This window comes from Paenibacillus methanolicus, assembly GCF_008124765.1.
GTDB lineage: Bacteria > Bacillota > Bacilli > Paenibacillales > Paenibacillaceae > Paenibacillus_Z > Paenibacillus_Z methanolicus.
This window is the reverse complement of sequence record NZ_VNHS01000014.1, coordinates 57,672-109,730: the sequence shown is the minus strand read 5'-3', so window position 1 is coordinate 109,730 and position 52,059 is coordinate 57,672. Positions and strand designations below refer to the sequence as shown.

At 59.1% G+C, this 52,059-nt stretch carries 46 protein-coding genes and 1 pseudogene (1 of these 47 cut by a window edge); 10 read left to right on the top strand and 37 right to left on the bottom strand.

The window, feature by feature from the left end; all coding sequences use genetic code 11:
- Together BCM02_RS35735 and BCM02_RS30745 are read right to left on the bottom strand one after the other, a co-directional pair.
- A partial coding sequence (locus BCM02_RS35735) for a hypothetical protein (RefSeq protein WP_222871040.1) occupies nucleotides 1–209 on the bottom strand: 209 nt, incomplete at its 3' end.
- A 249-nt stretch (nucleotides 210–458) separates the two neighbouring features.
- Nucleotides 459–1,940, bottom strand: a complete 1,482-nt coding sequence (locus BCM02_RS30745; RefSeq protein WP_148932961.1) for an MDR family MFS transporter — start codon at nucleotides 1,938–1,940, stop codon at nucleotides 459–461.
- A 224-nt stretch (nucleotides 1,941–2,164) separates the two neighbouring features.
- On the opposite strand from BCM02_RS30745, the gene BCM02_RS30740 reads away from it, so the two are divergent.
- Nucleotides 2,165–2,806 carry a GGDEF domain-containing protein gene (locus tag BCM02_RS30740; RefSeq protein WP_148932960.1) on the top strand — a complete coding sequence of 214 codons (642 nt, stop codon included), beginning with the start codon at nucleotides 2,165–2,167 and terminating at the stop codon, nucleotides 2,804–2,806.
- A gap of 125 nt (nucleotides 2,807–2,931) precedes the next feature.
- On the opposite strand, the gene BCM02_RS30735 is transcribed toward BCM02_RS30740, so the two are convergent.
- The 11 genes from BCM02_RS30735 to BCM02_RS30690 all read right to left on the bottom strand — a co-directional run bounded on the left by BCM02_RS30735 (nucleotide 2,932) and on the right by BCM02_RS30690 (nucleotide 14,940).
- The gene (locus BCM02_RS30735) at nucleotides 2,932–5,076 is read right to left on the bottom strand and encodes an ABC transporter ATP-binding protein (RefSeq protein WP_148933027.1); all 2,145 of its coding nucleotides are present in this window, start codon (nucleotides 5,074–5,076) and stop codon (nucleotides 2,932–2,934) included.
- A gap of 24 nt (nucleotides 5,077–5,100) precedes the next feature.
- On the bottom strand, nucleotides 5,101–6,843 hold the full coding sequence (locus BCM02_RS30730; RefSeq protein WP_148932959.1) for an ABC transporter ATP-binding protein: 1,743 nt from the start codon (nucleotides 6,841–6,843) through the stop codon (nucleotides 5,101–5,103).
- 151 nt (nucleotides 6,844–6,994) lie between these two features.
- Nucleotides 6,995–7,123, bottom strand: a complete 129-nt coding sequence (locus BCM02_RS36420; protein WP_281288259.1) for a hypothetical protein — start codon at nucleotides 7,121–7,123, stop codon at nucleotides 6,995–6,997.
- Nucleotides 7,124–7,444: 321 nt separating this feature from the next.
- The gene (locus BCM02_RS30725; protein ID WP_148932958.1) at nucleotides 7,445–7,939 is read right to left on the bottom strand and encodes a CYTH domain-containing protein; all 495 of its coding nucleotides are present in this window, start codon (nucleotides 7,937–7,939) and stop codon (nucleotides 7,445–7,447) included.
- Between the two features lie 65 nt (nucleotides 7,940–8,004).
- Entirely contained in the window at nucleotides 8,005–9,972 is a 1,968-nt protein-coding gene (locus BCM02_RS30720) for a Na+/H+ antiporter (RefSeq protein ID WP_148932957.1), read from the bottom strand.
- A gap of 244 nt (nucleotides 9,973–10,216) precedes the next feature.
- Nucleotides 10,217–11,098: an ABC transporter permease gene (locus BCM02_RS30715; RefSeq protein WP_148932956.1), complete on the bottom strand. Its 882-nt coding sequence runs from the start codon at nucleotides 11,096–11,098 to the stop codon at nucleotides 10,217–10,219.
- Nucleotides 11,095–12,072, bottom strand: coding sequence for an ABC transporter ATP-binding protein (locus tag BCM02_RS30710; protein ID WP_148932955.1), 978 nt, complete (start codon nucleotides 12,070–12,072; stop codon nucleotides 11,095–11,097). The genes BCM02_RS30715 and BCM02_RS30710 overlap by 4 nt, the downstream gene beginning before the upstream one ends.
- The gene (locus BCM02_RS30705) at nucleotides 12,069–13,220 is read right to left on the bottom strand and encodes a hypothetical protein (RefSeq protein ID WP_148932954.1); all 1,152 of its coding nucleotides are present in this window, start codon (nucleotides 13,218–13,220) and stop codon (nucleotides 12,069–12,071) included. The genes BCM02_RS30710 and BCM02_RS30705 overlap by 4 nt, the downstream gene beginning before the upstream one ends.
- Before the next feature lie 75 nt (nucleotides 13,221–13,295).
- Nucleotides 13,296–13,826, bottom strand: coding sequence for a sigma-70 family RNA polymerase sigma factor (locus BCM02_RS30700; RefSeq protein WP_148932953.1), 531 nt, complete (start codon nucleotides 13,824–13,826; stop codon nucleotides 13,296–13,298).
- Between the two features lie 186 nt (nucleotides 13,827–14,012).
- On the bottom strand, nucleotides 14,013–14,354 hold the full coding sequence (locus BCM02_RS30695) for a hypothetical protein (RefSeq protein ID WP_148932952.1): 342 nt from the start codon (nucleotides 14,352–14,354) through the stop codon (nucleotides 14,013–14,015).
- Nucleotides 14,355–14,424: 70 nt separating this feature from the next.
- Nucleotides 14,425–14,940 (bottom strand): hypothetical protein, encoded by a 516-nt coding sequence (locus tag BCM02_RS30690; protein ID WP_148932951.1) that lies wholly within the window; start codon nucleotides 14,938–14,940, stop codon nucleotides 14,425–14,427.
- A 261-nt stretch (nucleotides 14,941–15,201) separates the two neighbouring features.
- Between BCM02_RS30690 and BCM02_RS30685 the strand changes: the two genes are divergently transcribed.
- Complete coding sequence (locus BCM02_RS30685) at nucleotides 15,202–16,911, top strand: alpha-glucosidase (protein ID WP_281288258.1); 1,710 nt, start codon at nucleotides 15,202–15,204, stop codon at nucleotides 16,909–16,911.
- Between the two features lie 200 nt (nucleotides 16,912–17,111).
- Here BCM02_RS30685 and BCM02_RS30680 read toward each other — a convergent pair whose 3' ends face one another.
- From BCM02_RS30680 to BCM02_RS30645, 8 genes are all read right to left on the bottom strand, one after another.
- On the bottom strand, nucleotides 17,112–17,642 hold the full coding sequence (locus BCM02_RS30680; RefSeq protein ID WP_148932950.1) for a TetR/AcrR family transcriptional regulator: 531 nt from the start codon (nucleotides 17,640–17,642) through the stop codon (nucleotides 17,112–17,114).
- A gap of 214 nt (nucleotides 17,643–17,856) precedes the next feature.
- Entirely contained in the window at nucleotides 17,857–18,315 is a 459-nt protein-coding gene (locus BCM02_RS30675; protein ID WP_148932949.1) for a hypothetical protein, read from the bottom strand.
- Nucleotides 18,316–18,327: 12 nt separating this feature from the next.
- Complete coding sequence (locus tag BCM02_RS30670; RefSeq protein WP_148932948.1) at nucleotides 18,328–19,320, bottom strand: DUF3231 family protein; 993 nt, start codon at nucleotides 19,318–19,320, stop codon at nucleotides 18,328–18,330.
- A gap of 145 nt (nucleotides 19,321–19,465) precedes the next feature.
- On the bottom strand, nucleotides 19,466–20,002 hold the full coding sequence (locus tag BCM02_RS30665; protein ID WP_148932947.1) for a hypothetical protein: 537 nt from the start codon (nucleotides 20,000–20,002) through the stop codon (nucleotides 19,466–19,468).
- A gap of 77 nt (nucleotides 20,003–20,079) precedes the next feature.
- Entirely contained in the window at nucleotides 20,080–20,526 is a 447-nt protein-coding gene (locus BCM02_RS30660) for an ArsR/SmtB family transcription factor (RefSeq protein WP_148932946.1), read from the bottom strand.
- Nucleotides 20,527–21,471: 945 nt separating this feature from the next.
- Nucleotides 21,472–22,086: a TVP38/TMEM64 family protein gene (locus tag BCM02_RS30655; RefSeq protein ID WP_148932945.1), complete on the bottom strand. Its 615-nt coding sequence runs from the start codon at nucleotides 22,084–22,086 to the stop codon at nucleotides 21,472–21,474.
- 117 nt (nucleotides 22,087–22,203) lie between these two features.
- Nucleotides 22,204–22,980: an HAD family hydrolase gene (locus BCM02_RS30650; protein ID WP_148932944.1), complete on the bottom strand. Its 777-nt coding sequence runs from the start codon at nucleotides 22,978–22,980 to the stop codon at nucleotides 22,204–22,206.
- A 42-nt stretch (nucleotides 22,981–23,022) separates the two neighbouring features.
- Nucleotides 23,023–23,454, bottom strand: a complete 432-nt coding sequence (locus tag BCM02_RS30645; RefSeq protein WP_148932943.1) for a hypothetical protein — start codon at nucleotides 23,452–23,454, stop codon at nucleotides 23,023–23,025.
- Between the two features lie 246 nt (nucleotides 23,455–23,700).
- Between BCM02_RS30645 and BCM02_RS30640 the strand changes: the two genes are divergently transcribed.
- Nucleotides 23,701–24,228 (top strand): GNAT family N-acetyltransferase, encoded by a 528-nt coding sequence (locus BCM02_RS30640; protein WP_148932942.1) that lies wholly within the window; start codon nucleotides 23,701–23,703, stop codon nucleotides 24,226–24,228.
- Nucleotides 24,229–24,372: 144 nt separating this feature from the next.
- Here BCM02_RS30640 and BCM02_RS30635 read toward each other — a convergent pair whose 3' ends face one another.
- Together BCM02_RS30635 and BCM02_RS30630 are read right to left on the bottom strand one after the other, a co-directional pair.
- Nucleotides 24,373–24,615, bottom strand: coding sequence for a hypothetical protein (locus BCM02_RS30635; protein WP_148932941.1), 243 nt, complete (start codon nucleotides 24,613–24,615; stop codon nucleotides 24,373–24,375).
- Nucleotides 24,616–24,780: 165 nt separating this feature from the next.
- Nucleotides 24,781–27,438 carry an endo-beta-N-acetylglucosaminidase gene (locus tag BCM02_RS30630; protein ID WP_148932940.1) on the bottom strand — a complete coding sequence of 886 codons (2,658 nt, stop codon included), beginning with the start codon at nucleotides 27,436–27,438 and terminating at the stop codon, nucleotides 24,781–24,783.
- A 244-nt stretch (nucleotides 27,439–27,682) separates the two neighbouring features.
- Here BCM02_RS30630 and BCM02_RS30625 point away from each other — a divergent pair, with 244 nt between their 5' ends.
- Nucleotides 27,683–28,945, top strand: a complete 1,263-nt coding sequence (locus BCM02_RS30625) for a hypothetical protein (RefSeq protein ID WP_148932939.1) — start codon at nucleotides 27,683–27,685, stop codon at nucleotides 28,943–28,945.
- 93 nt (nucleotides 28,946–29,038) lie between these two features.
- Here BCM02_RS30625 and BCM02_RS30620 read toward each other — a convergent pair whose 3' ends face one another.
- The 8 genes and pseudogenes from BCM02_RS30620 to pnuC all read right to left on the bottom strand — a co-directional run bounded on the left by BCM02_RS30620 (nucleotide 29,039) and on the right by pnuC (nucleotide 34,563).
- Nucleotides 29,039–29,809 (bottom strand): SDR family NAD(P)-dependent oxidoreductase, encoded by a 771-nt coding sequence (locus BCM02_RS30620; RefSeq protein WP_148932938.1) that lies wholly within the window; start codon nucleotides 29,807–29,809, stop codon nucleotides 29,039–29,041.
- A gap of 58 nt (nucleotides 29,810–29,867) precedes the next feature.
- Nucleotides 29,868–30,275, bottom strand: coding sequence for a hypothetical protein (locus BCM02_RS30615; protein ID WP_246183626.1), 408 nt, complete (start codon nucleotides 30,273–30,275; stop codon nucleotides 29,868–29,870).
- Nucleotides 30,276–30,290: 15 nt separating this feature from the next.
- Nucleotides 30,291–30,440: pseudogene (locus BCM02_RS36705) on the bottom strand (TetR/AcrR family transcriptional regulator); the annotation flags it as partial.
- Nucleotides 30,441–30,512: 72 nt separating this feature from the next.
- Nucleotides 30,513–31,340, bottom strand: coding sequence for a TIGR02452 family protein (locus BCM02_RS30610; RefSeq protein ID WP_148932936.1), 828 nt, complete (start codon nucleotides 31,338–31,340; stop codon nucleotides 30,513–30,515).
- 47 nt (nucleotides 31,341–31,387) lie between these two features.
- Nucleotides 31,388–31,939 (bottom strand): riboflavin biosynthesis intermediates N-glycosidase, encoded by a 552-nt coding sequence (locus tag BCM02_RS30605; protein WP_148932935.1) that lies wholly within the window; start codon nucleotides 31,937–31,939, stop codon nucleotides 31,388–31,390.
- A 2-nt stretch (nucleotides 31,940–31,941) separates the two neighbouring features.
- Nucleotides 31,942–32,829 carry an NUDIX hydrolase gene (locus BCM02_RS30600; protein ID WP_148932934.1) on the bottom strand — a complete coding sequence of 296 codons (888 nt, stop codon included), beginning with the start codon at nucleotides 32,827–32,829 and terminating at the stop codon, nucleotides 31,942–31,944.
- A 22-nt stretch (nucleotides 32,830–32,851) separates the two neighbouring features.
- Nucleotides 32,852–33,865: an AAA family ATPase gene (locus tag BCM02_RS30595; protein WP_148932933.1), complete on the bottom strand. Its 1,014-nt coding sequence runs from the start codon at nucleotides 33,863–33,865 to the stop codon at nucleotides 32,852–32,854.
- A 2-nt stretch (nucleotides 33,866–33,867) separates the two neighbouring features.
- On the bottom strand, nucleotides 33,868–34,563 hold the full coding sequence (gene pnuC, locus BCM02_RS30590) for a nicotinamide riboside transporter PnuC (RefSeq protein WP_148932932.1): 696 nt from the start codon (nucleotides 34,561–34,563) through the stop codon (nucleotides 33,868–33,870).
- 221 nt (nucleotides 34,564–34,784) lie between these two features.
- Here pnuC and BCM02_RS30585 point away from each other — a divergent pair, with 221 nt between their 5' ends.
- Nucleotides 34,785–35,309: a hypothetical protein gene (locus BCM02_RS30585; RefSeq protein WP_148932931.1), complete on the top strand. Its 525-nt coding sequence runs from the start codon at nucleotides 34,785–34,787 to the stop codon at nucleotides 35,307–35,309.
- 344 nt (nucleotides 35,310–35,653) lie between these two features.
- Here BCM02_RS30585 and BCM02_RS30580 read toward each other — a convergent pair whose 3' ends face one another.
- Nucleotides 35,654–36,658 (bottom strand): AraC family transcriptional regulator, encoded by a 1,005-nt coding sequence (locus BCM02_RS30580; protein ID WP_148932930.1) that lies wholly within the window; start codon nucleotides 36,656–36,658, stop codon nucleotides 35,654–35,656.
- A gap of 117 nt (nucleotides 36,659–36,775) precedes the next feature.
- On the opposite strand from BCM02_RS30580, the gene BCM02_RS30575 reads away from it, so the two are divergent.
- Both BCM02_RS30575 and BCM02_RS30570 read left to right on the top strand, forming a co-directional pair.
- Nucleotides 36,776–37,468: a DUF4386 family protein gene (locus tag BCM02_RS30575; protein WP_187434495.1), complete on the top strand. Its 693-nt coding sequence runs from the start codon at nucleotides 36,776–36,778 to the stop codon at nucleotides 37,466–37,468.
- Nucleotides 37,469–37,472: 4 nt separating this feature from the next.
- Nucleotides 37,473–38,432: an NAD-dependent epimerase/dehydratase family protein gene (locus BCM02_RS30570; RefSeq protein WP_148932928.1), complete on the top strand. Its 960-nt coding sequence runs from the start codon at nucleotides 37,473–37,475 to the stop codon at nucleotides 38,430–38,432.
- A gap of 55 nt (nucleotides 38,433–38,487) precedes the next feature.
- On the opposite strand, the gene BCM02_RS30565 is transcribed toward BCM02_RS30570, so the two are convergent.
- On the bottom strand, nucleotides 38,488–43,638 hold the full coding sequence (locus BCM02_RS30565) for a cadherin-like beta sandwich domain-containing protein (RefSeq protein WP_148932927.1): 5,151 nt from the start codon (nucleotides 43,636–43,638) through the stop codon (nucleotides 38,488–38,490).
- Between the two features lie 274 nt (nucleotides 43,639–43,912).
- The gene (locus BCM02_RS30560; RefSeq protein ID WP_187434494.1) at nucleotides 43,913–46,459 is read right to left on the bottom strand and encodes a winged helix-turn-helix domain-containing protein; all 2,547 of its coding nucleotides are present in this window, start codon (nucleotides 46,457–46,459) and stop codon (nucleotides 43,913–43,915) included.
- Nucleotides 46,460–46,759: 300 nt separating this feature from the next.
- On the opposite strand from BCM02_RS30560, the gene BCM02_RS30555 reads away from it, so the two are divergent.
- From BCM02_RS30555 to BCM02_RS30545, 3 genes are all read left to right on the top strand, one after another.
- A complete protein-coding gene (locus BCM02_RS30555; protein ID WP_148932925.1) occupies nucleotides 46,760–47,107 on the top strand; it encodes a metalloregulator ArsR/SmtB family transcription factor in 348 nt (115 codons plus the stop codon).
- An 88-nt stretch (nucleotides 47,108–47,195) separates the two neighbouring features.
- Entirely contained in the window at nucleotides 47,196–47,975 is a 780-nt protein-coding gene (locus tag BCM02_RS30550; protein WP_148932924.1) for an SDR family NAD(P)-dependent oxidoreductase, read from the top strand.
- A 264-nt stretch (nucleotides 47,976–48,239) separates the two neighbouring features.
- The gene (locus BCM02_RS30545; protein WP_148932923.1) at nucleotides 48,240–48,572 is read left to right on the top strand and encodes a DUF1904 family protein; all 333 of its coding nucleotides are present in this window, start codon (nucleotides 48,240–48,242) and stop codon (nucleotides 48,570–48,572) included.
- A gap of 110 nt (nucleotides 48,573–48,682) precedes the next feature.
- Here BCM02_RS30545 and BCM02_RS30540 read toward each other — a convergent pair whose 3' ends face one another.
- The 3 genes from BCM02_RS30540 to BCM02_RS30530 form a co-directional block, all read right to left on the bottom strand.
- Complete coding sequence (locus tag BCM02_RS30540) at nucleotides 48,683–49,762, bottom strand: hypothetical protein (RefSeq protein WP_148932922.1); 1,080 nt, start codon at nucleotides 49,760–49,762, stop codon at nucleotides 48,683–48,685.
- Between the two features lie 16 nt (nucleotides 49,763–49,778).
- Nucleotides 49,779–51,596: an HSP90 family protein gene (locus BCM02_RS30535; protein WP_148932921.1), complete on the bottom strand. Its 1,818-nt coding sequence runs from the start codon at nucleotides 51,594–51,596 to the stop codon at nucleotides 49,779–49,781.
- 204 nt (nucleotides 51,597–51,800) lie between these two features.
- On the bottom strand, nucleotides 51,801–52,059 hold the final stretch of the coding sequence (locus BCM02_RS30530; RefSeq protein WP_148932920.1) for an ABC transporter substrate-binding protein. 1,286 nt of this gene lie beyond the right edge of the window; 259 of the gene's 1,545 nt are visible here — the last part of the coding sequence; the start codon falls outside the window, past its right edge — the gene reads right to left on this strand; it ends in the stop codon at nucleotides 51,801–51,803.

Sequence of the window (52,059 nt, the reverse complement as noted above, 5' to 3'; positions counted from 1 at the left end):
GGGCACGCAAACCAATTGGCCTTTCGCGCCAAATGCTGCATCCCCAATCTCCGATCGGGCACGCAAACCAATTGGCCTTTCGCGCCAAATGCTGCATCCTCAATCTCCGATTGGGCACGCAAACCAATTGGCCTTTCGCGCCAAATGCTGCATCCCCAATCTCCGATCGGGCACGCAAACCAATTGGCCTTTCGCGCCAAATGCTGCATCCCCAATCTCCGATCGGGCACGCAAACCAATTGGCCTTTCTGACTAAATTTCATTTTTGGTCAATTAGTCACTTTAATAAGATACCACGTCATGGCGGCGTTGACAACTTCTATTGTTTCCCGTATGTTGCGTGACTCGCCAATAATGAAGGAGAGAGCTTGCGCCCCGCCTCTCCGGCGATTCGCAAGCTCTCTTCATTCTGCCGCGGACCACGCTCGGCGTGAACCGGCAGGTCTCTGCGCGCCGCGTTAGTGACCCATCATCGCGGCCGCATCCGCGCCGCCCTTGCCGCCTTCGGTCTCGGCCTTGGCCTGCTCCTGCGCCTTCGGCTTGCGCAGCACGATCGCCAGCACCGCGCCGACGAGCGCGATGCCCGCCGCCAGGAAGAACGTATCGTCGTACGCCGCGACGGCGGCATGAAGCGGGTCGCCGCCCTTGGCGATGTTGTCCTTGATCTCCGACGTCAGGAAGCCGGTCAGCCCGGCGACCGCGAAGGAGACCATGACCTGCTGCGCCGCGGTCGTCAACGGCGTCACCCGCGTAACGAGATGGCGCGGCGCCGAGGCCAGCACGTGCGTATTGATCGGCATCATCGTCATGCCCATGCCCGCGCCCATCATCGCGAGCGCCGTCAAGACATAGGGAATGCCGGTATCCACTGACAGCCTGGAGAGCAGGAACAGCCCCGCCGTCACCAAGCAAAGCCCGGTGATGACGAGCGGGCGCGCCCCGATCTTATCGTATAATCTGCCCGCGATCGGCATGGCCACCGCCGCGAACAACGCCTGCGGCAGCAGGATGACGCCGGTCTTCAGCGCGCTGAATTGCTCGACGTTCTGCAGATAAAGCGGCACGAGCAGCATGGAGCCGAACAGCGCGATCTGCGCGACCCACGCGATGATGATGCCGCGCGTGAAATCGGAGGAGCCGAAGACGCGCAGTTCCAGCAGCGGCTCCCGCTTGCGCAGCTCCACGGCGATGAAGAGCACGAGCGCCGTGCCGCCCACGATCAGGCCGGTCAGCGTGCGCGCCGAACCCCAGTCCGTGCCGCCCTCGCTGACGCCGAACGCCAGCATCGCGAACGCGATCGGCGCCAGAATCATCCCGAGAATGTCCAGGCTCGGCACCGCCTTGCTCTCGAAGCGCGGCAGGAACCGCATCCCGAACAGGAACGCGACGATGCCGATCGGCAGGTTAATCATGAAGATCCAATGCCAGCTGACGTAATCGACGAGATAACCGGCCAGAATCGGGCCAAGCGCCGGCGCCAGCAGCATCGGAATGCCGAGCATGCCCATGATCGAGCCCATCTTCCCCGGCGGCGCCAGACGGAAGACGATCGCGAATCCGATCGGCGAGACCATCCCGCCGCCGAGTCCTTGGATGACGCGGAACAGAATGAGCTGCTCCGGCGACTGCGCGAGTCCGCACAATATCGAGCCCAGCGTGAAGAAGACGATCGTCGTCAAGAAAATCCGCTTGGCGCCGAACCGGTCGGACATCCAGCCCGCCAGCGGAATGACCGCCGAGAGCGCCAAGGTATAGCCGGTCACCGCCCACTGCAGGGTAGGCACGCTAGAATTAAAATCTTCTACCAGCCGCGGCAGCGCGACGTTGACGACCGTGCTGTCGAGGATGACCATAATCATGCCGATGATCACCGCGAGCAGCGGCCAGATGAGCTGCCGCAGCGTCGCTTCCGCGCCTGGGTTTTGTTCGTGTACAGCCATTTTCACTCCACTCCCTTATTCCTAACTCGTCATCTATAATTACAGGATTGCTCCTGACATCCCCTCATATCCACGAATGGCAATAGGCTGGATTCTTCCCGCAGTCAACGGCAAACAACGATTGGTAACACTTGCTAACCTTCGTTTTGCGCCAAATCCGATTCCCCGCCGTAATCTTGTAGTATAATGATCGCTGCCCGGCAGTCCAACCACGAGGTGCATTCATGAAATATACAGGACGAATTATCGCGTTAAGCACGGTGTTATCGGTGCATACGCTATATATGGTTTATTATTACTTCCGCGACGGCTCGGTCGACATCCTGGACCTGCTCGGCTATCCTTTGTTCTGCGTGCTTGCCCTTCTCGCAGGCTTGCAATACGACCGCGCGGTATACTACTCCGATAAAGACGTGCTCACGAACTTATATAATCGCCGTTTCCTGATCAAGGCGTTCGAAAAAGCGAAATCGCTCGCATCCCGCATGAACACCAGCTTGTTCCTGCTCGTCATCGACTGCGATAATTTCAAGGAGATCAACGATCGCGACGGCCACGCCAAAGGGGACCGGGTGCTCGCGGCGATCGGCGAAGTGCTCGTCGCCTCCACGCGCGGCAGCGACCTCGTCGCCCGCTGGGGCGGCGATGAATTCGTCGTCGTCGGCCACCATAAAGACGACCAAGGTCTTCAAGCGATATTGGCGCGGCTGGAAAACCAGCTGACGGAAGTCTCGAAGCAAATGGGCGTCCGCATCCAGGTATCCATCGGATCGGCGCTCTATCCGCGCGACGGCGGCGACCTGTACGACTTGATGAAGGTCGCCGACGCGAATATGTACGCCAGCAAGCGCGCGCGCAAAGATTAGACGGCCGTCTGAGCGGCAGTCGACGGCTGGAGCGAATAAAACAATAGAGCCGGACGGAATCGAAGCTTCACTTGATTCTGTCCGGCTCTTGGCGTATGTGATGTTGTCGTGATGCTGTTCGCTGTTTAGACCGAGTAGACGCTCTGGCCCGCGCGCGGCGCCTGCTGCCGTCCGGCTTCGGATGGCTTCTCCTGCGCGGGAGCAGACTCGCCCTGCTGCAGCTGGTACATCTGATAGTACTTGCCGCCGCGCGCCATCAGCGTCTCGTGGTTGCCGCGCTCGACGATCTCGCCGCGGTCGAGCACCAGAATCTGGTCCGCGTTCTTGATCGTCGACAAGCGGTGCGCGATGACGAATGTCGTACGGCCCTTCTTGACGACCTCCAGCGCGCTCTGGATCAGCGCTTCGGTCTCCGTATCGATGTTGGACGTCGCTTCGTCGAGGATCAGAATCGCCGGATCGTACGCGAGCGCCCGGGCGAAGGAGATCAGCTGCCGCTGGCCGGCCGAGAGCGTCGTGCCCTTCTCGATGACCGGCTCGTCGATGCCGCCCGGCAAGTTCTTCAGCACCTGCTCGCTGCCGACATCCTTCAGCGCCTGCTCGATCCGCTCCCGCGTAATGCGCGGGTCGTTCATCGAGACGTTGGACGCGATCGTGCCGGTGAACAGGAACGGATCCTGCAGCACGATGCCCATATGCTCGCGCATCGTCTGCTTCGGCATCTCCCGAATGTCCGTGCCGTCGATCGTAATGCGTCCCTGGTCGACGTCGTAGAAGCGGAAGAGCAGGTTGATGATCGAACTTTTGCCCGAACCCGTATGGCCGATCAGCGCGACCGTCTGGCCCTGCTTCGCCTCGAACTCGATGTTCTTCAGGACGTTCTCGCCTTCCTTGTAGGCGAAAGTGACGTTCTCGAACTTCACGTTGCCTTTGTAGCGCGGCATGCGCTCGTCGGCGACGTCGACGCCTTCCTCGTCCAGCAGGACGAACACCCGCTCCGCGGAGACGAGCGCCGTCTCGAGGTTCGGCAGCTGGTTGACGATGTTGACGATCGGCTGGAACAACCGGTTCAAGTAATCGACGAACGCGTACAGCACGCCCAGCGTTACGAAGCCGCCCGGCGTCGTCAGCGTCCCGCCGGCGAAATACCAGATGAGCGCCACGTAAGCCGCGTTACGAATAACGTTGACCAGGTTATGGCCCGTGAGCGAGTTGAGGCTCAGCATCTTCTGCTTGTAGCGAAGGTTCTCCTCGTTGAACGCCTCGAACTCCTGCTCCATCTTCTTCTCTTTGCGGAACGCGCGGATAATGCCCATGCCTTGGATCGATTCGTTGATCCGGCCGTTGATCTCGCTCAGCGTGGAGCGGATGATCCGGTTATACTTCTGCGCGACCTTGCCGTAGAAGATGACCCAGATGACGAGGAGCGGCACGATGAAGAGACAGATCGTCGCCAGCTTCACGTCAAGCACGAACAGCGCCGCGAAGATGCCGAGCATGTAGATCGTCCCGGTGAAGAAGTTCGCCAGCACGGTGACGTACAGCTCGCGGATCGATTCCGTGTCGTTCGTGATCCGCGATACGATTTTGCCTGCCGGCAGATTGTCGAAATACTTGACCGGCAGCTTGTTAATGTGGCCGAAGACGTCCCGGCGCATCGTCCGGATAATCCGGTTCGAGGACGCCTGCAGGAAGTACCGCTGTCCGTACGCGAACACCGCCGAGAGCAGAATCAGCGCGAAATAGTACCAACACAGCTTGATCAGCCCGGCCAGCTCCGGCTTGAAGAACTGGTACAGCTCCGCTTTGCTCAGCCGCTGCGCCTCGTAAGCCGCCGTCTCTTGGCCTCGCGCGATTTGCACCCGACCGTCCGCCAGCAGCTCGCGTCGGCCGTCGAACGCGACGGCCGACGGAATAAAGTAATAACCGCTCCCTACTTGGAAAATGCGCGCTTCTTGCCCGCGCGCCTCGCCCTCCTCGACGTGGTCCCCGCGTTTGTACGCGAGGCCTCCGTATTCGACCGTATACCGGTCATCGGCCTGCGTGGCGTACCACGGCTTCTCGATGCCCGAAATGTGGACGTCGATCAGCTGCTTGGCGACCAGCGGCCCCGCCAGCTCCGTGCCGACGGAGACCAGCAGCATCAGCAGCGCGACGATCAGCTGCGTCCGGCCCTTGAGCGCGTATTTAAACAACCGCTTGATGGTCGCGCTCTTGCTGCCCGCCATCCTGTTGTCGATATCCAAATCGTATTGCTCGCTCGCTTCCATGCTCATTGTTGCTTCACCCGCCTTCTATTCGCTTGCTTTTTCCATTTGCTGCGTTTCATATTGTTCTTTATACCAGCCGCCTTGGGCCATCAGCGCTTCGTGCGTGCCTTCTTCGATGACGCGCCCTTCGTCGAGGACAACGATCCAGTCCGCGTGCTGCACCCCGGAGAGGCGGTGCGTCGAGATGAGCGTCGTCTTGCCGGCGCGTTCGCGGCGGATGTTCGCGATAATCTCGGCTTCCGTCCGCGCGTCGACGGCCGACATGGCGTCGTCGAGCATGAGAATCTCCGGATCGGCGATGAGGGCGCGCGCAATCGACACCCGCTGCTTCTGCCCGCCCGAGAGGGCGACGCCCTTCTCGCCGACGAGCGTGGAGAGCCCGCTCGGCAGGAAGGCGAGGTCTTTCTTGAACGCCGAGGCCGCGATCGCCTGCTGCAGCTTCTCTTCGTCCGCGCCTTCCGCACCGAACAGAATGTTCTCGCGAACCGTCCGGGAGAACAGGAACTGCTCCTGCGGCACATAGCCGTACCAGGACTTCAGCTGGTCCATGTCGATGCGCTCGATCGGCGTCCGACCGATCGTGATCGCGCCCGCGCCCGCCGGATATTCCCGGAGCAGCTGCTTGATGAGCGTCGTCTTGCCGCTGCCGGTCCGCCCGACGATGCCGAGCGTCTCGCCTTTGCGCAGCTTGAACGTCACGCCCTGCAAATTGTCCACGGTCGAGGACGGGTAGCGGAACGTGACGCCTTCGAACGCGATTTCGTCCGGTCCCGATAGCCGCACCGCGTCGACCGGGTCCGGCACGTCCGGCGCATGGCCGAGCGTCTCGTTCACCCGGTCGAGGGACGCGTTGCCGCGCTGCATGACGTTGATCATCTCGCCGATCGCGAACATCGGCCAGATCAGCATCCCGAGGTAGACGTTGAAGGCGACGAGGCCGCCGATCGTCAGCTCGTTGTGATACACCAGATAAGCGCCGTAGCCGAGACCGATCAGGTAGCTCGCCCCGACGAAAATTTTGACCGTCGGCTCGAACAGCGCGTCGATGCGCACGACCGCCAGGTTCTTCTGCAGCACGTCCTCGGTCACGTCGTCGAAGCGGCGCTCCGCCGCCCTCTCCTGCACGTATGCGCGGATGACCCGGGTGCCGGAGATCGTCTCGAGCACGCCGTCGTTCATGTCGCCGAACGCGTCCTGCGCTTCGGTGAACCGTTTGTGAATCCATTTGCCGTACAGACCGACCAATACCGCCATGATCGGCAGCGGGAGGATGGACACGAGCGTCAGCTTCCACGAGACGAACACCGTCATCGTGACGAGCAGCGTCACCATCCAAATCGACGAGTCCATGACCGTCAGGATGCCGAAACCCGCCGTGGCGCCGATCGCCTGCAAATCGTTGGTCGCCCGCGCCATCAGGTCGCCCGTCCGGTTCTTCTCGAAGAACGACGGCGTCATCCGCAGGAAGTGCCGCATCAGCTTCGATCGCATGAGCCGCTCGACGACGTTCGCGCCCCCGAATAACTGGTAAATCCAGACGTAACTAATCGAATACGTAATGACCGTCAGCACGATCAACTGCACGATCGTGAGCGTGACGCTGTCCCACGAGACCGTGCCCAGCTGAATGCTGTCGATCGTGTTGCCCACCATCATCGGCGGGAACACTTCGATAATGCCGCAGATCGTCAGCAGGATAAGCGCTATCGTGTACCGTTTCCATTCTTGCTTAAAAAACCAGCCTAGTTTATGCATAACCGCAAACATGAGGTTAATCCCCTCTCTTCTATCCATAGCATGTGATTGTATATAAAAGAAAAAACACACCGCTCGTCAGCGATGTGTTTTCAGCCCGCAATAGAAAAGGCGCACGCCACGAGAAATTCGTGACAAGCGCCTTGAATCCGTATAGGTAGCCTTAAGCCTGAATCTGCCGATCCACGCGAAAGCGCTCATCAAGGAGGTCACGAAACGTATGCAGTTGTTGAACGTTACGGCGATCATCCAAATGGACGGCAGTCATAAAGTGGATAGTCGTGTTCAACATCTCGAATCGCTCCTCTCTGGTGGTTTCCAATAGTTTCAAATCGTACTTCGTAAAGTTATCACGGTGGACAAAGCATTGTCAACGCTTAATTGCTGGTAATGTTTCGTTATAGCCGTTCTTGCCATTGGAGGCCGGAAGAGCAGCGGTGCCAGGCCCAAAGCGGTATTCCTGGCGTAAGTTAATGAACGTCGCAGTCCATGCGGAGGGCTACTTTTACTATAATTCAATACGCGGCATTAGCAAGCGCGCACGCCGTGCAAAAGAGAAAGAGGGCGATCCCAACGTCACCTTCGATGACTTATGGGCCCCCTCCAGTAGATGCTATTCCGCCGTCTGCAGCTGCAGCCACAGCGTCTTGTTGCGGTATTCGTCCTCCGCGCCCAGCTCGCGGCCGAACCAAGCCGGCGGGATGAAGTACTGGGCGGCGGACAGATCGGCGAACTCCGCCTCCACGACGGTCAAGTTCACCTGCTTGTACTCGTCGATCTCGAACTTCGCGCCGTCGCAATCCACCGTCGTGCGCACTTTCATGAGCGGAGTCAACTTCGTACGGCGGAGCAGTTGCTCGTACACCTCGCCGGAAATCGCGTATTCGATCTCCTCGCGCACCATGCCGTGGCCGGATTTGAACGTATGCGTGTACGTCCGCCCGCCTTGTTCGTCCTCGATCTGCCGCACGCGAATCTCCTCTTTCTCCGAGTAAGCGAGGTACGTTTGGTAGATGGTCTGGCGAGACAGCACTTTAAGCGCGCCGCTGGCGACTTCCGCTTCCGGGAAGGCGTCCAGCAAATATTTGCGTTCGATTTCTTTGCCCATGATTCCTATCGTTCCTCTCTGCTCGGACCGCCGGGACGAGTGCTGGCGCTCCGCCCCGATCGCGGTCAATCTTCTAATATCGCGGTTTCCAGTTCGTTCACGAACCGCCGGAGCCGGACGGCCAGCCTCCGGTTGATCTCGCCGCTCTCCACCAGCTGCTCCACGTAATTGCGCTGTTCCTGGACGGCCTTCATCTGCAGATCCACGTTGATGCCGTCCTCGTCCGCCGCATCGCCGGGCTTCGCCTGCTTCAACCTGGCGATCAACAGCTCGTAGTGCGCGATGACGACTTGCGCCGCTCGGTCGTTGCGCTTATTGCGCGCCTGCTCGATCGCCTTCATGCCCGCCTCCGCCATCAGCAGGCGGGCATCCATAATGGAGATGCACTCCGCGGTGCTGACCTCGCCTCCGGTCTGACCCGTCTCGGCGAACAAACGCGACATGAGCCGGCGCATCTCCGTCCACGACTGCTGCAACGGGACGTTCAACCGCCCGGCGAGCAGCGCCTCCATCCGGTCGAGCAACTCGCCGAAACGGCTGGCCAAGTCCGCGGTTACTACTCCATTCTGGGCGAGCCGGCCCAATTCCTCCCGCTCGGCCCTAACGCCGATCATGCGAAGCTCGGTCTCCAGCCGGCGCAGGCCAGGGTCCGACCACTGCCCTTGATGCTGCTGCACTCGATCGACATGGCGCAGGAACGCGGCGGCCGCGCCGCGATCGGCTTGTCCTTCGACGCCCTTCCCGCGCAGCAGGTTCAAGCTGGCGTTGATCATATGCTCCTTCAGCGACAGCTCCGCCTCCTCCTCCGGCTGCTCCTCCCGTTCGCCTCTCGTCAGCAACGGCAGCAGAACGCTCGCCAGCACGAGCGAGAACAGGATGACCCCGGCCGCCAGGAAAATGATCAGATCGCGCTGCGGGTACGGCGTGCCGTCGTTCATGACGAGCGGAATCGACAGGGCGCCGACGAGCGTAATCGCGCCGCGCACGCCGGAGATCGCCGTGACGAGCAGCGGCTTGATGGCCGATTCCTTCGAGAACACAAGCAGCCAGACGAGCCGGATGCCGATCAAGAGCAGCGTAATCACCGCCACGTAGCCCAGCACCAGCCCATTGTTGATCGACTTGTCCTCGAAAATCGTATGCATCGCCTCCGGAATCGTCGCCCCGAGGATGACGAAGACGAGCCCGTTCAGCACGAAAATGACGACCGACCACGTACTGGCCGAGACGACCTGCAGCTTGAAATGCGGCGACGCCGTCCGGTCCCGCTCGATCGCGTGGATGACGCCGCCCGCCACGACGGCGAGAATGCCCGATAGGCCGAGATGTTCGCTAACGAGGAAAATGATAAACGGCGTTAACAGCTGCAGCAGCATGTGGGTCGTGACGTCCTCCATGCCGAGCTTACGGATTAAGAAGCCCAGCTGGATGAGCAGGTAGCCGAGCACCGCGCCGACCAGCAGCCCGCCGGCCGCGATGAGCAGGAAGCTGCCGGCCGCCTTCGGCAGCGAGAATTCCCCGGTGACGGCGGCGGCGATCGCGAACTTGAACGCCACGAGGCCCGAGGCGTCGTTCATGAGCGATTCTCCTTCGAGCAGCCGCAGGATGCGCTTGGGCAGATGGATCCGCTTGGCGAGCGCGCCGACGGCGACCGCGTCGGTCGGGGACAGAATCGCGGCCAGCGCGAAGGAGGACGGCAGCGACAGCGAAGGGATCATCCAATGAATGACGTACCCCCCGATCAGCACCGTCGCGAACACGAGTCCGAGCGCCAGCAGCAGAATGGGCGCGCGCAAGTTCCACAGATCCTCGCGCGGGGTCCGCTTGCCGTCGTTGAACAGCAGCGGGGCGATGAACAGGACGAAGAATAGTTCCGGCTCCAGCTCCACGTGCAAGCCCATCGGCAGCAGCACGGCGCAGGCGCCGAGCCCGATTTGGATGAGCGGCACGGGAACGAACGGGAGGAACCGGTGCAGCACGTCGGATACGCCGATGACGGCGAGCAGGGCGAGTACGGTAAGGAATAGTTCCATGGAATCGTCGATTCTCCTTCAACCAAGCCGGATAAGCGCCATCCGCCCGCTCGCTTTCAATTTCGCGAGGGCGGGCAGGCAGCGCGCGCCTGGACATTCTTCCTCCTTTTTACCCTACTCATCCCAGTTTGATACTCTTCATCGGCCGTTCAGGGCATGCCGAAGAGCCTCATCCCGCCTGCCTTGCGGGCAGGGAATGAAGCTGGACTTGGCAAGGCGGCTTGCATCCGCCGCACGGGCAAGGCTATAAGTCCTTGCGCTGAAAGCGCAGCATGCCCGACGCGAAGGCGCCCGCTCCGTAGATCGCCGTATAGATCATAAAGCTCGCCGACGGCAAATTGCCGAACGCGAACAAGGAGAAAATGTTGTCGGTCAACGGCACGAAGTCCGTCAGTTGATCGAAGCTGAGCAGCTCCGCCAGCATTTGGCGCTGAATCGCGTCCGCCGGCATGGCCAGCGACATCAAGCCGGTGATGGTGTTCAGCGGCTGCATGAGGTGCGCGTCCAAATCCAGCGAACCGGACAGCTTCTCGATCATGCCGCCCAGCCAGCCCGCCCCGTACAGCATCGTCATGAAGACGCCGTTGCCGAGCGCCGAGAAGAAGCCGGAGCCGAGCATCGAGACGGAGATGATCAGCGGCACGACCGAAGCGAACAGCAGGAACGAACGGAGGAGCAGCGCGGGATCGCGCGGGATGCCGGCATGCGCGCTCGTCACGGCCAGAATGGAGACGAACAGCACGAGCGCGTAGCCGACGCCGAGCGAGACGAAACCGAGCCAACGGCCCGCGAACCACTTCCAGCGAGGGATCGGCCGGGGCAGCATCGCCTGCATGACGCCCTGCTCGGCTTCGCCCGCGATCGCGGAGAAGGAGCTGAAGATCGCCAGGAACGCGAGCACGAAGCCGCCGAAGAAGAAACCGAGCATCAGAATGAACGCGCCGCGGGTGAATTGCTCGATCAGATCGATGTCCCCGCTGCGGTTGAAGACGCCCATGTTTCGGTAACCGAGCGTATCGGCCACGAACCAGAAGGCAAGCAGAAACACGGCCGTCATCAGCAGCGTCAGCACGAGCACGCGCTTGCGCAGCAGCTCCTTCCACGTCATCGTCATAATGGTAATCATGCCCTCTCCCCCCTCTGGCTCAAGCCGGAGACCGCTTCGACGAACCATTCCTCCAGACGTTCTTTGGCTTTCGCCACCTCGTACAGCGTCATGCCCTGCTCGATGATGAGCGCGTTCATCCAGCCCGCCTGCTCTTCGTTATCCAGCTCCGCTTCCATCCAGATCGGCGCCAGTCCGTTCAAGCTATCCGGCGCGTTCTCCCGTCCCGCCGCCAGTCGAATCGGAAGACCGGTCGCCTCGCGCAGCGCTTCCAGCAGCAAAGGCGACAACCCGCCGACTTTGAACAGCCAGCGGGTTCGCGTATGAATGACCTCCGACACGCTGCCGTGGCGAAGGATGACGCCGTTGTTGAGCAGCGCGATCCGGTCGCACAACGCCTCGACGTCCTCGAGCAGATGGGAGTTTAGGAAAATCGTCTTGCCCTGCGCCTTCAGCCTCGCCAGAATCGTCCGCACTTCACGGCGGCCGATCGGATCGAGCGCCGAGGACGGCTCGTCCAGGAACACGATGGCCGGATCGTTCACGAGCGCGCACGCGAGCCCGAGCCGCTGCTGCATGCCTTTGGAGTAGTTCTTCACCCGGTCCCGCCCCCGCAGGCCGAGTCCGACTTCCTCCAGCAGCCGCGGCACGCGCTCGTCCGCGACCTTGCGCTGGATGCCGCACAGTTTCGCGTGCAGCCGCACGACTTCTTCGCCGCTCAGCCACTCTTGATAGCGGTACAATTCCGGCAAATAGCCGATATGCCGCTTCGCCGCCAGGGTGCCGATCGGCTCGCCGAGCAAACGGGCATGGCCGGAGGTCGGCGTCACGAGCCCCACCAGCATTTTGACGAACGTGCTCTTCCCCGCGCCGTTGGGTCCGAGGAAGCCGAAGGCTTCCCCTTTCCCTACGCGAATCGAGACGTCGCGGCAGCCGCGGCCGTTGTCGTATTGCTTCGTCAGATTTACGGCTTCGATCGCCGCCGCTTTGCTCATCCGATCAGCTCCCCGATCTTCTGCAGCATCGCTTCGCGCGTCTTGAAGAGATTGCCGCCTTCGAGCTCGAACAGGCGCCCGTCATGAATCCACACGGCGCTGAAGCTCGTGCCGTCCCCATCCCGGTCCCCGTCCGTATTCAGAACGACCTGCGTCCCCTCTACGTCGAGCTTCTCGGTCTGCTGTCCCTCGAGCATCGGTATCGGGAGCTTGCCCTCGAGAATTTGGCTTTGCTGCAAATCCCGCTTCAGGTATTCCGGCAGCAGCGGGAAGTCCAGCACGGCATCCAGCGCCTTGTCGACCGGAACGGAAGGATCGACCGTCACGACCGGCGCTTTCTGCTCGTACAAGTACGCCCACTCTTCGCCCTTGGCGCCAAGCGCTTTGCCGTCGTAATAGGCGCGCTCGCCAAGCTCCAGCGCGACCGGCTTGCCGTCGATCGCCTCCGGCATAAGCGTCGTTGCCCCCAGCCGCTTCATAACGGCGTTCACTTCGTCCACGTTCAGATTAAAGGTAATCGTCGTCGATGGCGAGATGGACACCTTCAGACCCGCTGCCTCGGCGACAACCGGCTTGAAGCCGAGCAGCCGCTCCGCTTCCTCGACGGGATACTCGCCCTCTACCTGACCGCTCTTCGTCGTATAGGTGCCGAATTTGTTGACCGTTTCGCGGATGCCCGCTTCGCTGCCGGCCACGCTCTCGAATAGGTTGCGCAAATCTTCTTCGTTCACGACCGTAATCTGCTGAGCGCGGAACTGGTTCAGAATCGCCGCCAGCGCCTGGTTGCCCGCCGGCGTCGCGATGATCGTCCCGAGCAGCAAGCACGCCGCGGCGGCCGCGCCCCACTTGCGCCGGCGGCTCATCCGCATGCGCTTGCGGACCGGCTGTTCCGACGCGGCCGCGCTCTTGGCAACCGCCATGCCGTCAGCCTTCTCCATCGACGGCCATTCAGGTGCCGCGAATACGCTGCCCGCCTTAGTTCCGCCGTCTTCATGCTCCTGCTTATGCTGCTCCGCGCGCTTCGCCGCTTCGGCCCATGCCGCCCACTGCCCGCCGGCCTTCTCGCCCGCGAGTTTCTCCTGCAGCTTCCGCCACGCTTCTTCGGTACGCTCGTTCTCGTTTGTCTTATCGAAAGGTTCCGTGCGCATTCGCGCTTCCTCCTTTATAACTCCGTGTTCTCTCTTTTGGTTAAACCGGTCTTCTTCGCGCGGCTTAGGCTCGCATCAGCCTCTGCCCAGCGCGTCAGGCAGGCCCGCCTTCGCCGCGCTCTGCTTCAGCTTCTCGGTCGCCCGTTGAATAAGCGTGCCGACGACGGGAAGGCGGACGTTCAGCCGTTCGGCGATCTCCGCATAGCTGTATCCGGAGTGTCGAAGCAACAGCACCTGCCGGTCGCGCTCGGGGAGCGCATCCAGCCACCCCCGCACCTCTTCTTGGTCCATCTGCCGCAGCAGCTCCTCCTCGCCGGAGACGGCGGCCGCTTCGCCCCCGTACAACTGCTCCTGCTTGTTCTGAAGCTTGCGCTCCCTAGCCTTCTTGTCCATATAGTCATAGCCGGCCCGCGTCAGCACCCGGTGAAGCCAGGCGCCGATGGCGGCGGGATCGTCCGGCGGATTGCGGTACAGCTTCACGAAGACGTCCTGCGCCAAATCGTCGGCCGCCGCCTCGTCGCGCACGAGCGCCGCGAGCTTGCGCCGAACGATCGGGTAATGTTCGAAGAATATCGTTTGAAAATATTCGGTTTCCGGAAATTCCATTCGTTTAGCCTCCTTTCGGCTGCAGCTATTAGGAAGACGGACGACCGCCGGGATTTATATCAGCTTGCGAGAGTTTTTTTTAATTTTCATTCCGGAGAAATACAAAACCATCGCCCGGCAGGCGATGGTCGAGACTAGGGGAAAGCAGCGGATTCCCCTTGTTGCCGCAGGTCTGGCACTACCCGCCTACAGATTGGGATTGAAATGCGCCAGGATCCGCATCGCCAGCATCATCGCCTCCTGATTGGCCCACGATCGATAATGCGGCATGACGAGCGGATCGAGAAATAGAATCAGCCAGCAAACCGCCGCTGTCGCGAGCGCCTGCCACCAATAACGGCCGGCCCGGCTGGCCCGCCACAGGTTGACGACGATCGGCGCTACGACCGCCGCGGAGAACCCGGCCGCGAGCAGGGCAAGCGGCACGTAGCCCTCCATCGCGTAATGCGCCAGCCGGCTCCACAACACGTACGCATACGCGAAAACGGCGTTTATCGCCGCCAGCCATAGGTAACTTCTCGCCCGCATTCGAGTACCCTCCTCCATTACGCCGCTCTTCTCGTGCGGAACGTCACCGCTTCGCCGCCGTACATCTTGCCTAATCGCCAAGAAGATCTACGAGATCGTATGCTTGTTCCATCCTATCCCAATTCATTTCCAAGGAATAGTTTTCCAGTCTGCGCCTTACCGCCTCGTTACCCAGATCCGTTCCAGACAGAAGGATGGATATACTGGTCTTGCCCGATGAGAATGGCGCTATCTCCACGTATTGAACGTCCTTCAAATAAGAGACAGCGCCATGCTGGCCAGACGACTTCGACAGCAAAGCCAACGTTACGTTCTTCATGCCGACATAGTTACGATTCCGGATATCGACCGTAAGCGTGGCAAAGGTATAGCGCTGTGCATCGCCAAGCTGCTCCCTTTCATGAACATATACGACGCCTCCCTTACTTTCGCTAGCACCGAACGGGTAAGAAGTTGAATCGTTCGCTGCGGCGGATCTTACGTCCGTATAGACCAAGTTTGCCTTCGGGGGCATTAGCTTGAAGCTGATCAAGCCGTGCCCCAGATAATCGACTATGAATACAAGAGCGAACATCAGAATGGGCATAACCGCTGCTTTTTTTATAACTTCCCCTCCCAGAGCACCATTCGCGCATCATGAGACTCCTCGTAAAAAGCATGTATACTGCGCGCCAAACTTTTGGCCGTCCGTCCGTCCGATTCCCGGAAATTTCTTCACCTCTATACATTGGACGATCGTATCGCTCGCTTTGTTTCATCGCATTCAGACAACAACCAGGGCCATGTTTATTCAAGCCTGGATTGTCATACACTACCATCATCTGGATTTCGCAGCAGAAAGGCGGTTATGAAGACGCGCATGACGATTACGCCCAAGCACTGGCAGGAAGCCGTCGTTTATCAAATTTATCCGCGCAGCTTCATGGACGCGAACGGTGACGGCATCGGCGACCTGCGCGGCATCATTGGCAAGCTCGATTATTTGCGCAAGCTCGGCGTGGACGTCGTCTGGCTGAGCCCGATCTACCGTTCCCCGGGAGACGACAACGGCTACGACATCAGCGATTACCGGGAGATCGCCGAGGAGTTCGGCACGATGGACGATTGGCGGGAGCTGCGCGACGGTCTGCATGAGCGCGGCATGAGGCTCGTCATGGACCTGGTCATCAATCACACCTCCGACGAGCATCCGTGGTTCGAGGCGTCGCGCGCTTCGCGGGACAATCCTTACCGTCATTATTATATCTGGCGCGATCCGAAACCGGACGGCTCGGAGCCGAACAACTGGGTATCGGTCTTCGGCGGCTCCGCCTGGCAATTCGACGAGGTAACCGGACAATATTACTTGCATCTGTTCTCGCGCAAACAGCCCGATTTGAACTGGACTCATCCGAAGGTGCGAGAATCGCTGTACGATATGATCCGCTGGTGGATCGGGCAAGGCATCGACGGGTTCCGGATGGACGTCATCAACTACATCTCGAAGACGGAGGAGCTTCCGGACGCGGAGCGGCACGGCGGCGCGCGTTACGCGTGGGGCGGCGATTATTTCGTCAGCGGGCCCCGGTTCCTCGAATTTCTGGCGGAGATGAACGAGCAGGCGTTATCGGCGCGCCCCGGCCTGCTGACGGTCGGCGAGATGCCCGGCGTCACCCCGGAGCAAGCGCATCGCTATACCGGCGACCCGGCCTACGGCATGAACATGGTGTTCCAGTTCGAACACGTGGATATCGACGGGGGCGGCGGGGACTGGTTCCGCGCCGGATGGTCGCCCCGCGAGCTGAAGGGAATTCTGCACAAATGGCAGCTCGCGCTGTCCGACGAAGGCTGGAACAGCCTGTATTTGAACAATCACGACCAGCCGCGCGCGGTGTCGCGCTTCGGTCAGGACCGGGAGCACCGGGTCGCGTCGGCCAAAATGCTCGCTACGCTGCTGCATACGCTGAAGGGTACGCCGTACGTGTATCAAGGCGAGGAGCTCGGCATGACGAACACGTATTTCCCGTCGATCCGGGATTACCGCGACGTCGCCACGCGCAATGCTTATTTCGAGCAGGTGGAACTTCACGGCGTCCATCCGGCCCGCATGCTCGAAGCGATTCACCGCAAAAGCCGCGATAACGCGCGAACGCCGATGCAGTGGACCGGAGGCGCGAACGCCGGCTTCACGACCGGCACGCCGTGGATCGGCATCAATCCGAACTACCGGGAGATCAACGCGGCGCAGGCGGTCGACGATCCGAATTCCGTCTTCACTTATTACCGTCGGCTCATCGCGCTGCGCAAGGCGCATCCGGACGTGCTCGTCTACGGCCGTTACGAGGCGTTCGCGGAGTGGCACGAGCATATCTACGCCTATACGCGCACGGCCGCAAGCGGCGAGCGATGGCTCGTGATGCTCAACTTGACCGCCATCGATTCGTGGCTGCAGCTGCCGGATCATCTGCGCCATGACGCGCGCGACGTTATCCTCGGCAACTACCCGCTGATGGCCGAATGGGACATCATGGAGGTATCGCTGCGGCCATATGAGGCGCGCGTGTACCGGCTAAGGTAACGGTCATTCGGGATATTGTCCGGCGCAACGCCAAAGAGAGCCGCCCGCGTAAGCAGCTCCCCCTCTCGATAACGCGCATGATGCGCGCCGCGAACAGGGCAGCCGCACGAAGGCGACTCTCTTTTGCCTAATCTGCTCTCGTACCGAAGCGACGAACGAACCGGTCCATCTCGCGCCCGTCCTTCTCCGTTCTCCGCCGGCTACTCCCGATGTCCCTTGTATAGCAGACCCGGCATGTCCAGCGCCAACGAGACGTTACACAACAGGCCTCTGGCCATGAAGTCGCTCGTACGCTTGGCCGCGTCCGGCGCGCCGCTCTGTTCGAAGGCGCCCTCCACAAGCTCGATCACGCCGCGCATCCCTTGGCGCATCGCCTCGCGGACCGGCGTCTCTTGAATCGTTTGCGCCTGCATCTGCAGCAATATTTCGCTCCGATGGGAAGCCATGATCGCTTCATACGCCTGAATGAGCGCTTCTTCGAGCCGCTCCGGCGCCTCGGCGGCGATCACGCGCTCGAATGCCTGCCGAACGCGCTGCCAGGATACCTCGAGCGCTTCGACGAGCAGCGACTCCTTCGTGAAGAACCGGTATACGTAAGGCTGCGAAATGTTCGCCCGTTCCGCCACCTGCGCGGTCGTCGCCCGGTAATAGCCGATCTCCGCGAACACGTCGATGGCCGCGGCGACGATATCCGTCCGGCGGTTCGCGGACGTACCCGTGCTTTTCGCCATATGTCGCTCCTCCTCCTCTATTTTTATTGATTAACCAATTACATATAAGTTCAGTTTACTGCATACGTCCCTTTCGCGCAAGCCTTTCCAATCACAACCTGCGCGCCATCCCCTGCCTTCCTCTTCTTTCCCTCCACAATCGTCGCCGCTATCCTCCTTCCGTCAGCCGCCGGGGCAACCGGCAGGCTTCCGGGCGGGCGAAAACGGCCGCGCTTTACGATTTCCGCCATCTCTTGAGCACCTGCTGCAGCAGCAGACCCGCCGCCAGACCGACGAAGCAGCCGATCATGGGCAGCCAGACGGGGCCCCAGACGACGCCGAATATCCGATTCTTGGAGTAAAAGACGCCTACCGTCGCGCAGTATGCCGCCATGACGGAGGCCGTGAAGGAGAACCCTCTGCCCGAACCGGGAATCCGGTACGCATCCCAGATGCCGAACATATAGAAGCACGGGTAGAAGAGCAGCCATTGGTAGTTCGCCGTGCGCACGGCCTCCTCGATCTCGCCGAGGAAGCTCAACATAATGATTTCATTTAAATGTGCATTGACATTGATCAGCAGTTCGGCGGCAATGAGAATCACACCGGTTAAGTAATGTTTCTTCAGCAATTGACCAAACCCTGGCAGTGCGATGCTCCATAGAACCTTTTCAATTTGCTCCGATTTGGTCATGACATTCACCCGTTACGATGGAATTAAAGCGTCGCGTTCGATCGCGCCCGGAATTTTCTCGAGCCAGCCCTTCTCGATCATTAATTCGGCTCCGTCGTCCGCGAACGTGCCCACCTCGGCCGCGAAGCGGAGGTAGGCCGAGGCCAAATCCCGGCGCGGGCTCGCGGAGGCCGCCGAACCGTAATTGCCGATCCCGATCGCGGTCAGGGAGAGCGTGTGGAATAAGATGAACTTGTCCGTGAACGGCGCCTCCGTGGAGGCCGTCACCTCCGCTTCGAACGCGCCCGGCGCCGGTAGCTGATCATCCTTCAAGAATTGGCTGAACACGTCGATATGCTTGGACGCGATATCCCGGGCGCGAATCGTGAAATCCCGCACTTCCTTGGATTTAGCCGTCTGAGAAAAGCCGATCATGAGCGCTTTGCCCAGCCCGTTGCTGAGCGTGTTCAAATGCAGATGCGTGATCTCCACGGCGTTCAGCGGGCGGCGGTCGCCTAGCAGCCCGTTCAGCCACCCTTCCTTCCGCACCTTCTCCGCCGGCGCCGGCGCAAGAATCGGCGCGCGCATATAAAATCCTTTATCCAACAGCATCGTCGTCGCCCGCTCGAGCAGCTCGGCCGCGGTCTTCAAGTTCTGGTTGAAGAATTCCCGCAGGTCCGCCCGCGTCGAAGTCGCCAGCGCGAGCGAATACGCCACCGTGCCGCCGATGCCCATTTGGCGCATGTAATAGAGCATGATTAAATCGGAGAACAGCCGAGGCGCGTCCACATGGACATCCTGCTCGGAGAACGCGAGCGGCAGCACGATCTCGCCTCGCTTCTCGAGCTCTTTTTTGAAGGCCATATGATCTTCCGTCATCCCGAGCGCATATTTGAGGAGATCCTTGACCTCGCGTTCCTCCGCCGTGGCGATGAAGTAGCGCAGCACGCCGTTCGCCATGCTGTCGCCCAGAAACCCCGTCCAGATCGGTGCCACTTCTGCCGCCGTCAAGTGCCGCTCTTTCATCATACAGACTCCTTTCCGCTAAACATGCTCCCTATAAAATTCCCAATCCGCTCCAAAATAACCAGATCAAAGGGTTGGATAAAACAAAAAAATCCCCCTTCGCAACGAGGCGCTGCCTCGTATGCAAAGGGGGGATGAAGCCGGGTTATTTCTTCTCGTAGCCCGTGACAATATACTTGGATTTCGCGCCGTCCCATTTCAGGGTATAAACGCCGCCGTCCGCGGTCGTCACGGCGTACGTATCGTTCTCGCCGTCGATTTGAACGTCTTCCGCGCTCTTCGTCGCCAGAATCGAAGCCGCGAAGAACGGCTCCGCGTTCACGAGCGTGCTCTCGCCGCTCTTCTTGTCCGTGACGTAGTGCGCGACGATCGCGTCCGCGAGCGCCGGATCGAAATAGTTCGCCAGCAGCGACTTCGCCTTCTCGGCCGTGCCGGTGACCGGATCGAGAATCGGCGTGCCGTCCTCGAGCGTCGCTTTCCCGAACAGCGTGCGTACTTTATCCTCGGCGATCTTGGCGGCCGTGTACGCTTTCTGCTTCGCCTTCTCGGCATCCGGTGCCTGGTTCTGGGTTCGCGCTTCGCCTGGCGTCTCCTTGTTCGGCGTCTCGTCCGAATTTCCGGAGCAAGCTCCGAGCGTCAATGCGACAAGCGCGACGAGAATGGCGGTTAATGTTGTCTTCATGCGTAATGATCCTCTCTTGCATCTATTCTTAGAATATCGCCTGGCCATCATAGATAAGGTAACCACTCGAACTATTCCTAATGCCCTTCTTCCGCGGGGACGATGTCCACGTTAATCAGCAGGTCTCGATGATCCGGCTCGCGCTTGCGCAGCGAGGTCCGCTCCTCCCACTTGCCGAGCAATTCGACGAATTCCTGCTTCAGCTGCAGCGCCTCCTCCGCGCTGAGCAGCAGGCGCGTCTCCACGCCCGGCCTCGGATGCGAGCGGCTATGGAAGACGGTCGCGACCGACTTGTAATACTTCTCGACGATGCCGTTCAGCTCGCGGGTCTCTACGATCTCGACCAGCTTGCCTTCGAGCAGCCGCTTCAAATGGTAATGCACGTTGCCGGGCGTCTCCTCCAGCTGCACCGAGATCTGCTTCACCGTGCGGGGCGTGTCCTTCAGCGCGTGCAGCAGCTTGACCCGCAGCGCGCTTGCCAGCAGTTTCTGCTGTTCGAGGTTGATCGATAACGGATGGCTCATGGAGGCTAACTCCTTTAGAATCAAGTATTCTAATTTTCCAGAACGTACTGCAATTATAGATTGGGTGCAAAAAAGCTGTCAACCCCCGTCCGCTCCTCCGACCGGGTACTAGCGAAAGTTGGTACTGCCCGCCATCCTTCGCCCTAGGCTAAACTAAACGTAACGAGATTACGAACGCCGACTCACCGCTTCGTCCGCTTGCATCCGTCCGCCGCCGTTCGTCCTCCGCGTCCGTGCGTCCGCACAAGACGCGCACGCGACTGCCTTCCGAATCCGGCTCCCCTCCTCCCCCGCCAGGGTACTCTCCGCTCCAGCCGGATCGCGCTTCTACGCACGCCCCTCTCCGCATGAACCGCCCGGCTTCCTCGCCTCTCGCCTCTCGCCCCCGCTTCGGCGCCCGCTGCAGGTTAAGAGGGCTCCGCCCTTTTGACCCGACTTTTATTGCTCCCTCCCCCTTCCCCCTCCGCTGCAATGCTGTCAGGTTAAGAGGGCTCCGCCCTTTTGACCCGACTTTTGTTGCTCCCTCCTCCCACCTCCTCCGCCGAGGAGGCTCCAAAGGGCTTTGCCCTCTGGACTCCCTTCTTCGTGCAGTCACCATTATTCGCGGTTGGCGAGTGGGCTTGAGCGGGGCACGCTTTTGTCCTGTCGGACAAAGCTTCAATAGGTTTTGAAGTCCTCCTAAAACTTAAGCCTATCAACTTACGGCCCTAGTTGGCTTCATCCGACGTTTTTCCTTAACCTGACAGCATTGCCCCCTCCGCTGAGGGGAACCAAAGGGCTTTGCCCTCGGAGCCCGGAAGAACGCCCGTTCTTCCGGGCTTTCCCGTTTGGTCTCGCTTTGGGCCTCCGCCCCGCGCGATCGACGGCAAACAGCCTCTTGCCGTCGATCGGCAAGAGGCTGTTCCTATGTATGATTGGGATGCGAGTAACCTGACCGCCGCGCCCTTACGTTCCCGACGCGGCGCTCGCGCGCGTGAACCAGGCTTCGATCCGCTTGCTGACGATGAACGAAATAAGGACGAACAGACCCACGTACAGCAGCCGCGCCGGCTCCCGCATGAAACTCTCCACGTCGTGGCCGATCATCGACACCGACATGACCATGACGGCCTTGCCGAACACGATCGCGATCAGGAAGGACCGCAGCGGCATGCGCGCGAGCGCGGCCGCGATGTTGATGACGACGAACGGACCGACGGGGAACAGGCTGAGCAGAAACACGTACCCGAACGAATTGCGCCGAATCCAGACCACGCTCCGCTGCACGCGCGGCTTGGCCGCCCACTTGAGCGCGTAACGATGCTCGCCGAGCCGCCGGAAGATCAGGAACGTCGTCATGCAGCCGGCGATCATCCCGAGCCAGGAATACAAGAAGCCGAGCCATAAACCGTACACCGCCGCGTTGACGCCGACGATAATCAGCGTGGGCAACGGCGGGACGAACGATTTCATAAAGGTCAGCGCGATGCCCGGCAGCGGGCCGAGCGATCGGTATCGGTCGAGGAAATGCCGTACGTCCTCTTCGGTCAAAGACGTCAACGTATCGATTAGGGAAGACATGGGCGCACTCCGTTTTTCGCGGCGTACAAGGGACGCCTTCATTGTTGCTAACCATTATACACATTGCTTCTTCGCGGGCATAGCCAAATGTTGCCTTCAACCACGCAAACCGGCTTCTTAGGCCAACCGTTCCAACACCGCCGCGACGCCGTCCTCGTCGTTGGTCCCCGTCACGTGCCGGGCCGCGCTCTTCAGGAGGGGGACCGCATTACCCATGGCTACGCCGTATCCGGCCATCTGCAGCATGTCGACGTCGTTCATGTCATCGCCGAAGGCAACGATCTCCGAAGCCGGCACGCCGTAATGCACGCATAACCGAAGCAGCCCCGCCGCTTTGGAGACCGACTTGTTCATGATCTGCAGCAGCCGTCCGCCGTCGGTCAGCACGACGTTCGCCCGTTCCGCGAACGCTTGCGCGATCGCGTCCGCCTCCCGGAACGAGGTCAGCAGCACCTTGGTCGCGGCCTGCAGCCGAAGCTCCGACAGCGGACGGATCGTCGGTTTGAATTTGGAATGATAGAACCCCGGATCGTCGAGGTCCCGGTTCGCGAACCACGCGTCGTTCACCTCCATGCTAATATGACACTCCGCCATGTGCCGCCCGCAATAATCGAGCAGCTCGGCCGTCACGTCCGCTTCGATCGGCAGATGCTCTTCGATACCCGACTGCGTATCGCGGATGAGCGCTCCGTTATAGAAGACGAAGGAACTGATGCCGAGCAGCTCGACGGGCAGCAGCTCCGTCACCGACCTCGGCGGCCGGGCCGTCGCGATGACGATCCGCTTGCCCGCCCGATGACAGGCCAGCACCGCCGCCGCGTTCCGCGCCGACACCCGCTTATCCGATCCGAGCAGCGTGCCGTCCAAGTCGAGCGCAATAATCGAACCTTTCATATCCACATTCTCTCCCCCCTAGCTTCAGTCTCGTAATGCCTCCTACCGTTGCTGGCGGGATCCATCTTCGGCGCGCAGCTCCGCTTGAGTTAAATAGCGGTAGCCCGTTAAGTAATATTGAGCCGACACCGTATCATTCCGCAGCCACAGCTCGAGCTGGTCGCCCTTCGGCCGGCATACTCGTACCGCTATCGCATAATAGCGCGCGCCGTGCATCGCGTCGACGGGATGCGCCCGCTCCCGGACCCTTCTTGCCGTGACCCGTTCGTTGATCGCCGCGATCCGCTCGCACCCGTATTGCGGATAAGCTTCCCGGTAGATCCCGCCGATCGCGCTCCGTACGACCGGATCCAGCTGCTGCAGCAGCGCGGCCCCCAGCAACTGCTCGCGGGGGACCGCGCCGGCGCGCGAAGCGTTCGAGAGCAGGACAGCCGCGGCTAGGACCAAGAACGCCGCGGTCTTTTTGTTGGACATCTGGCATCGCACCACCTTGGTTTTTTCCTAGTATATCCAAAAAAAGCGCTATTCTCCCTCGTCCTATGCTTTCTCTATTGCCTTACGCCCTGCTCACCTCGCTTGGATTTTCCATATTTTATCACAACAATGATTCACCGGGCAGAACTTTTATGGCGTTATTTAACAGGAAAGGCGCGGATATACTCACAGTTGATCATGGTGTGGTAAATTTAGGATGTTAGTTATTAGGGAGGTGAAACGACGATGACGGCACATGCATTCGTATTCCCGCCGCTCGAGACGGAACGGCTGCGGCTTGCGCTGCTGACGCTGGCGGATGCCGAGGCGGTGATGCGGCATTTCGGCGATGAGCGGGTCACCGCATTCATGGACATTCCGCCCTGCCGGTCGATCGCGGAAGCCGAGGAAATCATCCGATTCCATCTGCATGATTCGGGATGCCGTTGGGGTCTGTTCGACCGGCTGAACGGCGAGCTGATCGGCACGTGCGGCTTCCATTGCTGGGCGGAGCAAGCGCCTGCGCGAGCCGAGATCGGCTTCGATCTGTCGCCCGCGTATTGGGGGCAAGGGTTGATGCTCGAAGCGCTGCGTCCCGTCGTCGCCATCGGCTTCGAGCGTATGGAGCTCGCCTACATCGAGGCAACCGCGGAGCCGGCGAACGAGCGATCCGCCCGATTGCTCGCGAAGCTGGGGTTCGAAGAGGCAGACGCGCTGCGGGAGGGCCTGAGGTATTTTCGGCTGCGGCGGGCACGTTGGGAGACGTTCCAATAGAACGCGAACGAAAGGCCGAGGCGGGATCGCGCCGCCGCGATACGCGTTCAATTATCAACGGAGTGAAGATATCGGAGCGGTAAACATGGCAAAAAGGCATCGGCGCACGTTCGTGCCCGATGCCTTCATCTTCGTATCGCGCGCTTAGCCAGACAGCCGTTGTCCGTCGTCCGGGCTGAATTCGGCCGTCTCCGCCGGCTCGTCCGGTTGCGTCTCTTCTTCCAGAAAGAGATCGTTCAGCGAGCTGAGCGAGCCGTCCTTCTCGACCTGAAAGACGTCCATTCGGCCGTCCTCCTCGATCGTCATCTCGATGCAGCAGTTCCAGCAATAATACTGCCGGGTGCCGATGCGGCCAATATCGATGGAATTGCAATTGATACATTTCATGGGCGATGCTCCTAACGGGATCCATAGTCAACGATAGCGGGAATCTAGTTCTAGCATTCCCTTGATTGCTAGCGTTTAAACCCCGAGGACCGCGACCGCGACTCCAAAATCAAGAGGCTGCGCGCCGTCATGGCGCGCAGCCGCTCTCCGCGTTCGATCGCAAGCTTACGGACGAAGCCCGTGCACCTCGAACTCGTAAATGCGCGCCGCCGTATCGCCGCCCTGCGTCGGCTTCACGACGACCAGCTTCACGTAACGCGCCTTCGTAACGGCGATCGCGTCGAACGTCTCGGCCGCGGCATTGCCCTTCGCCGCGACGACGTCCGTCCAAGTCGTACCGTCCGCGCTGACCTGGATGGTGTAGTCGCTCGTGTTGAAGCCCGACCATTCGCCGCCGGCCTCCGCATGCTTAATCGTAAAGCCGCCGATGTCGTACATCCCGCCAAGGTCGAGCTGCAGCCAGTGCGGCGCATTGCCAAGCGCGCACCACTTGCTGTTGTTCGTCACCTTGCCGTCGACCGCGTTCGGCGCGCCCTCGGCCGCGCCGCAGGCATGGTCGGCCGTCGCCGGCGCGTTCAGCGCCAGGTTGACCGCCGATGCGGCCGATGCGCTGACCGTAATGAGCGCCTGCTTCGTCACCGTGTCGTCGCCGGAGCTGTTCGATGCCGTCAGCGTCACGGCATAGACGCCCTCCCGCGCATAGGAGACGACCGGATTGTTCGCCGTCGACGCGGCCGGCGAGCCGCCTTCGAACGTCCACGTCCAGCCTTCCGTCACTTCCGTCGACAGATCGGTGAACGTCACGCTCTCCCCCGGGGCAACGAGCGTCTTGCTCGCCTTGAACTGGGCGATCGGCTTCGGATACGCCGGCCACTGCAGCTTCGTCTCGGTAGCCGGTCCCGGCTGGTACTGCCCGTTCACCGGCACGACCTTCAGGACGGTGGCCGCTTCCTTGTTTATCCGACGCATCTCCGGCACGTAGAACACATGGTTGCCCGTCGCGCCAATGAGCGTCTGGCTGCCATCCGGCAGCACGCGGTAGATTTCGTAGTGCTGCGCCTTCTGCTTCGACTCGTTCCAGACGAGCCTTGCATCGCCGTAGATGCCGTCGCGGATGTCCGCGCCCGTTATCTTCAAGCCCTGCACGCCCGGCAGCGGCTTGACGTGATCGTTGACATTCGCGATCGACAGCTTGCCGACGCGAATCTCGAAATTCGGGATCGTCTGCTTCGCGTCCAAGTAGAGCGACAGCGACGCGATCCGCTTGCCTTTGTACGGCGTCAAGTTGACGGTCGCGGTGGTCCAATCCGCAGCCTCGCGGCCTCTGAGATCGACATAGACCGTCTTGCCCGGCGCGTCCGCGAACGTCAGCCCCGCCTTGAGGATCGCCTCGCCGCTCGCCTTGTACGTCAACGCCAGCTTCGTGCTTGCCCCGACGGGCAGATCGGCGCGGTATAGCTTCACGTTCGTCGCGTTGACAGGGCTTAACTCGCCCGCGATCTTGAGCGAGCTGCCGCCATAATAAGCGTCCGTCCAATCGATCGACGGCGTCAGCGCCGTGCCTTGGCTCTCCGCGATCCAGCGCCACGTCGGCAGCACATCCTGCAGACTGCGGTTGTTCCAGCCGCTCTCGCGCACCTGCTTGCCGCTCACGAAGAACTTCTGTCCGCTGCCGGTATTGAAATGGGTCGTGAACGGCATATCGTTCACCGGCGAGGACTCGGCCACGTCGTTGGCGATCCCTTTCCATGCCTGATCGGTCGCGGTATTGGCCGGATTCCCGTTCGCGCCGACCCAGAACCGATTCTCGCGCGCGAAGAAATCCGCCATGCTCTCCGCGCCGTTAAACGCCCAATCCGGCCGGTAGATGCCAAGCGAGGTCACCGCCGGCTTACCCTCCGGGAACAGCAATCCCCAGTTGACCTTCGTGTCGTAGCCCTTCGCCTCCACGTCGATCCCGGCGTACAGCTCGAACGGGCTGCGAGAGAGGCTCATCGCCTTATCGGCCGACGTGTTCAGCTCCCGCCACCAGAAGTTGAGGAACATGCTGTCCGCGATCTTCTGTCCGCCGTCTTGGAGGAACATCGCGTTCTTGTCGTTCAGCGCGTTCTGCCAGGCGATCTTCCCGTCCACGGTCATGGAATCGTACCACATGATCTGCATGTTCGCGGGCTTCTTCTGCTGGATGTACTGCAGGAACGCCTGCATCTGCTTCGCGTCGGCCGACGTGCCGCCTTCAGTCTCCTGGTTGATGAACCAACCGTCGAAGCCGTAATAGCGGGCCACCTCGAGCAATTTATCCGCCGCCGGGAAATTGCCGTTCGCGTCCTGCCGGATCATCTGCTTCACCCAGTCGTACTTGCCCCCGTACACGGACGGCGGGAAGAAAATCGTCCCGAGGATCGGCACGCCGTTCTTATGCGCCGCGTCGATCGTGTCCGCGCTCGGCGGCACGATGATGCCTTCGCCCGCGGAGCCGCCCCAATAGACGAGCTTGTCGACGTACTGCCAGTAGCCGAACGTGTTCGCGCCGAATTTGTCGGAGCCCTGCGACGGCACGCCGCTCGTCCCCTGATTAAGCGCGGAGAGCGCCACGACTTTCGGCTCCGCCGTCGCGTTCGGGTTCACGCCCGGTCCGCCCACGCGGTCGCGCAGCGGCTCGACGCTCCGGTTGAACGCGGCATCCGGGTCCTTCGCCGCCTCCCATTGCAGCAGCTGATCCGGGTACCAGTACGACGAATAGGGCTGTTTGGCCATGGCGGTCGCCGACAGCGCCGCGCATACCGCAAGCGCCAGAACGAGGCTTGCCCCAAGCTTTCTCATACGTCAAATTCCTCCTCGATACGATGTAATGATTGCGCTTACATCGTATCAATGGCGCCGCCCGTCCGAAAGTGGAATAATGACAGGTCGGGATGGACATATGACAGGTTGCGGCAATCGCATTGTGCCGGCCGTCCCTTCTTGCAGCCGCGGAATTACCAAATTTCGCGCGAAATCATAAATAACGCAGGTAGCAACTGGCAATAGTATAGGAGGACATCCAGCCTATAGGAGAAGATTCCCGATGCCGCATCAGAAGTTCCAGTCCGCCGCCATCAAGCCCCGCTATTCCAAAGGGCAGATATCCGTCTTGGGCATTAACTCGGTTTATCCCCGCACCCCATGGGTTACGGCCTGGTGGTCGGTGGTTTTCCCCGGCTTCGGGCACATGTTTGTAGGCAAGTACCTGCACGGCTTCGTACTGGTTATCTGGGAGCTAGTCGTCAACAACCAAGCCAATCTTAACCGAGGGATCGCGTTATCCTTCCACGGCCGGTTCGAAGAGGCGACGGCGCAATTGAATCAGGACTGGGTGCTGCTCTATGTGGCCGTGTATGTGTACAGCATCTGGGACAGCTACCGCAACGCGGTCGAAATCAACAAAAGCCATGTCCTGTCCGAGATCGAGGATGCGCCGGTCACGCCTTCGGACGTCAGTTTCTTCGATATCAGCATTCTGGATAAGAAGAATCCGTGGGTCGGCACGATCTGGTCCATTCTCTCTCCCGGCTTGGGGCAATTGTATAGCGGCAGCACGGTCGTCGGCACCTTCGTGCTCGCTTGGTGGATATTTGTGTGCCATAAAGCCGTGGCCATCCGGTCGTGGCTCTACTCGTTCCTGGGGGATTTCGACGGCGCGGCCGCGATCGTGGACTGGCAATGGTTCCTATTCCTGCCCTCCATGTACGTGTTCGCGGTCTATCAAGCCTATACGTCGGTCAATGAGAACAATATATTATTCGATATCGAGCAAGTTCGATACTTGAGAGTGAGGGCTGAACAATTGGGCCACCTGCGCAGCATTACCGAAAATACGACCTTGCACGTTATCGCCACCTTCGAGCATTCGCCCTTCGTGGAGATGGTGATCCACGATATCGAGAAGTTAGGCGTACCGCCGCAGAATATCGTGGCGCTGCCGCTCTCCAACCTGGATTCTCAGCCCCATGTCATCGACACGATTCATCGGGTGGATGGGCGAAGCATGCTGGACGGCGCCATGGTAGGCGCCGCGATCTTCATGGTGCTGGGCACGATCTATGGCTTCGTCTTGCACTGGGGGCCCGTCATTTGGGCGCTGATCGGCTTGGTTGGCGGCTTCTTCCTCGGACTGGCCGTCGAATTCGCGCTTAATAGGAAGAAAATCAATTTGTCGTCGGCCCCCAAAAGCGAGGTTGTCCTCGAGGTTACCTGCAGCGCCACGCTGCAGGCGCAGCTTATTAACGTGCTGAAAAAACGGAAGGCAATTGGGCTCGCGGTGATGCCGAAACGGTATCCCGTGACGTGAAAAGGCGTCCCCGCCCATGACGGTCGCTCATCAAAAAACCTCCGCGAATGCGCTATTCGAGGAGGTTCTTCAGCTCTCGCATCTACAGACAGTCTAATGTTTCCCGGCCGTTACGCCGCCGTCAACGGGGAGAATGGCGCCCGTTATCCAACTCGCTTCGTCGCTTGCCAAGAATAAGATTGCGGACACCATGTCCTGAGGCTGCCCAATTCTCCCTAGCGGATGAAAGGCGTTGAAACTGTCCAATACGCTCCTCATTTGCTCTTGGGGAACGAAGCTTTCGTACACCGGCGTTTCTACTATAGCGGGAGCAACCGCGTTCACGCGAATTCGTTCGTTGGCAAACTCTATGGCCAGGTTGCGCGTTAACGCGTGTCTGCCCGCCATGGCGGCAGAGTATGCGCTTGAAGGAGTGGCGCCGATGGCTTGAGTTGCCCACATTGAACCGACATGGACGATTGCTCCGCCGCCGCGCTTTATCATTTCGGGAATGACGGCTTGCGCGATAAAAAACGAGCCTTTCACGATCGTATCCACATAGGCGTAAAAGTCGGTTTCCGTATGCTCCAAAAAAGGGGTAGGCTTAAAAATTCCCGTGCTGGAAATCAATACATCGATGCCGCCAAATCGATCAACGGCTGCCTTCACAATGGACGCAGAAGTTTCAAGCTGCCTGATGTCCCCCGCGATCGCCAGCACGCGTTCCCCAGTCGAGTCGATTTCTCCCGCAGCATCCAATAATACTTGCTCCCGACGGCCATTGATAACCACTTTAGCGCCTTGCCTCGCTAATGCAATCGCCGTTGCTTTCCCGATTCCGCTCCCGCCTCCTGTGATAACAGCCACTTTACCATGAAAATTCATATTCACGACTCCTTCGTTTACCTACTAATAGGTAGGTTATATTCGAAAAACAACCGCTTTAGTTCGGTTCTAAAGCGGTTATTAATTCTTCGGCAATTTCATCGAACTTGTCGATGTCCTTAAAGCTGCGCGCAAGCAACTGCGCTCCCTGAAGCGCCGCAAGAAACGTATGGGCCCGACTCTTCGCCGTCCCCTTAAAGACTAGCGCGCCGGCCTTTAAGCCATGGTCCATAACTTGCTCCAGCCATGTCAAATTCGTGGAAAAGTAGTCGGTCAGCTTCTCTTGAACCTTCTCCGGCAGCGTAATATAGTCCGTTCCGTACATGACGCCTAAACAGAGCCGAAATTCATGAATGGGCCCGGCTTTGTAAAGCGCGGCAAATTTGCGCAGCTTCTCCAAGTCGCTCACCGCGAGCGCATCGATTTGCGTCAAAGCAGCCCTGAAATGAACATGATACCGCGCCACTAACGCCTCTCCCAAATCCGCTTTGTTAGGAAAATGGTAATGGATGCTTGCTTTCCGAATTCCGACTTCTCTAGAAATATCCGCGTAACTGAATGCATTGAATCCTACGGATTGAACGAGAAGCTGGGCTGTATCCAAAATCTGATCCAACGTGTTATTGTTCATACCCACATATTACCTACCAGTAGGTAGACTGTCAAGCGATTTTCTTCTTGCCTTCCCGTTCTTCGCCGTCCATTATCCATTCCACTCCCGTTCAAAAGCACGTATGCACGCCCCCGCTTTGGACGTATCCAACACGGCAAAGCGAATGTCCGCGAACAAGCGCCCTAGCTCCTCGTCCTCCAACAACTCGCGCCACCACTTGGCCACTTTGACCGGATCGTTCCGGAAAACGCCGCAGCCATATGCGCCCAGGATGAGGCTGCGATCGCCTTGATAGGCGAAGATCGCCAGCGCCAGCCGCATCCGGTTCTTCATCGCGCGCTCCGCCTCCTCGGGGTCTTCGCCCTTGAGCACGACCTGCCCATAGTTCACGGCGGGCAGCGTCAGTACCGAGGCGGTCGCCGGCCGTTCGAGCAGGCCGAACCGCTCGTCGCGGAAGAACGCCACGTCCGGCGAGTAGATGGCATGGTCGGTATACATCATCGACGGGCAAGCCCGATTCGCCTTGTAGTAGGCTTCATGGCGCAGCTGCGCTTCATATAATCCGCTGGAAGCCGCCAGGCTTTCTTCCTGCGCCATCGCGCCGTTCAGGAACCCGCCGCCGGGGTTCTTTGCGCTGGCGAAATTGAGCACGCCGACCCGCGTCTTCCCGGCTGCAGCCCCGTCCAAGATAGCCTTCACCGTGGCCTCGTTGGCGACGGAATAGACGGCCGCTTGCGGCAACTTCGGCAGCCCGCCAATTTCCTTGACCAGCGCTTCCCCTTGTTCCGGCGTGATCAGCTTGCTGTTCGCCTCGGACTGCCGCTGCGCCGCGGCGAAGTCGACCTGGCGTCCTTCGTAGTCATAGCAGCCTTGTTGCTGGATGCGCAGCGTTTCCGCCGCTATTTCTTTTCGGTTCATTGTGGTTTCCCTTCTTTCTTTCATCACGGCTTCCATGCCGGCAAAAACTAACCCCGCAGCAGTTCGTCCCGCGCCTCGGTAAGCGCGAAGCCGAGCAGATTGCTACCCTGCCACTTCAGCGGATTGTTCACGTCTGGATTGGACTGGCCCATGCCGATCCCCCAAATGCGATCCTGCGGGCTCGCTTCGACCAGAATACGGTTGCCCGTCGACTTGAGATAAACGCCGAGCGCCGGATTTTGGGCGAACTTGGCCAAGCTGCCGCGCAGGACGATGCCGTAGCATTCGCGATCCCATACGTCCTTGTCGAAGTTCCGGACCGCGCGCCCGTAGGCTTTCATCTCCTTCGGATGCTTCGACTTCAGGATCGCCTCCAGCATGTCGTCATCGCCGAACAACCGAGCCTTCTCGGCCATCATGAACTGCTCCGCGCACGAATATTCGGTTACCCCCACCGTAAACGGACTCATCCACCACTGGCTGAAACAGCTTTTGTCGACGGTTCCGTCCTTTGGCGGCGTGTGGCCCCAGAAGAACACGTATTTGAACGTCTCGCCTGCTCGATAGGCGTCTCTTAATTTCTCGATCGTGTAGATCATCCTTACTCCTCCAACCTTCTCCGATACAAACGGGACGGACGATGGCCCGCGTTCTCCGTGTAATGATCGGTCTCCGCCACGAGGTCGGCCACTTTGCGCCGGAAGGCGGCTTTCAGCAGCTCCTTATCCAAAATCACCTCGTATACTTGCTGCAGCTCCGTCAACGTGAACAAAGGCGGCATCAGATGCAGGGCGATGTCGGTGTAATTCACTTTGCCCCGGAGCCGCTCGATGGCGCAGGCGATGATCTTCGCATGGTCGAACGCCAAGCCGTCATTCGCGACGATGGCGTACGCGGTCGACGTCGAGGTCGCTCTTGCCGTCACCGTCCGCGCCACGACTGCCGTCAACTCTTCCTCCTCGCTGCTGAGCTTAAGTTCGTACTCCAGCGTCTTCACGTATCCGTCCTCAACATGCTCCTTCCGCTCCCGCAGCAGCCGGTAGGTCGCCTTGAACCAAGCCGCCTCGGCCGCGTCATCCCCTGCCTGCAGCTGAAGGTGCTCGCCGTTGATCAAGGCCATATAACTGCAGCTCATCACCCATGCGCGGGGGTCGCGCCCGACGTCGCTGAACGTGTACAGCTGCTCCAAATACACGTCGTCCACGCCGGTTTCCTCGCGCAGCTCGCGCGCCGCCGCCTGATCCGTCGTCTCGTTCGGACGGACGAAGCCGCCCGGCAGCGCCCATTTGCCCAGGAACGGATGCCCGCCCCGTCGAATGAGCAGGACGCGCAGCTCTTTGTCCGGCAGCTTGCGGTAGCTGTCCGCCTCCGTATCCGTGACGGTGACAATGACCATGTCCGCCGCCACCGAAGGCCGCTCGTAATCCCCGACCCGGTACCGCTCCAGAAACTCGCGTTCCGTCAGCCCGTCGCGATCCAATACGTCCAACTCTCCTGCCTCCTTTGGCGGGTTATTCGCCATGCGCCGCTCCGAAAAAGTTCGCGTACGGCTCGAACTTGGCCAATACCTCGTCGACTTTGCGGATCCGCTGCTCCAGGCTACCCCGCAGCGTGATATACGGAATCCGGCGCTCCTTCAAATCCGCGATGATCTGCTTATGGAACACGTGCCGCTTCTGATCTCCGCTCCGGTCCCACGTATCGTCGTACGGAATATCGTCGTCGCACAGGAAGAACAGGTCGTACCGCCGCGCGTTCTCCAGCGCGATCCGCGTCAACAGCTCCGGCGCCCGGCCGTGGTAGTCGAGGGCGAACATATAGGTCGTAATCGCGTTCGTATCGACGAACAGATACCGGTTCGCTTCCAGCAGCGCCCGCTCCTCGCGCTCGAGGTGGCCGGTCGCGATCTCGTCGAACGCTTCCAAGCCGATCCGGCGGTCCACCTGATGCTCCGTCCAGTAATCGCGCCCGTATTCGCTCGCGAACGTCGTGCGATAACGAGCCGCCAGCGCTTCGGTGATCGTCGATTTGCCCGTGGACATCGCGCCGACGAGCACCACCTTCGTAATCAAATCCCGGTAGACGACGTCGCTGACGAATTCGCGGTACTTGTACGGATCGGAGCGGACCATCGTGGCCGAGATCGGCACTTGCCCCCGGGCTTCGTCCACCCGCCGGTCCACCGCGCCTAAGGCGATGCTCATATGTTCGCCATAGAACTCGCTGGAGTAGAAGTGCGTCACCTGCTCGCCTTTCAGCAGCCCCAGAATGTACTGCTCCTCCCGAATCTCGTGCTCCCGGTCGTTCGAGTACCCGTCCGGTCCGTCCCACGCTTCGATGACCCGCACGGTCGGATACAGCTTGCGAATCCAGTTCGCCCGAATATGCAGCGGAATCGGCGTCACCGGCGTCTCGTAGATGACGACGATCAGCTCGTCGACCTCTTGCAGCGCCGTCTCGATCATATATTGATGCCCCTTGTGCAGCGGCGCGAACTTCCCCAGCGTTAATCCCAGCGTCTTCATGCTTATCCCTCCTTGACCCCTTTGCTCCAATTGTAGTAGCCATATACCGCATTCACCAAATACGCGCTCCACATGACGATCATGAGCCATCCATCGCCGCTGCCGTCGAGCAGCCGTATGACCCAGAGCAGCACCGTGAACAAATTCAACACGATATAAACCAGCCACTGCTCCTTGAATCTTCTCACCATGAGAATGGTCGCCACGACCGACAACGCCGTCGTCGCGGCATCGATGTAAGGCGAATTCTGCTCCGGGATGAACGATAATCCGAACCCGAGCAGCAGGCTGCCGATGAGGCAAATCGCCGCCACGAGCAGCAGGCCGTTCAGCCCCATCTGCCGCATGGCGAGCTTGCCGCCGCGACGATGGCTGCGCCACATGTAGAAGCCGACAACATTCATCGGCACGAAGAACAGCAAATTCAGCGCCACTTCGCCGAACAACCCGTTGACGTAAGCCAAGTAGGCGTAACCGAGCGTATTGTACATCCCGAACACGTAGCTCATCAGATTTCCTTTAGCCGCGAGCACCACGCACAGCACCCCGGTGATGAAGACCGTAAACCCGAATACGGAATCTTTCGTGATCACCGTAATGCCGACCGCGATCGCGCTGAACAGCGCTAACCAGGCGATTTCGAATGCGTTCCAGCCTCTCCATGCGCGACTTATGTTTAACTCCTTGGCGTTCTCCATGTTGCTCCGCCTCCCGTTACGTTAGTAACTTTATGATAATAACATTTTGTTACTATCTAAAATAACAACAAATCATGGAGAAGGCAAGCAAAATATGGAACGCCCTGTCCGCATGCCTCGCGGCCCCTCCGAGCTAAACCTCCCCAATGATGCCCAAACCGCGGATAATTTTCAGGCGGCCGCACAAATTATCAGCATTCAACCCGCGATGGAGGTCCCCTATGCTAAACCATGCAATCATGTGGATTACGCTGCTTGTCCCGTGGCTCTCTTTCGTTTTCCTGAGTAAAGAGACGCTGCGCCGTTATATGCCGGTCACGATTCTCACCGCGCTGCTGATGACCATCTATGACGAAATCGCGATCGATGCGACGGATTGGATCGTCATCCATCAAAATCTCGTCCCCTTTACCGCCTTCATTCCGTTAATCCACGGCGCGTTCGTCGGGAGTACCATGTGGATCTTCTCCTTGACCTACGGACGATTCTGGCGGTATTTCCTCACGAACGTCATCTGCGATTTCGTGTTCATGTTCGTGTTCAGCCTCTTCTATGAATGGCGGGGTTTCTACAGCTTCGTGGATCGCAGCCGCTTCTGGATTTATGTTGATCTGGTGCTGCTGTCCGTCGTTATTTACGGGTATCAACAGTGGCAGGAGAAAATTATGAATCCCGATGCCGCAACGCCGCGACGATCGTCTAGCGGAGGCGGTCTGGAATGGGGGATTCGGCGCAAGGCGAGATGAGGACGGCATGACCACAATTGGGACATAGGGAAGCAATCGACCGCAAGCAGCGGTAATCGCATCATGCACGCGAATTTCAGGAAGGCCTATCCATCACAAAAGGCACCCTTCCGGGTGCCTTCGCTGCGCGGTTCGAATTCGCGATGCCCGGTTAAGGCATCTGGAACCCCGTATTATTTTGACCACTCGCGATCGTCGCCGACTTGTCCGCGGTTTACACGTTGGACACGCTGACGTTCACGCAAGGAACGCCGGAATAACAACAGTACGCGGCTGTACAGGATCGCTCCTGGACAGCCGCTTTGTCGTCGTCGGAAGATTCTGCGGCTTGTTCACACATGCGCTTAAAGACGCATCTCCCTATACCGTCCCGGCGGCAAGCCGGTCCATCGCTTGAACGCGCTCTGAAAGGCGCTCGGCTCCGAAAATTGAAGCAAATACGCGATCTCCGCCACCGTAAACCGAGGGTTCTTCAAATAATGCACCGCGAATTCCATCCGCGCTTTATTGAACAGGCGGTTGTACGTCGCATCCTCCCGCTTGAGATTGGCCTGCAGCGTACGCACGCTGACCTTGAAGTGCAGCGCCGCCTCTTGAACGCCCGGGAATGCGGCCGGCATGCTCCGGACGATCCATCGGTACACCTGATCCGCGAAAGCCTCCCCTTGCAGCAGCCGGGCTCTCGCTTCCTCCGCATAGGCTTCGAACGCGCTGAACATCTCGCCCTTCGAGAACAAGATCGGAACCTGCAGCATCTCCCGCTCCACGCTCAATAGATTGCTTTCGCGCCCGAACACGGGAGCGATGCCGAAAAGGCGGACATACGCCTCCCCATCCTCCGGGGCTCCGTGCGTGAAATGCAGTCTGATGGGCGCAATGTTCCGACAGCTTAAGGCAAGAACAATATGATAGAAGGAACTGACCATCCCTTCGACCGCGTGTCTGGAGGCTTGTCTGGACGGATCGCTCACGTTGAATCGGATGATGGTTTCCTGTCCAACCGTCTCCCACTCGATATCGATGCCGCTGCACAATATCACGTTATATCGCCGATAAGCGGCCAACGCATCGCCGATGGTTTTGCAATGCAGCAGCACATAACCTAGAATGCCGAGACTGGATAACTCGATGGTCTGTCCCAAATGCAGACCCAATAACGGGTCCTGCGTAAAAGCCGAAGCCTCCTCCAGCAAACGGTCAAACTCCTCTTCCCGCATGCGCGCCTCCGCCTCTTGCAGGAGCTTCATATCGAACGAAGCGGCTTCACGAAACAAGTCCAGGCGATACCCGTTCCTCGCCATATAGCTGAGCAGCGGATGAACGAGCGAGACCGACAAGCCATAGCCCATTTGCGTCCTCCTCCTTTGCGCAATGGCATACCTTTTTTGCGTCTGGCATCATGGGAACGAGCGACGCTCCCGCTTAAGATGATTGTATCAAATGCATCTCGCGTGGAGGAAAATAAGATGAACCGTTACAAAATGCGAACATTCGGCATTCTGCTCGTGCTCATGCCGCTGCTGATCGTCCTCTCATGGACCGGATTGATCGTCCGGTTTAATTACCCCGACATTCTGAGAGAACCCGTCGCGGCGGTCCTGCGAAAGTATCATGAAGGCGGCGCGACGCTCACCTTGTATTGGGCCGGCATGGTCGCGGCCAGCTTGCTCATCTTCCCGATCGTCCTGCTATTCGCCCGCCTTACGAGCCCGGCGAATCGAGGCCTGAGCATGGCTGCCGCCGGCGTCGGCTTGGCCAGCGCGACGTTTCACGTGCTCGGGTTCTCCAGATGGTTGTTCGCGGCGGATGCATTAGCTGCGCAATACGCCGGGCAAGACGCCCTCTCGCCAGCCCGACAAGACGCGATCGAGACGGTCTTTCACGCGCTGCATCTGTATCTCGGCGTGACGATCGGGGAGACGCTCGGATTCGCGACCATGGGCGTGTGGGCGATCCTGACGGCCGTCGCGTTATATCGGTCCGGCATCATTCGATGCGGAATAGCGGCGCTCTCCGTCGGAAGCGGCCTTGGCATTCTGTCCGGCATGCTGGAGTGGGCCGGTTGGCCGATCGCGGTCGAGATCAATGCGTATGCGTATCAGCTGTGGTTGTTGATTATCGCCTATGTGGGCATATTGTTCATCGTAAGGGGGAAGTAGCGGCATGAATCATCAGGAGCTGCATGTTATTTTCGGAACGGGCCCGTTGGGGAAATGGACGATGCGAGAGCTGCTTCGGTTGAATAAACAGGTGCGTCTCGTTAACCGAACGGGCGATCGAAGGGGCGTGCCCGAGGAAGTCGAAGTCGTGGCCGGCAACGCTTATGACCGGTCGAACGTCACCGCGCTCACGACGGGCGCCGCGGCGGTCTATCAATGCGCGCAGCCCGCGTATCCGGATTGGGTCACGTCTTTCATGCCGATGCAGCAAGCCATCGTGGACGGAACGGCCGTTCATGGCGCGCGTCTGATCGTCGCCGAGAACTTATATATGTACGGCATGCCTTCTTCCAGCCCTTTCGTCGAGAGCACGCCGTGTCGCGCGCATACCCGCAAGGGGAAGGTGCGCCAGCTCATGACCGAAGCGCTCGAACAAGCTCACCGCGAGGGGAAGCTTCGGGTCGCCCGCGTGCGCGGATCCGACTTTTGGGGCCCCGACGATAAGGCGGCAACGCCGTTCATATTCGGTCCGCTGTTGGCCGGCAAGCGGGCCACGCTGCTCGGCAGCCGGCACCTGCCGCATACGTTCACCTACGCGCCGGATTTCGGGAAAGCGTTGGCGATTGCCGGCACCCAAGACAGCGCCCTCGGCGAAGTCTGGCATGTCCCCAGCAATCCGCCGGTTACGCAAATGGAGCTCTGCCTGGCCATCGCCGCCGAATGGAACACGCGCGCCAAATCCGGCGTAGCGGACACATGGTTGATTCGGTTGCTCGGCTTGGCGAATCCCACCATGCGCGAGATGGCGGAGATGATGTATCAATGGAAGCACCCCTTCGTCATGGATAGCTCGAAGTTCAGCGCGACGTTCGGCATGCAGGCGACGCCGATGAAAGAAGCCATCGCGGATACGATACGCTGGTACCGAAATCACGTCAACACGCCGCAGTCCGCCCCTAAATAAAGAAAAGGACACCATCATCGGTGTCCTTCCCGTCGTTTATCGTTCCGTATGCGAGTTATGCCTCTGCCTGCTCCAACATGCGAATGAGCACCGTCACCGCTTCGGCTCGCGTCGCATGAGCCATGGAGCTAAATCTACCGTCGGCCGCGCCTTCCATAAGGCCGTGCGCTTTGATCGCGGCTACCGCGCCTTTCGCCCATGCCGGGATCGCGTTGTCATCCGCGAAACCCGTGGCGGCATCCACGGGAATGGACAATTCCAGCGCGGCGGCGATCATGGCGGCCATCTCGGCGCGGGTGATCTCGGCATTCGGATGGAAGGAGCCATCCTTGTAGCCTTTCACGATCCCCGCTTCCACCGCCTGAGCAATTGCTTCTCTCGCCCAAGCTCCGATTTGCGCCGTATCCGTGAAGGCCGGCTCTCCTCCTGCATGCGGCAGCTTCAGCGCGTTCATGAGCATTACCGTGAATTCGGCGCGCGTGATGGTATGGCCCGGTTTGAACATGCCATCTTCGTAGCCTTTGACCAAGCCGAGGCTCGTCGCGCGCTTAATGTTCGCTTCGGCCCAATTTCCCGCGATGTCGTTGAATGCCGGCGTCGGGGCAGCCTCTTCCTTATCCACCGCGAAGACCGCGAATTTCGTAAAATGATCCACTTCTACGCTTACTTCGCCGCCTTTTGCGGTACCGCCGACTTCGATCCATTCCCGCTTCGCCTCATCGTAATAGAAGATAACGGGCTTTTGGTTCTCCTTCACCAGGCCCGGATCGAAGGCAAACGTCAGCGTGATCGGCTTCTCGAAGTTTTGCGTGAAGTTTTTCGTCATTTCATAGATCGTGCTGGCCAGCGTCTCATCAGCCGTTAACAGACCTTCCGTATTCAGCACGGCTTCGATTTTCACCCGTAGTTCTTGACCTGCCGCCCCGCTCGGAATCGACACCTTCACGGCGTTGCCCATGCTCACCTCTCCGGATCTGCCCACGGGTAGCGTCAACTCGCCGTTGCGCGTCACGACCGGTTCGTTCGAAGGCGGCGTCGGCGTAGACGGGCTTGTCGGAGGCGATACCGCCGCCGCCTCGCGCGTTACGGTTACCGTGTACGTCTTCGTCGTCCTGCCGTCTGCGGCCGTAACCACAACCTCAACGACGTTCGCGCCGACGTTCAACGTGATCGGGGCGGACGCACTTCCGCTTACTACCACTACATCCTTCACCTTGACCTTCGCACCGGCTTCCGCCGCTGTCGGCGTAACCGTCACGCTGCTTACAACGTTCGCCACGCTAGCGGCGTAGCTCGTCGTGCCCGAGGCGAACGCCGGGTTCAGCGTTGCGCCGCCCGACAACGCTAAGTTGCTTAGGGTAGCGTTCTTGCTCGCCGCAGGTGCCTCCGACCGAACCACCGTCACCATATAGGTCTGCGATGTCATGCCGTCCGCCGCCATCACGAAGATAGGAATGGAGTTGATGCCCACCTTCAGCGCGACTTCGTCCGATGCCGTGCCGCTTGCGACCATCATGTCCTTCACGATAATCGCCGCTTCCGCATCCGCCGCCGTCGGCGTCACCGTCAGGCTGCTCACGCCGTTCGCGACGTAAGCGGTATATTCCGTCGTAGCCGGCTGGAATGCCGGGTCCAGCACCGCGCCGCCCGATAAGACCAGATGGCTTAAACTCGGCAATGCCGTGGCACGCGTGACCGTTACCGTATACTGGTGCGTAATTGTACCGTCCGCGGATGTGACCGCAACCGATACCGTATTCGCGCCTTCATTCAAGGTAACGGGTTCCGATGCCGACCCGCTGGCTACCGCCTTGTCGTTGACCGCGATCTTCGCTCCCGCGGTCGACGCCGTAGGCGTGAACGTTAGGGCGCTCACGTCATTCGCGACCTCTGCCGCGTAGCTGACGGTGTCCCACGCGAATGCCGGGCTCAGCGCAACGCTGTCCGACAGCGTCAGGTTGCTCAAGCTCGCTCTCACGCTGACCGCCGCGCGCGTGACCCAAATCGTGTACGTCCGCTGTGAACCATTCGCGGCCGTCACTTCAATATCGATGGCGGTAACGCCTACATGCAGCGGAATGCTGTCGGATAACGTTCCGCTTGTTACCGGTGCACCATTCACCTTGACGGTCGCGCCGACGTCCGCCACGGTCGGCGTTACCGATAGCGTGCTCACTTCATAGGCCGCATCCGCGTCGTAGTAGAGCGTTTCCGAAGAGAATATTTTATCCAGCGCGATGCCGTCCGATAAAGTCAAGCTGCTCAAATTGGAGTTCCCGCTTAATGGGGGTGCCGCACGCGTCACGGTTACCGTATAGGTCCGCTTCGTGATTCCGTCCGCGGCCGTCACTTCGATCGTGATCCGATTATCGCCGACGCTCAGCGGGATCGACCCCATATAATTGCCCGCTTGATCGTTAATCCGCACCGTCGCGCCCGCATCCGTCGCGTCGGTCGACACGCTAGTTTCGCTCACTCCGTTGTCTACATTCATCGTGTAGTTCAACGTTCCCGGCGCGAACGCCGGGGTAAGCGATCCATATGCGCTAAAACTCAATATGCGCAAGCTCGCGTCCGTACTTGGCGGCGCGGGGGCACGCGTTACGGTTACCATATATTCGGTGACCGTCTTGCTGTCCTCTGATGTCACTCTGATGAGAATTGGATTGGAGCCGACTTTCAGTTCGACCATGTATGGCGTACCGCTAGGGAGCGTTCCGGAGCGAGTCCCGCCGTATAACTCCAGCCTTGCTGTCGCATCCGATACGGTCGCCGTGATCGACATCCTATTCACTTCATGCGCGACGTTTGCCGTGTAAGCAAGCGTACCCGGCGCAAAAGCAGGACTCAACGCGATTCCGTCCGATAAGGTCAGACTGCCCAAGTTAGCACTAGGCGGTGCTTCTCGCGTCACCGTAACCGTGTACGTCGTCTTGGTCAAGCCGTCCGCGGCCGTCACGTCAATGACAACGAGGGTCTCGCCGACGCTCAGCTCGATTGCTTCGGATATCCCGCCTGTTGGAACCACCTGACCGTTGACCTTAATCGTCGATCCTGCGTCGGCAGCACCCGGTATGACCGTAAAAGGATCGATGTTATCGTAGGGAACGCTTATCCGGTAGCTATGTATCTCCGGCGCAAATGCAGGGCTTAAGGGGGAGCTGCTAGTCACGATCAGGTCGCTCAAGTTGGCATTCGTGCTTGGCGGCACCGCACGCTTCACCGTCACCTCATACTTCTGCATCGTCCTGCCGTCCGCCGTCGTCACTTCAACGGTAATCGGGTTGTTGCCTACGCTCAGCACGATCTCTCCGGACGCCGAGCCGCTCGCGACCGGTATAGCGTTCACGGTTGCCGTCGCCCCCGCATCCTCAACGGTTGGCATGAGCGAGATGCGGTCCACGCCGCTCGCAACGCTAACCGAATACCGGTATACCCCTTTATCGAAGGCCGGCGTAAGCGTCCCCGCCGAGACCGTCAGTCCGCTCAGATCGGACGCCCTGTAGTGAACGATCGTCCCTTTCGCCCCGACAGCCACATAGGTCCCATTGCCGTACGTAATGGCTTTCAGATCACGTGGGGTAATCCAGGTCATATCTCCCCAAGCAACGCCATTGGCCGATGAGGCGATGGTGCCGTTATCCCCTACGGCGATGAACTTCCCTTTTCCATATGTAATCCTTGTAATCGGATTATTAATACCCGCCGGTTGCTTCGTCCACGTGATACCATCGCTTGAGGTCAGTACGGACCCTGAGTCGTCTCCCGTCACGAACATGCCGTTGCCGTAAGCGACGCTCAATAGACCGCGTGCAGACTTATACTTAAGCGTCCATGTCTCCCCATCGGTAGAGGTCACAATGGAACCATCCGCCCCTGCCCCGACGAAGACGCCATTCCCATAGGCCAGATCGCTCAGGAGAGAGCTCGTGCCCGAGGGATGTTCCGTCCAGGTGATCCCATCTTCAGACGTCTTGACTGCACCACCATTATAAGCGGCCACGAACTTGCCGTTCGCGAACAAGAGATCGTGATAGACCCCCGACGTGCAGCACGGGCCCGTACGGTCGGTCCACGTGATTCCATCTTCGGAGGTGATGATCTTGTCGCCGTATCCTACCGCAACGAACCGCGAGTTGCCGTATGCGATCCCCTCCATTTGGGTCGCATCGACGGAGACGCGGCTTGACCAGTTGACGCCGTCGGGGGACGTGACGAGCGCGCCGTTCTGCCCTGTCGCCACGAACATGCCGTTGCCATACGCGATGTCGAGCAGCGTAGACACAGTCGGCGATGTCGGATGTATCCAACTCGATATTTCATTTGGACTTAGGATGGTGCGGCCAGTGCCCGCCACCATGAACTTCCCATCGGCGAACGTAATGCCTTTAAGATCCGCCAACGTGCCGGCCGTGCGATCCTGCCAGTCGATGCCGTTCTCAGAGACGAGTATGACCCCTCTTTTGCCGACCGCCATGAACTTGCCGTTCCCATACGCGACGTCTTCGATGTACGCGGTGGCGTCTCCGGATTCCCGCGTGGTCCACGCGATTCCGTCCACGGATGTCATGACAACGCCGCTTCCGCCGCCAAAATAGTAGCCTCCGACGGCCACGAACATCCCATCCCCGTAGCTAACGGAAACAAGAGACTCCCCGTTCGTTGCCACGGCGCGCTCCGTCCAAATCACGCCATCGCCGGAGGTTAGCATCGCATCGGAACCCGCCGCCACGTATAGGCCATTGCCATAGGTAAGCTGACCGAGGTTTTTGGACGTAGACGAGGTCTGGCTGGTCCACGTTACGCCATCCGTCGACGTTGTAACGGCTCCGCCTAGCCCTACGGCCGTGAACTTCCCGTCCTGATAAATAATGCCTTCTAACTGCGCCGTCACGCCGGATGCAGAATGGGACCAGTCACTGCCGTTCTCGGACACGATAATAGCGCCTTTATCCCCGACCGCCGCGAATACCCCATTGCCGTAGGCCACATCGGTATAAGCCCGATTCGGCACGGTCGTCTCTCTCCAATTCTCTCCATCGGCTGAAGTCTTGATCACGCCTCCCTCGCCAACCGCTACGTACGTCCCGTTGCCGTATGCGATCGCCAGGAAATCGCCGGAGGCGGCCGAAGCCGGAGTTGGGGCCGGCAGGAGTCCCGCCAGGAGAGCGCACATGATCAGCATGGCCGCTAAACGTCTATACATCGTTACCAACACGCACCTTTTCCATAGGTTTAAAATCGATATAAAGCCGATTTGTTCACTGTAATTAGAAGCGAGACGCTCCTTTAATTCACGAAGACTTTCTCGCCGATTCGTCAGAATTCGAGCTCGTAGACCCAACCTCTACTATAAAACAAGGCGGAATCGATTGGACCTACCCGCGCGGGTAGATCGAGGCGCCGAAATCGGGTAGGTAGGCCGGTTGGCTCCCCGCACAACACGAGAGACAGTACCTCAAGGGGCACTGTCTCTCGAATCACGATTGATTTACTTTCCTGACGCGTTGAATCGCTTGCGCCCGGTTGTTGACGCCTAACTTGCGATATACGTTCTTCAAATGGAACTTTACCGTGTCCAGCGTAATATTCAGCTTAGCGGCAATTTCCTTATAGATGAATCCGTCCGCAAGCAAGGCGAGCACCGCCTCTTCCTTCTCGGTCAGAGGCGCATCCGACAGCGGGTGAGGTGACAGACCGCCGCCTGCGGCTTCAATAAGGAGGCGAACATAGTTCAAGGACGCCAGCGACATCGCGGCTTCTTGCCGTTCATGCAGCAACTCAGCTAGCATCTCGACCATCGGCGGACCTTCGTCAAGGAAGCTGCGCATATAGCCCCCCGGTTCCGACAGCCGCAAGGCGGTCGCTAACGGTTCCAATGCCGCATGGGGCTGATCGGATTGCCAGAGCACCACGCTCTGCGCGATCTTCAGCTTGATGCGATCGCGCAGCCGATCGGCCTGAGCCGCCGACCGCTCCAGCTGCTCGAGCACGCGCAGGGCGTCCTCGATCCGATGGTTCGCCGCGAGCGCCTTGACCAGGATCAGATACTCGTCAAAATGGCGCATGGTTACGTCGTCCGCCGGCGACAACCCGCTTTGCTTCAGCCAAGCGTAAGCCTTCTCGCGCTGCCCTTGAATCAGGAACAGCTGCGCTTGCTCCGCCTCGATCCTTTTGCGAATCACGTGCAGATCGGGCGAATCGACGTTCGAGCCGAACCGGCCAAGCCACTCGATCGCATGGCCCCCGTTCCCCCGCGCCTGTTGAAGCCTGGACGACGCAAGGCCGAGTTGAATCCAGATCCATACGTTGGCCCGCAAATCCTCCCGGTTCAGCGCTTGTCCGAGAACCCGCTCCGCCTCTTCCAGCCGATTCCGCTCATACAGCAGCAAGCCGTACGTCAGGTAAAAGTAGCCGATAAACGGGTAATTCTCTTTCTTCTCCCACGTCTGGATCCACTTCAGCAGAAATTGCTCCACCTCGCGAAGATCGCGGGTTAACGAGAGAAGATCCATGAACCCTTCGTGCCCTTGATACCGTTTGGTTGAAATCATCTGGAAGCTGCTGCCTTCCGGCAGACAGCGCTCCGTCAGCTCGAAATATCGCGAAGTGAGCGGCAAGTCCTGCAGCAGGTAGGCGAAGATGCCGCATAAATAATACAGATTGCCCATTAACGTATTCCAGTCGGACTCCGGGATGAACGCCTTCATGGCTTCGAAGCGCTTCTCCGCTTCCTCGGCTCTGCGCAGCCCCCGGCTCCATTCGCCATCCATCAGCAGCTGGGAAATATAGAACAATTCGAACGTCGGCTTGAACGCGTAACTGCCCTCCGGCAGGGCATTGATCCACCTCAGCAGCACATGGCCCTTCGTGAGCATGAGTTCCGGCAAGAGCCGCTCGATGAGCCGGATGGCCTCCTCGATTTGCCGCGCTTTGAGGTAATGCTCCACCGCTTCTTCGCAGAGCCCTTCCCGCTCATGCCAAGCCGCGGCCCGATGATGGGATTGCCGCCATAGCTCGGGATATTCTCTGGCGCTTAGCTGCTGCAAGAACTCGGACAACAGGTGGTGATACCGGAACCAATCCCGCTGATCGTCGAGCGGAATAAGGAACAAATTGAGCTGTTCCAGCTTCTCCAATTGCTTCTGCCCGTCGGGCTTCGCCGTTACCGCTTGACACATCTCCCCGTTCAGGCGGCCGAGCACGGAGGTTGCCAGCAGAAATTCCCGCAGCGATTCGGGCAAATGCGCGAACACTTCTTCCAACAAATAATCGGAAATGCGGCGCTGCCGGCCGCCGAACTCGCGAATCGTGTCCGGAATATTGCTGCTCCGTTTCAGCGTAATCGCCGCAAGCTGCAGTCCGCTCACCCAGCCTTCCGTCTGTTCGAACAGCTCCGCGACTTGTTTCTCCGTTAACGATAAGTCCGTTGTCTCCCGGAAGAAAACAACCCCTTCTTCCAGCTCGAAGCGCATATCCTCGATCCGAATGACGTTGAGCTCCCCTTTGGCCAACAGTCTCGCCGTAGGAAAAGACAGCTCGGTGCGGCTTGCGATATAGAGATGGACATGCGGCGGCAAATATTGAAGCATAAAGCGCATCGCTTCGTTCACGGACGCGTTCTCGATGACATGGTAATCATCCAGAATCAGAACGAATTCACCGCTAATCGAGTGGAGTTCATTCACGAATACCGATATGGCCGAATCAATCGAAGCCGCCGAAGCCGGCTCAAGCAGAAATGCAATCGATTCCCCGAACCGCGGCAGCTGTCGTCGTATGGAAGCCAGAACGCAGCTCCAGAACGCGCTCCAGTCGTTGTCGTACTTGTCCAGCGAGACCCAGGCTACCGGGCAGCGGCATTGTCTCGCCCACTCGCTTAACGCCGTCGTCTTGCCGTAGCCCGCCTGGGCGGATATTAAAGTCAGCTTGACCTCCATGCCTTCCTCCAACTTGCGCGTCAGCCGCGGGCGGGACACCAACGATTTTCGCGCGGGGGGAATAAGAAGGCTCGTGCTTCTCATCATGATTAAGGCCTCCACAAGCGGTATGAAATAAACAAATGCTAGATTAATCATATTCGACTTGATTAGACATATTCCCTTTGTTCTTGTGCTCCCCATACCAAAAACCGCGGACTGCGATTGCACGCACTTTCGTCGTATAACGTATACCTTCCATTCGCTCGTACTTCCGTATGTCAAAGCTCCCTCGTAGTTGGAACACTCGCTCCAATACTCCCCTTGACAATACCGAAATTCCGCATTATGTTTAAATAACCAAATATTTAGTTACTTAGTTGATAGCAAAATGGAGACGATGCACCAATGGACGCCCCCAACACGACGCAACTCGAGACGCTCGTTCATCGCCAGCTGAGGGAATGCAGCCCCATCTTCCTCGCCTTGGCCGACCCGATCCGGCAAGATATTATTATGCTGCTGACGAAGCACGACTCGCTCAATGTGGCCCAGATCGTGGAGCGATCGCCAATGTCCCGATCCGCGATTTCTCATCATTTGAAGATTCTAAAGCAAGCCAACCTCGTTCAGGCCGCCAAAGTAGCTACCGAGATTTATTACAGCCTGGATATCGAGGAAGCGGTGCGCCATCTGAAGGATTTCATCGCCACAACCGAACGCATCATCGAGATGAAGACCGCTGGGGCCGAGTAAGGCCCTTTCTTCAAACGCTAAATAACCAAATAATTAAATATTTAGTTGTTTGGTCTTTAGATAAATCAAGCCTAGGAGGTTCCTCCGCATGACAACGGTTCTGATTACAGGCGCATCCAGCGGCATCGGCAAGGCGTTCGCGGAATTGTTCGCCAAGAAGAAGTATCGCCTCATTCTCGCCTCCCGCAACGAAGAGAAGCTGAACGGCATTGCCCGGCAACTGCGGGATAACCATGGGGTCGAGCCGATCCTCATCCCCGTCGATCTGGCCCAACGCGCAGGTCCCGTCCTGCTGTACGAGCGGTTAAGCGAACAGGCCATCGCGGTCGACGTCCTCGTCAACAATGCGGGGATCGGCTCCTTCGGACTGCTCCACGAGCTAGACGTGCACGCCGAGCTCGAGATGCTGCAGACCAACGTCCATGCGCTCTCCCACCTCATGATGCTCTTCCTGCCCGATATGGTGAAGCGCGGCAGCGGACGCATCTTGAACGTCGGGTCGACCACGTCCTTCTACCCCTGCCCGCTCAGCGCCAACTATTCCGCCTCCAAAGCGTTCGTGCTCTCGCTCACGGAATCCGTGGCGAACGAACTGCAAGGAACAGGCGTCACCGTCACCGCCTTATGCCCCGGCGCCACGGGGACCGACTTCTTCCGAAGCGCCAAGATGGAGAGTCAGAAGGTGTCCGATCCGCGTGCGCTCATGAGCCCGCAGACCGTTGCCGAGATTGGATACCGCGCGCTGATGAGCGGCAAAACCTTCGTCGTGCCCGGGTTCCAGAACTGGCTGCTTACCCAAGCGCCCCGCTTGTTCCCGCGAAGCTTCGTCACCCGCATTACTCGAAGCGTGCTGGAGCAGAAGCGATAAGCAACTGCGCCGCGGTATTGCCGTATTTGAAGAGGGCTCCCTCCGAATGATCGGAGGGAGCCCTCTTCATATCCACCGCTCGCGAAGGAAATTCAAGCTTACATATGCCCCTTCCGCCGCGGAAACGCCATTGGTTACGCTAGACCCGTGGTCGGCGTACTGGCGCCCGCGCGGAAGGAGTTTCGGGGGATCGGGGTGAATGTGGTAGTTGGGGTAATGAAGAAAATGACACAGGATAAAATTTAATCCACAGGAGGATCCTAAATGCCGCAATTGATTTTCAGAGGAATTCCAGCCGAAGGCATACGTGCCATTAGCATCCCTCTCGTCGAAGAGATGGCCGCGATATGCCAATGCGGAACGGATAATTTCACCTTGGAATGCTTGCACGTCACCGCGATATTCGACGGGAAATATACCGATTCGTACCCGGTCATCGACGTATGGTGGTTTGAACGGGGGGACGACGTGCGCGATAAGATGGCCGAAACGATCGATCGGCATGTCCGGTCGCTGGGTATCCCCGATCTGGAGATTTCCTTCCGCGTTGGCCGCGAGGATAACTTTTATATGAATGGACGCCGGTATGGCTCTTAGCTGACACAAAAAGCTCCCCTTATAGGAACAGGTTTTATTATTTCTCCTGTCCACCTTAAGGGGAGTCTTTCTAACCTCGATCCGATATCAACATCGTGCCAAGGTCTGCATCAGCCTACGTCGATACGGCTGCGAACAAGGGCCGCATACATCTCGTTGCCGTTACGGCGATCGAGACTAGCCGCCGTCGCCGTCGCGCCGTCCTCGAACCACCGGGCAAGCTTCTCGAAATCCCCCGCTTGATCGGCAAGGGGGTGCGAGGCCGGCAGCCGCAGCTTGTACGGATATCCGCTTGCCGCCATTCGCTTCAACAGCCCCGCGGCGCTCGAGTCGAACATCATTTTCTCGAACGGATCTTCATGATGGACGGCAAGCGGCAGCGCACGCTCGAACACGTCTCTTGCTTTCTTCACGTCGATCCGGGTCAAATAGGCGATATGATCGCCAAACGCCTCCACGAAGTCTTTATTGCCGGCAATGAGGCGGTGTCCCTTCTTCTGGAGTACCTCCGCATCGTCCACCCGGTTCAGCCGATACGCCGGGAGCAGCAAAGCGGCGAACGTAAAGTGCGGCACTTCGGAACACTTCATTCTCCCGGAGATCATCGGCTCCGCAGCTTCGAACGCCCGTTCATCGTCGCCCATGAACGCCCAGTACTTCACAAGCTGGTGCTGCTCGCATGGCTTGCAATCGCTTAAGTCGTCGCGTTCTAACGCCGTCCACGCCTCGTAGTGCTCCATCGCCTGCTCCCGATCGCCGCATTGCATGGCAATGCGAAACCGATAATGATGGTAAGTACGATCGCTATAGCCATAGGCGCGATACCGTTCCAGCATATCGGCCAGGAGCGACTCGATTTGCTCCATCGTGATGTCGGGGAAATGAGACGCCTTGTTCAGCACCCATTTGTAATACCACAACAAGTGAAAGGTATTGAATGCATCCTCGTGCTTATCCCATTGTCCGAGCAGCCAAGAAAACGCCACGAGCGCGCGGAGGGGAAACCCGGAAAACGAGGCGGTCTCGACAATCTGCACCCTCGCCTGATAGCCTTGCATCACGTCTTGGGCACTGTCTGCCAGCCGGACCGCTTCATCCAATATCGCCAGCTTCGCTTCCCCTTTCGGAAGCTGTTCCGCTTCCATCATGAGTTCGCGAAAGGTTGGCCTATGATTCGTGTTCGTCGTCATCGGTGCATCTCCTCGTCTAGTTGTTGCCGTTCAAGCCCAAGTCCATCAAGCGAAGGAGTCCTTCATTGAACAAAGAGAGCTCCTCTTTCCTTAGCGGGTAATGCCCCATGAGCAGCGCATTCACATACAGCATCTCGAGGGCGGTCGGCAGCATGGCGCCGGCATCGGCCGCGAACAATCGCGCAATCATCGGATTGTTCAAATTCAAGACGAGCGTGGCGTAAGCAGCCTCGTGGTAGCGATTAGATACATTGGTCAAAATGGAGGCAAACAAAGGCGTGCTCTCCTGCTTGGTCAGCTCGATGGAACGCATCGCGTTGTATTCCTTCGAAGCGAGGTACAGGGCCGGCAGCGATTCCGGTTGAAATCGCTTGAGCTCGGCCCGGCAGCGGAACCGCTGCAGGATTGCGTCGGCTTGCCGCAGCGCTTCATAGTACTGGTGTCGTTCCGGTTCCGAAAGGTCGCCGAAAGCCAGCGATACATCGGTGGATGCCATCTGCTCGACTTCCACGTCCGGACAAACCTCCGGCAGCCGATCGATCAGCTCCGCATCGTACACATAGCCCCCGTTAATAATGAGAAGCGATTGTGCCTTCGCGATATGGGCAATTTGCCGATACTCGTCCACCGTTCGCGTAAAACCTAACTTTCGGCTTCGCTCCATCAGTTCGCCCAGCGTATGCTGCCCATAGGTGCTTTCGAATGGAAGCCACTTGTAAATCACCCGGAAGAAGGTGTCGTCCTCGGCGGCGAGCGCCTTCATGGAATGAGCATGCAGCCGGATGACGCTTTGAAGACGATCGGGCTCATACGCCGACATGCGAATCAGTTCCCGGCGGATGGAATCGCCGAGCTCTTCGCGGACCTGATCGAGACGTTCGTTCTCGTAGAACCCCTCGCGGGAAGCCGTCGGCTGAAGCTCGTCCGTCCAAATCAGACATTTCACGAAAAATGCCCAGTCCGGCAGGATGTTTTCCGCTTTCTCCGAAACCAGCATCTGCTTCAAGTACACGCGGTGCGTTTTCTTGGCGTTCAAGTTCACCGTGTAAGGCAGTATGTAGGCGATGCCTCCCGTTCTTCCCGAGGATGTCTGCAAAGGGATGCACTCGGTGAACGTCTCGCCAAGCAGCCTACGCCCGAATTGCAGCGCCTCTTGCTTCCGGGTCCGGATTACATCGGGCTGTGCAAGCCAATCGGGGATATGTTCATTGACGGTTTGCAAGCCGCCTTCATATTGAAAGCGAATGGGATAAGGAAGCATGACGCCATAATGATAAAGAAGCTCGCCTACGCGGCCGGGGGTAAAATAATCTTCGCAGCCCGGTTTGCAGCGCAGATACACCTTAGTGCCTGGCGCCACTTCGATCTCCAGCTTGCGGATCGTATAGGTGCCATCCGCTTTTCCTCGCCATTCCAGCGGCGGCGACCCTTCTTGGGCAGAGCGGGTGATCATGACGATCTCGTCGCTGACCATAAAGCAAGAAAGCAGGCCGATGCCAAAACGGCCGATAAACGTGATCTCTTGGGAAAGAAAATCGCGGTTTCCTTTGGAGGATTGCCCGATCATCGCCAGGAACTGATGAATCTCCTCTTCGGTCAGGCCAACTCCGTTATCCTCCAGGACGAGCGAGGAGCCGCTTCCTTCGCCGACCAGCTCGACTGAAATCTCCCCTGCCAACCCGGGCTCCGATTTTCGACGCGCGGTAATGGCATCCGTCGCATTCTGGAGCAGCTCCCGCAGGAATACTTTCGGACTGCTGTATAAGTGATTGGATAAAATATCGATCATGCCGCCAAGATTGACTTGAAATCGAAACGCATTCGGCTCGTTCATCGAAATACCCCCTTTATTGAACTCAAATGGATAAAATATGAGAAATGCACCTGAATATTGTATCGCATAACCTCCCAGCCTGTCTGTGAGGAGGGTTAATATTTCTTCGGCATTTACTCAAAATTATTGAAAAAGAAGATCGTTCGTCCTGCTCAAACAAAAAGAACCGCCCTCGTCGTTAGACAGGCGGTTCGAATTAACCAATTAACGACGCGCTCCGCTTCCGGGCATCGAACCGGCGGCTCGCCAAGCGTCAAGCTGCTTTTGCACTTCGGACCGCACCTCTTCAATGCCCGCCTGCCGTAGCTCCTGATTAAATTTCGGCAGCACCGAATCCACATCCACGCTGCCCGTCATCAGGCTGGGATAGTATTTCTCCCAGACCAACTGAATGTTCTGCATCTCGATGGGCATCCGGGACAAGTCCGGGGTGAAGCCCAGCGTGCTCGATTCGACCGCTTCC

Bases quoted from the DNA above. Each gene is read 5' to 3' on its own strand.
- BCM02_RS30645 (WP_148932943.1), bottom strand. From the start codon at position 23,454: ATGTCCAACAAAAAGACCGCGGCGTTCTTGGTCCTAGCCGCGGCTGTC.
- BCM02_RS30580 (WP_148932930.1), bottom strand. From the start codon at position 36,658: ATGGGCTATGGCTTGTCGGTCTCGCTCGTTCATCCGCTGCTCAGCTAT.
- BCM02_RS30680 (WP_148932950.1), bottom strand. From the start codon at position 17,642: ATGGCGAAAAGCACGGGTACGTCCGCGAACCGCCGGACGGATATCGTC.
- BCM02_RS30555 (WP_148932925.1), top strand. From the start codon at position 46,760: ATGGACGCCCCCAACACGACGCAACTCGAGACGCTCGTTCATCGCCAG.
- BCM02_RS30565 (WP_148932927.1), bottom strand. From the start codon at position 43,638: ATGTATAGACGTTTAGCGGCCATGCTGATCATGTGCGCTCTCCTGGCG.
- BCM02_RS30550 (WP_148932924.1), top strand. From the start codon at position 47,196: ATGACAACGGTTCTGATTACAGGCGCATCCAGCGGCATCGGCAAGGCG.
- BCM02_RS30535 (WP_148932921.1), bottom strand. From the start codon at position 51,596: ATGAACGAGCCGAATGCGTTTCGATTTCAAGTCAATCTTGGCGGCATG.
- BCM02_RS30665 (WP_148932947.1), bottom strand. From the start codon at position 20,002: ATGAAGACAACATTAACCGCCATTCTCGTCGCGCTTGTCGCATTGACG.
- BCM02_RS30620 (WP_148932938.1), bottom strand. From the start codon at position 29,809: ATGAATTTTCATGGTAAAGTGGCTGTTATCACAGGAGGCGGGAGCGGA.
- BCM02_RS30705 (WP_148932954.1), bottom strand. From the start codon at position 13,220: ATGCGCACGGAACCTTTCGATAAGACAAACGAGAACGAGCGTACCGAA.
- BCM02_RS30585 (WP_148932931.1), top strand. From the start codon at position 34,785: ATGCTAAACCATGCAATCATGTGGATTACGCTGCTTGTCCCGTGGCTC.
- BCM02_RS30735 (WP_148933027.1), bottom strand. From the start codon at position 5,076: ATGGAAGCGAGCGAGCAATACGATTTGGATATCGACAACAGGATGGCG.
- BCM02_RS30545 (WP_148932923.1), top strand. From the start codon at position 48,240: ATGCCGCAATTGATTTTCAGAGGAATTCCAGCCGAAGGCATACGTGCC.
- BCM02_RS30740 (WP_148932960.1), top strand. From the start codon at position 2,165: ATGAAATATACAGGACGAATTATCGCGTTAAGCACGGTGTTATCGGTG.
- BCM02_RS30710 (WP_148932955.1), bottom strand. From the start codon at position 12,072: ATGAGCAAAGCGGCGGCGATCGAAGCCGTAAATCTGACGAAGCAATAC.
- BCM02_RS30690 (WP_148932951.1), bottom strand. From the start codon at position 14,940: ATGCCCATTCTGATGTTCGCTCTTGTATTCATAGTCGATTATCTGGGG.
- BCM02_RS30700 (WP_148932953.1), bottom strand. From the start codon at position 13,826: ATGGAATTTCCGGAAACCGAATATTTTCAAACGATATTCTTCGAACAT.
- pnuC (WP_148932932.1), bottom strand. From the start codon at position 34,563: ATGGAGAACGCCAAGGAGTTAAACATAAGTCGCGCATGGAGAGGCTGG.
- BCM02_RS30745 (WP_148932961.1), bottom strand. From the start codon at position 1,940: ATGGCTGTACACGAACAAAACCCAGGCGCGGAAGCGACGCTGCGGCAG.
- BCM02_RS30605 (WP_148932935.1), bottom strand. From the start codon at position 31,939: ATGATCTACACGATCGAGAAATTAAGAGACGCCTATCGAGCAGGCGAG.
- BCM02_RS30610 (WP_148932936.1), bottom strand. From the start codon at position 31,340: ATGAACCGAAAAGAAATAGCGGCGGAAACGCTGCGCATCCAGCAACAA.
- BCM02_RS30625 (WP_148932939.1), top strand. From the start codon at position 27,683: ATGCCGCATCAGAAGTTCCAGTCCGCCGCCATCAAGCCCCGCTATTCC.
- BCM02_RS30725 (WP_148932958.1), bottom strand. From the start codon at position 7,939: ATGGGCAAAGAAATCGAACGCAAATATTTGCTGGACGCCTTCCCGGAA.
- BCM02_RS30670 (WP_148932948.1), bottom strand. From the start codon at position 19,320: ATGAAAGAGCGGCACTTGACGGCGGCAGAAGTGGCACCGATCTGGACG.
- BCM02_RS30560 (WP_187434494.1), bottom strand. From the start codon at position 46,459: ATGATGAGAAGCACGAGCCTTCTTATTCCCCCCGCGCGAAAATCGTTG.
- BCM02_RS30695 (WP_148932952.1), bottom strand. From the start codon at position 14,354: ATGCGGGCGAGAAGTTACCTATGGCTGGCGGCGATAAACGCCGTTTTC.
- BCM02_RS36420 (WP_281288259.1), bottom strand. From the start codon at position 7,123: ATGTTGAACACGACTATCCACTTTATGACTGCCGTCCATTTGGATGAT.
- BCM02_RS30685 (WP_281288258.1), top strand. From the start codon at position 15,202: ATGAAGACGCGCATGACGATTACGCCCAAGCACTGGCAGGAAGCCGTC.
- BCM02_RS30575 (WP_187434495.1), top strand. From the start codon at position 36,776: ATGAACCGTTACAAAATGCGAACATTCGGCATTCTGCTCGTGCTCATG.
- BCM02_RS30720 (WP_148932957.1), bottom strand. From the start codon at position 9,972: ATGGAACTATTCCTTACCGTACTCGCCCTGCTCGCCGTCATCGGCGTA.
- BCM02_RS30640 (WP_148932942.1), top strand. From the start codon at position 23,701: ATGACGGCACATGCATTCGTATTCCCGCCGCTCGAGACGGAACGGCTG.
- BCM02_RS30595 (WP_148932933.1), bottom strand. From the start codon at position 33,865: ATGAAGACGCTGGGATTAACGCTGGGGAAGTTCGCGCCGCTGCACAAG.
- BCM02_RS30660 (WP_148932946.1), bottom strand. From the start codon at position 20,526: ATGAGCCATCCGTTATCGATCAACCTCGAACAGCAGAAACTGCTGGCA.
- BCM02_RS30635 (WP_148932941.1), bottom strand. From the start codon at position 24,615: ATGAAATGTATCAATTGCAATTCCATCGATATTGGCCGCATCGGCACC.
- BCM02_RS30715 (WP_148932956.1), bottom strand. From the start codon at position 11,098: ATGATTACCATTATGACGATGACGTGGAAGGAGCTGCTGCGCAAGCGC.
- BCM02_RS30570 (WP_148932928.1), top strand. From the start codon at position 37,473: ATGAATCATCAGGAGCTGCATGTTATTTTCGGAACGGGCCCGTTGGGG.
- BCM02_RS30630 (WP_148932940.1), bottom strand. From the start codon at position 27,438: ATGAGAAAGCTTGGGGCAAGCCTCGTTCTGGCGCTTGCGGTATGCGCG.
- BCM02_RS30730 (WP_148932959.1), bottom strand. From the start codon at position 6,843: ATGTTTGCGGTTATGCATAAACTAGGCTGGTTTTTTAAGCAAGAATGG.
- BCM02_RS30675 (WP_148932949.1), bottom strand. From the start codon at position 18,315: ATGACCAAATCGGAGCAAATTGAAAAGGTTCTATGGAGCATCGCACTG.
- BCM02_RS30540 (WP_148932922.1), bottom strand. From the start codon at position 49,762: ATGACGACGAACACGAATCATAGGCCAACCTTTCGCGAACTCATGATG.
- BCM02_RS30650 (WP_148932944.1), bottom strand. From the start codon at position 22,980: ATGAAAGGTTCGATTATTGCGCTCGACTTGGACGGCACGCTGCTCGGA.
- BCM02_RS30655 (WP_148932945.1), bottom strand. From the start codon at position 22,086: ATGTCTTCCCTAATCGATACGTTGACGTCTTTGACCGAAGAGGACGTA.